Origin of the sequence: Streptosporangium sp. H16 (assembly GCF_051918855.1) — a bacterium.
Taxonomy (GTDB): Bacteria; Actinomycetota; Actinomycetes; order Streptosporangiales; family Streptosporangiaceae; genus Streptosporangium.
This window is the reverse complement of the sequence record NZ_JBPXMD010000018.1, coordinates 1-57076: the sequence shown is the minus strand read 5'-3', so window position 1 is coordinate 57076 and position 57076 is coordinate 1. Positions and strand designations below refer to the sequence as shown.

The 57076-nt window shown below is 71.8% G+C and carries 50 protein-coding genes and 1 pseudogene (1 of these 51 cut by a window edge); 25 read left to right on the top strand and 26 right to left on the bottom strand.

The window, feature by feature from the left end:
* A protein-coding gene (locus ACTOQ2_RS27320) for a dihydrofolate reductase family protein (protein WP_440103322.1) crosses the window boundary here: on the top strand, positions 1–153 show its end. It extends 582 nt beyond the left edge of the window; only the last 153 of its 735 coding nucleotides appear in the window; the start codon falls outside the window, past its left edge; its stop codon occupies positions 151–153.
* Between the two features lie 66 nt (positions 154–219).
* Here the strand turns inward: ACTOQ2_RS27320 and ACTOQ2_RS27315 are convergent, their stop codons facing one another.
* Positions 220–999 (bottom strand): CAP domain-containing protein, encoded by a 780-nt coding sequence (locus ACTOQ2_RS27315; protein ID WP_440103320.1) that lies wholly within the window; start codon positions 997–999, stop codon positions 220–222.
* Between the two features lie 137 nt (positions 1000–1136).
* Positions 1137–1571 (bottom strand): YybH family protein, encoded by a 435-nt coding sequence (locus ACTOQ2_RS27310; protein WP_440103318.1) that lies wholly within the window; start codon positions 1569–1571, stop codon positions 1137–1139.
* A gap of 97 nt (positions 1572–1668) precedes the next feature.
* Between ACTOQ2_RS27310 and ACTOQ2_RS27305 the strand changes: the two genes are divergently transcribed.
* The 5 genes from ACTOQ2_RS27305 (at position 1669) to ACTOQ2_RS27285 (ending at position 5286) form a co-directional block, all read left to right on the top strand.
* Positions 1669–2070 (top strand): winged helix-turn-helix transcriptional regulator, encoded by a 402-nt coding sequence (locus ACTOQ2_RS27305; RefSeq protein ID WP_440103317.1) that lies wholly within the window; start codon positions 1669–1671, stop codon positions 2068–2070.
* Positions 2071–2146: 76 nt separating this feature from the next.
* Complete coding sequence (locus ACTOQ2_RS27300) at positions 2147–2647, top strand: NUDIX hydrolase (RefSeq protein WP_440103315.1); 501 nt, start codon at positions 2147–2149, stop codon at positions 2645–2647.
* 113 nt (positions 2648–2760) lie between these two features.
* Positions 2761–3219, top strand: coding sequence for a hypothetical protein (locus ACTOQ2_RS27295; RefSeq protein WP_440103313.1), 459 nt, complete (start codon positions 2761–2763; stop codon positions 3217–3219).
* A gap of 143 nt (positions 3220–3362) precedes the next feature.
* Complete coding sequence (locus ACTOQ2_RS27290; RefSeq protein ID WP_440103311.1) at positions 3363–4397, top strand: endonuclease/exonuclease/phosphatase family protein; 1035 nt, start codon at positions 3363–3365, stop codon at positions 4395–4397.
* A gap of 163 nt (positions 4398–4560) precedes the next feature.
* Complete coding sequence (locus ACTOQ2_RS27285; protein WP_440103309.1) at positions 4561–5286, top strand: HAD hydrolase-like protein; 726 nt, start codon at positions 4561–4563, stop codon at positions 5284–5286.
* A 167-nt stretch (positions 5287–5453) separates the two neighbouring features.
* Here the strand turns inward: ACTOQ2_RS27285 and ACTOQ2_RS27280 are convergent, their stop codons facing one another.
* Entirely contained in the window at positions 5454–6047 is a 594-nt protein-coding gene (locus ACTOQ2_RS27280) for a TetR/AcrR family transcriptional regulator (RefSeq protein ID WP_440103307.1), read from the bottom strand.
* Between the two features lie 83 nt (positions 6048–6130).
* On the opposite strand from ACTOQ2_RS27280, the gene ACTOQ2_RS27275 reads away from it, so the two are divergent.
* Together ACTOQ2_RS27275 and ACTOQ2_RS27270 are read left to right on the top strand one after the other, a co-directional pair.
* Positions 6131–7027, top strand: coding sequence for an alpha/beta fold hydrolase (locus ACTOQ2_RS27275; protein WP_440103305.1), 897 nt, complete (start codon positions 6131–6133; stop codon positions 7025–7027).
* A 33-nt stretch (positions 7028–7060) separates the two neighbouring features.
* The gene (locus ACTOQ2_RS27270) at positions 7061–7912 is read left to right on the top strand and encodes a patatin-like phospholipase family protein (protein ID WP_440103303.1); all 852 of its coding nucleotides are present in this window, start codon (positions 7061–7063) and stop codon (positions 7910–7912) included.
* Between the two features lie 227 nt (positions 7913–8139).
* On the opposite strand, the gene ACTOQ2_RS27265 is transcribed toward ACTOQ2_RS27270, so the two are convergent.
* Positions 8140–8994 (bottom strand): NAD-dependent protein deacetylase, encoded by an 855-nt coding sequence (locus ACTOQ2_RS27265; protein WP_440103301.1) that lies wholly within the window; start codon positions 8992–8994, stop codon positions 8140–8142.
* A 164-nt stretch (positions 8995–9158) separates the two neighbouring features.
* Entirely contained in the window at positions 9159–9755 is a 597-nt protein-coding gene (locus ACTOQ2_RS27260) for a TetR family transcriptional regulator C-terminal domain-containing protein (RefSeq protein WP_440103299.1), read from the bottom strand.
* 196 nt (positions 9756–9951) lie between these two features.
* Between ACTOQ2_RS27260 and ACTOQ2_RS27255 the strand changes: the two genes are divergently transcribed.
* The 3 genes and pseudogenes from ACTOQ2_RS27255 to ACTOQ2_RS27245 all read left to right on the top strand — a co-directional run.
* Positions 9952–10968: an alcohol dehydrogenase catalytic domain-containing protein gene (locus ACTOQ2_RS27255; RefSeq protein WP_440103297.1), complete on the top strand. Its 1017-nt coding sequence runs from the start codon at positions 9952–9954 to the stop codon at positions 10966–10968.
* 286 nt (positions 10969–11254) lie between these two features.
* On the top strand, positions 11255–11746 hold the full coding sequence (locus ACTOQ2_RS27250; RefSeq protein ID WP_440103295.1) for a DUF2975 domain-containing protein: 492 nt from the start codon (positions 11255–11257) through the stop codon (positions 11744–11746).
* A pseudogene (locus tag ACTOQ2_RS27245) lies at positions 11746–11901 on the top strand (helix-turn-helix domain-containing protein); the annotation flags it as partial. The gene ACTOQ2_RS27250 and the pseudogene ACTOQ2_RS27245, both read left to right, overlap by 1 nt.
* A 37-nt stretch (positions 11902–11938) precedes the next feature.
* On the opposite strand, the gene ACTOQ2_RS27240 reads toward ACTOQ2_RS27245, so the two are convergent.
* The 5 genes from ACTOQ2_RS27240 to ACTOQ2_RS27220 all read right to left on the bottom strand — a co-directional run bounded on the left by ACTOQ2_RS27240 (position 11939) and on the right by ACTOQ2_RS27220 (position 18339).
* Positions 11939–12355 (bottom strand): N-acetyltransferase family protein, encoded by a 417-nt coding sequence (locus ACTOQ2_RS27240; protein WP_440103293.1) that lies wholly within the window; start codon positions 12353–12355, stop codon positions 11939–11941.
* Between the two features lie 236 nt (positions 12356–12591).
* A complete protein-coding gene (locus tag ACTOQ2_RS27235; RefSeq protein WP_440103292.1) occupies positions 12592–13452 on the bottom strand; it encodes an NAD(P)H-binding protein in 861 nt (286 codons plus the stop codon).
* A 266-nt stretch (positions 13453–13718) separates the two neighbouring features.
* Positions 13719–15629, bottom strand: coding sequence for an ABC transporter ATP-binding protein (locus ACTOQ2_RS27230; RefSeq protein ID WP_440103290.1), 1911 nt, complete (start codon positions 15627–15629; stop codon positions 13719–13721).
* A gap of 92 nt (positions 15630–15721) precedes the next feature.
* A complete protein-coding gene (locus tag ACTOQ2_RS27225; protein WP_440103288.1) occupies positions 15722–17455 on the bottom strand; it encodes an ABC transporter ATP-binding protein in 1734 nt (577 codons plus the stop codon).
* A gap of 275 nt (positions 17456–17730) precedes the next feature.
* Entirely contained in the window at positions 17731–18339 is a 609-nt protein-coding gene (locus ACTOQ2_RS27220) for a TetR/AcrR family transcriptional regulator (protein ID WP_440103287.1), read from the bottom strand.
* A gap of 318 nt (positions 18340–18657) precedes the next feature.
* On the opposite strand from ACTOQ2_RS27220, the gene glyA reads away from it, so the two are divergent.
* The gene (gene glyA, locus ACTOQ2_RS27215; protein WP_440103286.1) at positions 18658–19995 is read left to right on the top strand and encodes a serine hydroxymethyltransferase; all 1338 of its coding nucleotides are present in this window, start codon (positions 18658–18660) and stop codon (positions 19993–19995) included.
* A 346-nt stretch (positions 19996–20341) separates the two neighbouring features.
* Here glyA and ACTOQ2_RS27210 read toward each other — a convergent pair whose 3' ends face one another.
* Positions 20342–20734 carry a hypothetical protein gene (locus ACTOQ2_RS27210; RefSeq protein WP_440103285.1) on the bottom strand — a complete coding sequence of 131 codons (393 nt, stop codon included), beginning with the start codon at positions 20732–20734 and terminating at the stop codon, positions 20342–20344.
* 601 nt (positions 20735–21335) lie between these two features.
* On the opposite strand from ACTOQ2_RS27210, the gene ACTOQ2_RS27205 reads away from it, so the two are divergent.
* Positions 21336–21695 (top strand): DUF3140 domain-containing protein, encoded by a 360-nt coding sequence (locus ACTOQ2_RS27205; protein ID WP_440103283.1) that lies wholly within the window; start codon positions 21336–21338, stop codon positions 21693–21695.
* Between the two features lie 191 nt (positions 21696–21886).
* On the opposite strand, the gene ACTOQ2_RS27200 is transcribed toward ACTOQ2_RS27205, so the two are convergent.
* From ACTOQ2_RS27200 to ACTOQ2_RS27190, 3 genes are all read right to left on the bottom strand, one after another.
* Positions 21887–22864 (bottom strand): NAD-dependent epimerase/dehydratase family protein, encoded by a 978-nt coding sequence (locus tag ACTOQ2_RS27200; RefSeq protein WP_440103281.1) that lies wholly within the window; start codon positions 22862–22864, stop codon positions 21887–21889.
* Positions 22865–23051: 187 nt separating this feature from the next.
* A complete protein-coding gene (locus ACTOQ2_RS27195) occupies positions 23052–23522 on the bottom strand; it encodes a MarR family winged helix-turn-helix transcriptional regulator (RefSeq protein ID WP_440103279.1) in 471 nt (156 codons plus the stop codon).
* Positions 23523–23668: 146 nt separating this feature from the next.
* Positions 23669–24124 (bottom strand): hypothetical protein, encoded by a 456-nt coding sequence (locus tag ACTOQ2_RS27190; RefSeq protein WP_362845950.1) that lies wholly within the window; start codon positions 24122–24124, stop codon positions 23669–23671.
* 366 nt (positions 24125–24490) lie between these two features.
* Here ACTOQ2_RS27190 and ACTOQ2_RS27185 point away from each other — a divergent pair, with 366 nt between their 5' ends.
* Together ACTOQ2_RS27185 and ACTOQ2_RS27180 are read left to right on the top strand one after the other, a co-directional pair.
* Positions 24491–30004, top strand: coding sequence for an amino acid adenylation domain-containing protein (locus tag ACTOQ2_RS27185; RefSeq protein WP_440103277.1), 5514 nt, complete (start codon positions 24491–24493; stop codon positions 30002–30004).
* Positions 30005–30616: 612 nt separating this feature from the next.
* Positions 30617–31627, top strand: a complete 1011-nt coding sequence (locus tag ACTOQ2_RS27180) for an iron-containing redox enzyme family protein (protein WP_440103275.1) — start codon at positions 30617–30619, stop codon at positions 31625–31627.
* Between the two features lie 120 nt (positions 31628–31747).
* On the opposite strand, the gene ACTOQ2_RS27175 is transcribed toward ACTOQ2_RS27180, so the two are convergent.
* From ACTOQ2_RS27175 to ACTOQ2_RS27160, 4 genes are all read right to left on the bottom strand, one after another.
* The gene (locus tag ACTOQ2_RS27175; protein WP_440103273.1) at positions 31748–32338 is read right to left on the bottom strand and encodes a hemerythrin domain-containing protein; all 591 of its coding nucleotides are present in this window, start codon (positions 32336–32338) and stop codon (positions 31748–31750) included.
* Between the two features lie 127 nt (positions 32339–32465).
* The gene (locus ACTOQ2_RS27170; RefSeq protein ID WP_440103271.1) at positions 32466–32900 is read right to left on the bottom strand and encodes a hypothetical protein; all 435 of its coding nucleotides are present in this window, start codon (positions 32898–32900) and stop codon (positions 32466–32468) included.
* Complete coding sequence (locus ACTOQ2_RS27165) at positions 32897–33475, bottom strand: RNA polymerase sigma factor (protein ID WP_440103269.1); 579 nt, start codon at positions 33473–33475, stop codon at positions 32897–32899. The genes ACTOQ2_RS27170 and ACTOQ2_RS27165 overlap by 4 nt, the downstream gene beginning before the upstream one ends.
* 66 nt (positions 33476–33541) lie before the next feature.
* Complete coding sequence (locus ACTOQ2_RS27160) at positions 33542–35008, bottom strand: S8/S53 family peptidase (RefSeq protein WP_440103268.1); 1467 nt, start codon at positions 35006–35008, stop codon at positions 33542–33544.
* 183 nt (positions 35009–35191) lie between these two features.
* Here ACTOQ2_RS27160 and ACTOQ2_RS27155 point away from each other — a divergent pair, with 183 nt between their 5' ends.
* The gene (locus tag ACTOQ2_RS27155) at positions 35192–37828 is read left to right on the top strand and encodes a CHAT domain-containing protein (protein ID WP_440103266.1); all 2637 of its coding nucleotides are present in this window, start codon (positions 35192–35194) and stop codon (positions 37826–37828) included.
* 156 nt (positions 37829–37984) lie between these two features.
* Here the strand turns inward: ACTOQ2_RS27155 and ACTOQ2_RS27150 are convergent, their stop codons facing one another.
* Entirely contained in the window at positions 37985–40225 is a 2241-nt protein-coding gene (locus tag ACTOQ2_RS27150) for a LuxR C-terminal-related transcriptional regulator (RefSeq protein ID WP_440103264.1), read from the bottom strand.
* Positions 40226–40283: 58 nt separating this feature from the next.
* On the opposite strand from ACTOQ2_RS27150, the gene ACTOQ2_RS27145 reads away from it, so the two are divergent.
* From ACTOQ2_RS27145 to ACTOQ2_RS27135, 3 genes are all read left to right on the top strand, one after another.
* Positions 40284–41447, top strand: coding sequence for a M12 family metallopeptidase (locus ACTOQ2_RS27145; protein WP_440103262.1), 1164 nt, complete (start codon positions 40284–40286; stop codon positions 41445–41447).
* A 51-nt stretch (positions 41448–41498) separates the two neighbouring features.
* A complete protein-coding gene (locus tag ACTOQ2_RS27140; RefSeq protein WP_440103260.1) occupies positions 41499–41981 on the top strand; it encodes a VOC family protein in 483 nt (160 codons plus the stop codon).
* Positions 41982–42156: 175 nt separating this feature from the next.
* Positions 42157–42501 (top strand): hypothetical protein, encoded by a 345-nt coding sequence (locus ACTOQ2_RS27135; protein WP_440103258.1) that lies wholly within the window; start codon positions 42157–42159, stop codon positions 42499–42501.
* 71 nt (positions 42502–42572) lie between these two features.
* On the opposite strand, the gene ACTOQ2_RS27130 is transcribed toward ACTOQ2_RS27135, so the two are convergent.
* From ACTOQ2_RS27130 to ACTOQ2_RS27100, 7 genes are all read right to left on the bottom strand, one after another.
* Positions 42573–43451 (bottom strand): SRPBCC family protein, encoded by an 879-nt coding sequence (locus tag ACTOQ2_RS27130; protein WP_440103256.1) that lies wholly within the window; start codon positions 43449–43451, stop codon positions 42573–42575.
* Positions 43444–44001, bottom strand: a complete 558-nt coding sequence (locus ACTOQ2_RS27125; RefSeq protein ID WP_440103254.1) for a helix-turn-helix domain-containing protein — start codon at positions 43999–44001, stop codon at positions 43444–43446. The genes ACTOQ2_RS27130 and ACTOQ2_RS27125 overlap by 8 nt, the downstream gene beginning before the upstream one ends.
* A 156-nt stretch (positions 44002–44157) precedes the next feature.
* On the bottom strand, positions 44158–45642 hold the full coding sequence (locus tag ACTOQ2_RS27120; RefSeq protein ID WP_440103252.1) for a glycoside hydrolase family 130 protein: 1485 nt from the start codon (positions 45640–45642) through the stop codon (positions 44158–44160).
* 297 nt (positions 45643–45939) lie between these two features.
* Positions 45940–47013 carry a glycosyltransferase gene (locus ACTOQ2_RS27115; protein WP_440103250.1) on the bottom strand — a complete coding sequence of 358 codons (1074 nt, stop codon included), beginning with the start codon at positions 47011–47013 and terminating at the stop codon, positions 45940–45942.
* Positions 47010–48149, bottom strand: coding sequence for a glycosyltransferase (locus ACTOQ2_RS27110; protein WP_440103248.1), 1140 nt, complete (start codon positions 48147–48149; stop codon positions 47010–47012). Before ACTOQ2_RS27110 ends, ACTOQ2_RS27115 begins: the two co-directional genes overlap by 4 nt.
* 189 nt (positions 48150–48338) lie before the next feature.
* Positions 48339–49424 (bottom strand): glycosyltransferase family 4 protein, encoded by a 1086-nt coding sequence (locus tag ACTOQ2_RS27105; protein WP_440103247.1) that lies wholly within the window; start codon positions 49422–49424, stop codon positions 48339–48341.
* Between the two features lie 46 nt (positions 49425–49470).
* Positions 49471–49722, bottom strand: a complete 252-nt coding sequence (locus tag ACTOQ2_RS27100) for a hypothetical protein (protein WP_440068707.1) — start codon at positions 49720–49722, stop codon at positions 49471–49473.
* Between the two features lie 730 nt (positions 49723–50452).
* Between ACTOQ2_RS27100 and ACTOQ2_RS27095 the strand changes: the two genes are divergently transcribed.
* From ACTOQ2_RS27095 to ACTOQ2_RS27070, 6 genes are all read left to right on the top strand, one after another.
* A complete protein-coding gene (locus tag ACTOQ2_RS27095) occupies positions 50453–51640 on the top strand; it encodes an esterase-like activity of phytase family protein (RefSeq protein WP_440103245.1) in 1188 nt (395 codons plus the stop codon).
* Between the two features lie 318 nt (positions 51641–51958).
* Positions 51959–52732: a MerR family transcriptional regulator gene (locus tag ACTOQ2_RS27090; RefSeq protein WP_440103244.1), complete on the top strand. Its 774-nt coding sequence runs from the start codon at positions 51959–51961 to the stop codon at positions 52730–52732.
* Between the two features lie 468 nt (positions 52733–53200).
* Entirely contained in the window at positions 53201–53806 is a 606-nt protein-coding gene (locus ACTOQ2_RS27085; protein ID WP_440103242.1) for a GOLPH3/VPS74 family protein, read from the top strand.
* A gap of 31 nt (positions 53807–53837) precedes the next feature.
* Positions 53838–55310 carry an APC family permease gene (locus ACTOQ2_RS27080; protein ID WP_440103240.1) on the top strand — a complete coding sequence of 491 codons (1473 nt, stop codon included), beginning with the start codon at positions 53838–53840 and terminating at the stop codon, positions 55308–55310.
* Positions 55307–55900: a GNAT family N-acetyltransferase gene (locus ACTOQ2_RS27075; RefSeq protein WP_440103238.1), complete on the top strand. Its 594-nt coding sequence runs from the start codon at positions 55307–55309 to the stop codon at positions 55898–55900. The genes ACTOQ2_RS27080 and ACTOQ2_RS27075 overlap by 4 nt, the downstream gene beginning before the upstream one ends.
* Before the next feature lie 225 nt (positions 55901–56125).
* Positions 56126–56497 carry an STAS domain-containing protein gene (locus tag ACTOQ2_RS27070; protein WP_440103236.1) on the top strand — a complete coding sequence of 124 codons (372 nt, stop codon included), beginning with the start codon at positions 56126–56128 and terminating at the stop codon, positions 56495–56497.
* Positions 56498–57076: the final 579 nt, after the last annotated feature.

The window sequence follows — 57076 nt, the reverse complement described above, 5'->3', positions numbered from 1 at the left end:
GAGAAGGAGGCGATCGAGCTCACGCCCACCAGGGTGATCCACACCCCCGAGGTCACGCACATCCGCTACACCGTCAACGGGCGGGCCGCCCTCGTCCTCGACGACCGCGGCAGCGGCAGCGGAACGGACGCCTTTGGAACCGGCACCCCGTAGTCCGCGGCTCATCGTCCGAGGGGCTGCTGGTCTACTCACTGGCTGCCGGCAGCCCGACGAACTACCTCAGCCGCAGCGTCCGAACACCTGCACGTAGGTCGCGGCCGGGGTGGTGGACCCGGCAGCCGGATCCGCGCTTTCCCAGGCGACAGCGGTGTACAGCTCGGTGAAAGCCGGGTTGAGGATGGTGTCGCGGTGTGGCTTGCTGTTCATCCACCAGGTGACGGCCGCCCGGGGCGTGACGGAGGAGGCTCCCCACCCCGCGTAGGTGTTCTCGCCGATGGAGAACGAGGCGCAGCGGCGACCGTAGCCCACGGCCTGGGCGCGGCTCAGCGGGGTCGAGCCGGTCTGCGGGTTGATGTGCGGGTCGCACCGGCCGGGGTCGCCCTGTACGGGGCGGCAGTTCTTACCCGGCTCCACCTTTCCCCACCAGCGCAGTCTGACGGCGTCCGCGGCGTGCCTGGTGGCGGCGGCCCCGAGCGTGGGGCCACCTTTCTTGCCCAGCGAGAGGTATCTCTTCAGCGGTTTCAGACCGGTCCGTTCGGCGTTGACGAGACACAGGACCGCTTTCTGGACGGTGGTCGACTGCGCCCTGAAGTCGTAACGTCCCCGGCTGGTGTCGGGGAACGCGGACTGGGGCCGGATGACGAAGTCGATGTTCGCGCAGGTTCCTGCGCCCTTCAACGGTGCGGTCGCGGCGGCTGCCGGCTGTGCCGACGCGGCGATGCCGGTCAGGCTCAGCAGGAGGGTGCCGGTCATGGCGACGGCCGCCCGCCGGGGGCGTGATGGGGGGCTGTCGGGCACGGGTCGCCGCGGCTTGCGGGAGAGCTGTGGGAGGCTGCTCATGGGGGGACTCCTCGGCGTCGGTGTCCTTCAGTGATAAGCCGAGGGTCTTACAAATGTCTTGCGGTGCACTTAAAGACCTTTAGTGCTCCCATTAGGCAGATAAATGCCGATGGCAATGAGGTTGCCCTGGGGCGCGGTCATGCCGGTACGTCCGGGGGTGTGCGCGCCACTGTTTCCCGGCCACCGGTTTCCTCCTGTACGCCGAAGGGGTTGTCGATGGCGTACCTCCAGTACCCGTCCTGTCCGCGTCGGGCGACGTCGGTCGCGGTGCCCTGGATGTGCACGGGCCGGCCGTCGCGGGTCGTGCCGTCGATGACCCAGTCGACGATCAGCAGGGCGAGGTCGCCCGTGGTGTAGACGTGCCGTGGCCGGACGGCGATCGGCAGGCCCAGGGCCAGGAACCGGCCGTTGGCGGCGTCGATCTGCTGGCCGGTCAGCGGTGAGCCCGGCTCCGGGACGAACACGGCTCCGCTTTCGTAGACCTCCGCCACCGCCTCCGCGTCACCGTGGTTGAAGCGCTCGGCGAAGACCGCGGGCACGTCCTCGGGGCGTTCGGCCAGTTGTCGCGTCATCGACCTGTTTCCTTCCGGTCGGGTAGAAACCGCGGTCAGGTAGACATCGCGGTCAGGTAGAAATCAGTCAGACGCGGCAACGCTAGGAGGCGCCTTCGTGGCTCACCAAACGGTTGGTTTCCCGGGCCTGCCCGACGACCCTCGCGCGAGCGTCACCGAACCCACCCCGTCATGCCCGGTGGAGATCACTCTGGCGGCCCTGCACGGGCGCTGGACGACCCTGCTCATCCGTGAGCTGCTGCGGGGCGACCGTACGTTCAGCGAGCTTCGCCGGGCGCTGCCCGCGCTGTCGGACAAGGTGCTGTCCGATCGGCTGGCGCACCTGACCGAGGCCGGTGTGCTCGACCGCCACCGTCGGCCCGACTGGCCACCCCGGGTGCGCTACAGCCTCACCTCCCGCGGGCGTGACCTCGGCCCCGTCCTCCAGGCGATGTGGGACTGGGGTGCGGGGCGGCGACCGCCCCGCGGAAGCGCGTCGACGGGGGCATTGGGGGAGTAGGACCGGCACACCACCGCCGGAGAGGAAGAAGAGGCGATGTGAGCGAGCGGGAGAGCCGGCGAGAGGGAGTGCGACGTTGTCCGGGAAGGTGAACACCGAGAAGGTGCTGTGCTACGTCGTACGCGACGGGCGGTTGCTGGTGTTCCGGCATGTCGACGAGAGCTACGAGGAGGTCGGGATCCAGGTTCCCGCCGGGACCGTCAAGCCCGGTGAGACGCCCGAGGCGGCGGCACTGCGCGAGGCACGGGAGGAGACGGGCCTGCCCGGGTTCGGGATCGTGCGGAAACTCGGCACGACCGAGTACGACATCACCCCCTACCGGTTCGAGGTCCAGCGTCGCCATTTCTTCCACCTGGAGCTGACCGGGGACGTTCCGGAGCGGTGGAACAGCCAGGAGGACCATGACGGGGAGGGAGAACCAACCCGTTTCGAGTGCTTCTGGATCCCGCTGGAGACCGCCCACGTCCTCCAGGCCGGTCAGGGCGCCCTGGTGGGTCGCCTGTTCGACGTCGACCCACCGGCGAGGGAAGCGGCGGAAGCTCAGGGATCGCCGGGTGGCCTGACCGGGGGCGGCTGAGGCTCGCGCGCCGGCATCGATGTCGGCACGGTTGGTCCGGCTTTGTGTCGGTGGTGGTCGTTACAGTCGCCGAGCACTGTTGATCTTTTGCTGAGGATTGTTGAGGAGACCGGATGACCGAGCCCGATGTGACGATGGCCAGGATCGGCCAAGGTGTCGAGCTGGGGCGGCGCGGTGAGCGAGAGGCCGCACGGAAGCTGTTCTCCGAGCTGTGGGAGGAGATCGGTGTGACGGGCGACCCCCTGCACCGCTGCGCTCTCGCCCACTCGATGGCCGACGTCCAGGACGAGGTGAAGGAGGAGCTGCTCTGGGACCTTCGCGCCCTGGAGGCGGCCGACCTGGTCACCGACGAGCGGGCTCGGCAGGCGGGTGTCGCCGGTCCCGTGAGCGGTTTCTACCCTTCCCTGCACCTCAACCTGGGTGACGCCTACCGCAGGCTCGGTGACCTCGACCGGGCGCGCGACCACCTCGAACGCGGGCGCGCCGCCGTTGGCGTGCTCGGTGACGACGGGTACGGGCAGATGATCAGGCAGGGCCTGGACCGGCTCGCCGGGCGCCTGCCGACAGCCTGAGGACGTGATATCCCGCGAATGGGTGGCCTCCTGCCGGGCGTTCCGAGACTGGAGGGCGTGGGCTCAGGTCTTGTGAGGCGAGCTGTCCGTTCACCTCACCGGAGGAGGCCCGGCCGGGTCGTGATGATCGTACGGTCGGGTGTATGAGCGTCGAAGATCGGAAGGCCGGCGGCGAGGGGCGGAGCGCCCGTCGTGCCGGGCGCCGGGCGTGGGGACGGGACACGCCGGACGTAAGGTCCGGCGGGCCTTCGAAGTCACGGCCGCGCGGGTGGGTTCTCGCGTCGGCGGCCGTGCTGGTGGCGGGGCTGACGGCGTTCCCCGCCGTGGTGCCCAACGCCGTGGGCAATCTCGGCAGCCTGCTGGAGACCTTCCTGCCCTGGGCGGGCCTGGCCGTTCCGGTGCTGCTGGGTCTGGCGCTGCTGCGCCGCTCGGCCCTCGCGGCGCTGTCCCTGGTGCTGCCCGCGGTGGTCTGGGTCGTGGTGTTCGGCGGGCGGGCGTTGCCCGCCGACCGGGCGGCGGGGGGCGACCTGACCGTGCTCCAGCACAACGTCGGCGAGGAGAATCCCGACCACGAGGGGACCGCGCTGGCCCTGGTACGGGCCGGGGCCGACCTCGTCGCCCTGGAGGAGCTGACGCCTGCCGTCCGGCCCGTCTACGAGAACGCCCTCGCGTCCGGCCACCCCCACCGCGCGGTCGCGGGCACCGTCGGCCTCTGGTCCAGGTATCCCCTGACGGACCCGAGGCCGGTGGACATCAGGCCCGCGGGCGTCGGTACCGACTGGAACCGCGGGCTGCGGGTCACCGCGCGGACGCCGCACGGGGACGTGGCCGTGTACGTCGCCCACCTTCCCTCGATCCGCATCCGGCCGTCGGACGGTTTCGGGTCAGGCCGCAGGGACGAGAGCGCCGCCAAGCTGGGGGCGGCCGTCGCCTCGGAGAAGCTGGACAGGGTCGTCCTGCTGGGCGACCTCAACGGCACCCTCGACGACCGTGGCCTGGCCCCGCTCACCTCCCGGATGGTCTCGACGCGGAGGGGGTTCGGTTTCAGCTGGCCCGCCGCCTTCCCTCTCGCCCGGATCGACCACGTCATGACCCGTGCGGCGGTCCCCGTCGCCGCCTGGACCCTGCCCGCCACCGGCAGCGACCACCTGCCGCTCATAGCCCGGGTCGACCTCTGACGCCCGGGTCGACCTCTGGCGGCCGTGGGCGGCCGTGCCGATGTCGTTCGCGCCGTTCGCGCTGTTCGCTTCGGGCTCCGGCCCCGCCGGTGACGGGATCCGTGCCCTTCCGGGAGGCCGGGCCGTCAAGCCCCGGCGATCCGGGCTTGGTTATGCTCGGGCGGTGAGCTCCCCGAGAACGCTCGTGCTGTGGGACATCGACCACACGCTGATCGACGCCGGCGGTGTCACCGCCGACACCTACGACCACGCGTTGCACGCCACCACCGGCCGCCGGATGGAGTACTCGGTGCAGGTGGCCGGGCGGACCGAGCGGGCGATCATCACCGAGATCTTCCAGGCGCACGACGTCGAGGTGTCGGACCGGCTCCTCGACTCCTTCTACGTCGCTCTCGCCGAGGCGTTCGTCGTGCGCGAGGCCGTCATGCGGGAGCGCGGCCGGGCCCTGTCCGGAGCGCGCGAGGTGCTCGCGGCGCTGGCGGAACGCCGGGACGTGGTGCAGTCGGTGCTCACCGGCAACACCGAGCCGGTCTCGATCGGCAAGCTCACCGTGTTCGGGCTGGAGGGCTTCGTGGACTTCGAGGTGGGCGCGTACGGCACCGACCACGAGGACCGCGCCGCGCTGGTGGCCCTCGCGCAGCGGCGCGCCGCCGGCAAGTACGGGGAGCCCTTCACCGCGCGCAACACCGTGCTGATCGGCGACACGCCGAACGACGTCCGCGCCGGTCATGAAGGCGGAGCGAGGGTGATCGCGGTGGCCACCGGCTTCAACGACGCGAGCGTCCTGGGCGAGGCCGGTCCCGAGCTGGTGCTGGAGGACCTCGCCGACACCGACGTCGTCGTACGGTCCGTGCTGGGCGTGCCGGACCGGGCGAGCGGCGACCGTTAGACCGGGACGGCCGTAACTAGACCGGGACGGCCGTAACGGCCCGCACCACCGACCACCGGCCTGCTTCCGAGGGGCCTGCCCGGCTCGGTTCCCCGGCCGGGGAACCGGCGGGGGAACCGGCCAGTCCTGTACGGGACGAGCCGGAGCTACGCGGGGTCAAGCCGGGGTCACGCGGGGATGAGCCGGGCGAGCCGCCCGCGCAGCACCGCCAGGGCGCTCTCCGCGTCGCGCTGCCCGGCCAGCACGGCGATGCCCAGTCCGGCGGCGGTGGCCAGCAGCACGATCGCCTCCGTACGGGGGTCGAGGTCCGCCGCCATATTGCCCTCGTCCCGTGCCTGGGCGAGCCGGTCGGCCACGAACGACTCCATCGCGTCCGGTGCGGCCAGGAAGGGGTGCGCGGCCAGCGCCTCGTCGGTGACGGCCAGCACCGCGTAGGACGTGTAGGCGAGGTGGAAGATCCGGCTGCGTTCGTCGGTCGGGATCGACTCGGTGAGGATGGCCTCCAGCACCTCGCGCGGCCGGCGCGTCCCGGCCAGCCTCGCCTTCAGCCGCTCCGCCATCTGCTCCGCGAGCCGCCGCAGCGCGAAGAGCGTGAGCTGCTCCTTGGTGTCGAAGTAGTGCTGCACCAGGTGGAGCGAGACGCCCGCCTCCGCGGCGACGGCGCGCATCGTGACGGCGTGCAGCCCGCGCGTGCCCATCACCCGCAGGAGCGCCTCGGCGATGTCGTTGCGTCGGCTCTCCCGGTTGTCGGCGCGGCTCATGCGACCTCTCCATGGACAGGGCCTCGATTAGTTGGTACAACCGTACCCTATACGGCTGTACCAACTTAATAAGGGGGCAGATCATGGACGGTGGCACCCGCGCTCAGGTCGGGCGCTTCACCAGCGAGGCGGTGGAACGGGAGTTCCGGGTCGCCTACGACACCGCGATGACACTGTGGCCGCCCCACGACACGATCGACGTGGAGACCGGGTTCGGAACCACCAGGGTCTATCGCTGCGGGCCGGTGGCGGGGGAGCCGATCGTGCTGCTCCACGGGCACGGTGCCAACGCCTCCACCTGGTACCACCAGGTGGCCGAGTTCGGACGGCACCGTCCGGTCTACGCGATCGACACGATCGACGACCCCGGCGGCAGCGTGCAGCGCAGGCCCGTGACCGGCTCCGGCGACGCCGCGGCCTGGCTGTCGGAGGTCCTCGCGGGTCTCGACCTGACCCGCGCGCATCTGGTCGGTCTCTCCTACGGTGGCTGGCTCGTGCTCAACCAGGCCGTCCACCGGCCGGAGCGGCTCGCCTCCGTCACGCTGCTCGACCCCGGTGGCCTGGAGAAGGTGCCCGCTCGGTTCCTCCTCGGCCTGTTCGCGGCGGTGTTCGCGATGCGGGCGCCCGCGTCCTGGCGACCCGCACTGGCCCGCCTTCTGGCCGTGCACGCCCTGGTCGAGCGCTCCGAGATCATGGATCCCGTTCTGCTCGGCGCCCACGCCTTCCGCCCGCACCGCAGTCCCGCGCGGCGGTTCACCGACGACGAGCTCCGCCGTGTGACCGTGCCCACGCAGCTCCTCCTCGCGGCGCGCACCACGTTGATGCGGCCCGCCCGGGCCCTCGCCCGTGCCCGGCGGCTCCTGCCGCTGCGCCACGCGGAGATCGTGCCCGGCATCGGCCACGCGATCCCGTTGGAGGCACCCGGCCTGGTCACCGACCGCGTTCTCGGTTTCGTCGACCGTACGACAGACCAGATCTGAGCAGGTCCGAGCAGGGGATGGGGAGGAGAGACGATGGCGGGCAGAGCACTGGTGCTGGGCAGTGGCGGGATCGTCGGCATCGCGTGGGAGATCGGCGTCCTGGCCGGTCTGGCCGAGCACGGTGTCGACCTGGGCGAGGCCGATCTGGTGATCGGCACCTCCGCCGGGGCCGTGGTGGGCGCCCAGCTCGCCGCCGGCGTCGATGTCGAGCACCTGTACGGCGGGCAGCTCGCGCCACCGGACGGTGAGCGTGCTCCCGGGACCTCGGCGTCCGGCCTGGTACGCCTGATCTGGACGCTGAGCCGGTCGAGGACCACCGCCGAGTTCGGCGCCCGCATGGGCAGGATCGCCCTGGCGGCCAGGACCGCGCCGGAGGCCGAACGCCGGGCGGAGATCGCCCGCTGGCTCGGCGAGGTACACGAGTGGCCGCATCGGCCGCTGATGATCACTGCTGTGGACGCCGGGACCGGCGAGCGGGTCACGTTCGAGGCCGGAAGCGGGGCGGACCTGGTGGACTGCGTCGCGGCCAGTACCGCGGGACCGGGCACCCGCCCGCCGGCCACCGTCGGCGGACGGCGGTACATCGACGGCGGCATGTGCTCCCCGGGCAACGTCGACCTGGCCGCCGGCTACGACCGCGTCGTCGTGCTCGCGCCCGTGACACGCGGCGGCGGCGTCATGAAGGGGGTGGCGGAGCAGATCGCCGAGCTGGGTCCGGACGCCGGGGCGGCGCTGATCGAGCCCGAGCCCGAAGCGTGGAAGAAGGTCGTCGGCAGAGGTCTCGGCGGCATGATGGACCCGGCCCGCCGTGCCCCCGCCGCCCGGGCGGGCCGCGCCCAGGCCGCCCGGGCGGCACCCCGGATAGCCCGCCTCTGGAACCCCTGACCCCAACGGCCCCCGCGAGATCGTCGCCGGTCCGCGGACATCGTCGAGGACCGCCTGTGGGGCCGAATCGTCAAGGACCGCCTGTGGGGCCGAATCGTCAAGGACCGCCTGTGGGGCCGAAAGGAGGTTCGCCTTCAGCGGGGCGGGAGACTCGACGTGCCGGACGGAACGCGACCCCGGATCGGCCGCACCGGTGCCGTCGTACGGGTCGCGCTCGTACCGGCGGATCAGTGCGGCGAGCCGGTGGACACCGCTCCGGTGTCAATGAGGCGGACCAGTTCCGGAAGGACCGTGCCCAGGGGGGCGTCGACGGTGAGGGCCGCGTAGCCGTCGCCCCGGGTCGGGCCCTGGTTCACGATCGCCACGGGGATGCCGAGCTTCGCGGCGTGCAGCACGAACCGGCGGCCCGACATCACCGTCAGCGACGAGCCGAGGACCAGGAGCAGGCGCGCTCCCTCCACGAGCGCGTAGCACTCGCGCACCCGCTCCGCCGGGACGGTCTCCCCGAAGAAGACGACGTCGGGCTTGAGGATCCCCTCCTCGCACGCCCGGCACCCGACCATCTGGAACGCGTCGATCTCCTCGTCCCGCAGCTCGACGTCACCGTCCGGGTTGATCGCGGTGGGCCGGGCGCCGAAGTGCGGGTTCGCCTGGGTCAGGCGGTGGTCCAGCTCCTCGCGCGGGCTGGTGTGGCCGCAGCCCAGGCAGACCACGTCCCGCAGGCTGCCGTGCAGCTCGATGACCGCCCCGGCGCCGCCCGCCTGGTGCAGGCCGTCGACGTTCTGCGTCACGATGCCGGACAGCAGGCCCCGCCGCTGGAGGGACGCGACGGCGTGGTGGCCGCTGTTCGGCGTGGCCCGGGTCATCGCCCGCCAGCCGATGTAGCTGCGGGCCCAGTAGCGCCGCCTGGCCACCGGATCGCCGACGAACGCCTGGTAGGTCATGGGAGTGTGCCGGGTCAGGGTGCCGCCCGGTCCCCGATAGTCGGGGATCCCCGACTCCGTCGACATCCCGGCGCCGCTCAGCACCAGGACGCCGCCCTCGGCCAGCAGTTCCGCCAGCGTGCTCGTACCCTCGCTCACCCCTCCATGCTGCCCCACCCGCACGGGCCGGGCGGCCCCGGGGCCCGCCCGTGGGCCGGTCCGGGAAGCGGCGGGAAGGGCCCGGGAGGCGGTGGGAAGGGCCGGGGACGCGTCGTGACCGCCGATTTCCGGTACGTGGCACGGTCGCGAGCTCGCGGAGTCTGTCACGTGCCGGTGTGGTCGTCGCCCCGGACGAGCAGCGTGCCGAACGCGACGGTGAAGAAGGAGTCGAAGGCGCTCGCCGAACGGTCGGCGCGGGCCACGACGAGGGTGCCCTCCCAGGCGCCGAGGAGGAAGCGGGCCGTCGCCTCCGGGTCGAGATCGGGGCGCAGGGACCCGTCGCGCCGGGCCTCGGTGAGCGCCGCCGCGATCAGGGCGGTCCACTGCTGGAAACTCTGGTGCACGGCCGTGCGGATGACGTCGCTGCGATCGGCGATCTCGGCGCCGAAGTTACCGATGAGGCATCCCCGGGTGAATCCGTGCCGCACGGTCTCGTCGCGGAGGAACTCGAAGTGCTTGCGCAGGCGGGTGAGGGGTTCGACCTCGCCGTCGGCGAGATCCTCCATGCGGAGCCCCGCGCCGTAGTGTTCCAGGGCGACGACGGCGAGGGATTCCTTGCTGTCGAAGTGGTTGTAGAAGGACCCCTTCGGCGTGCCGGCCGCGTCGGTGATGTCCTTCACGCCGGCCGCGTTGTAGCCCCGGATGTGGAACTGCTCCAGCGCGGCCCCGACGATCTCCGCGCGCATGCTCTTCCTGGCCATGGTCGCCCCCTCGCCTCCAATATGTCCGGTCGTCTTGGGTGCCGTCAAGCCGGGGGGCCGAGAGCGCCCGCCGCGACGTGACGCTGTTGACACTTTTAAGACGACCGGTCATATTGAAAACGCCCGGGGCACCCCCGGGACCGTTTCGCCGGCCGCCACGGTCGCGAAGCGGGCACGAACCCCTGTGAGGAGAACGATGTCCACCTACCGCGCCTTCGAAGTGACCGGATCGCGGAAGTTCGAGCTCGTGACCCGCGAGCTCCGGCAGCCGCCCGTGGGGCAGGTCCGGATCCGGGTCGAGAGCTGCGGGATCTGTCACACCGACTTCCTCGCCGTCGAGGGAGTCCGGGCCGACCCGGAACGGCCCGTCGTCCCCGGCCACGAGATCGTCGGCGTCATCGACGCGGTGGGCGAGGGCGTGACCGGCTGGCGGGTGGGGGACCGGGTGGGCGTCGGGTTCCTGGGCGGTCAGTGCGGCGAGTGCGACCCCTGCCGGAGGGGCGACTTCGTCAACTGCGCGAACCAGCACCAGATGGGGACCACCGTGGACGGCGGCTACGCCGAGGTCGTCTTCGCCAGGGGAAGCGGGCTCGTACGCATTCCGGAGGGCATGAGCTCCATCGAGGCGGCGCCGCTGCTGTGCGCCGGTCTCACCACGTTCAAGGCGCTGCAGCAGGTGGACGGCCCCCCGGGAGCTCTGGTGGCCATTCAGGGGATCGGGGGTCTCGGTCACCTCGGCCTGCAGTACGCCGCCAGGCTCGGCTACCGCGTGGCCGCCGTCGCCCGGGGAACGGGCAAGGCCGCGCTGGCGAGGCAGCTGGGTGCGGACCACTACATCGACAGCTCTCGCGAGGACCCGGGTGCCGCTCTGCGGGAGCTCGGGGGCGCGGCCGCGATCATCGCGACGGCCGCGAGCGGTGCCTCGATGACGGGGCTGGTCTCCGGGCTCGCGGCTCGTGGCCGCATGGTGGTCGTCGGAGCCGCCCTCGACCCCATCTCCGTCAACACCGCGGACCTCATCTTCGGGACCCGCACGCTCAGCGGGAGCCTCACCGGCAGCTCGATCGAGAACGAGGACAACCTCGCCTTCAGCGGGCGGCACGGTATCCGCCCGATGATCGAGACCGTGCCGTGGGCGGAGGCGCCGAAGGCGTACGAACGCATGATGAGCGGTGAGGCCCGGTTCCGCGTCGTCCTCGACGTGGCGGCGTGAGCCGGGAGGGCGGACGACTCGAAAGGCCCCCACCCGGCTGCCCCTTGTCGGTGCATTTCCAGGGACCGTCGGCCGCAACGCTTCGGCGTAGTCGGGTGGCGTCCGATTTGCGCTCAAGCAAGACCGACTCCGACAAGATCAAGATGGTTCGCGCGCACGCTATGCCATGGGCGGGGACGACGGTGTCCCGCCACGGTGTGAAGCCGCCATTGCCCTCCGCCCCAGCTCTTGCCTAACCTATCGAAATTCGATAGTTTCTCATCGCAAATCGATAGAAAGATGGGTTATGGGAAAGCTGACAGTGCGTGCGCTTCGCGCCGTCCTCGTGGTGGTGCTCGCCGGCACCGTGTTCGTACAGGCATTGATGGTGTGGACGTTGGTCAGCGGGAGCGACCCCGAAGACGGGTCGCTCCCGCTGACCCCGCTGCGCGTGATCACGATCCTGGGCATGGTGTCGGCCCAAGTCGCCCTGGTCGGCGTATGGCGGCTGGTGACGATGGTCCGACGCAAAACCGTGTTCTCTTCCGCCGCCTTCCGGTACGTGGACGCCGTGATCGGCGCGATCGTGGCGGCCGCTCTCCTGTGGTTCGCGGTCACGGCCCTCAACGCGCCGGGCCAGCGGGCCGACCCGGGCGTCACCGTCATCATGGGCGGGATTGGCCTGGCCATCTTGGGGGTCGCGCTCATCGTGCTCGTGCTGCGGATGCTGCTCGCCCAGGCCGTCGCGCGCGACGTCGAGGCGGCGCGGATGCAGGCCGAGTTGGACGAAGTGGTCTGATGCCGATCGTCGTCGACATCGACGTGATGCTGGCCAGGCGGAAGATGTCCGTCGGCGACCTCGCGGACCGTGTCGGGATCACCTCCGCCAACCTGGCGGTACTCAAGAACGGCCGCGCCAAGGCGGTGCGCTTCGCGACACTCGCCGCGCTCTGCGGTTTCGCGGCGGGGCCCCGAGTGCGCACCCGGCCGATCAGGTCGTCGGCCAGGCGTACTCGAACTCGGGCAGTTCAAAGCCCTGCGGGAAACGGCACATCCGCTCGTCCGTGCGGCGGGCGCCGTGTCGTTCGTAGAAGGCGATGGCGCGCGTGTTCGCACTGAGCACCTCCAGATAGACCTCTCTGCCGGGGTGCTCGTCCGCCGCCCACGCCAGCCCTCGCCGCAGCAGTCGCGTTCCGATGCCTGAGCCGGTGCTCCCCGGCCGCACGTGGAGGTTGTCAAGGAGGATCCGCCCGCTGGGAGCCGGAAGCAGGTAGACGAAGCCGGCCAGCTCTCCGTCGCCGTCGCGAGCGACGAACAGCCCCGATCCCGGCACGGGCGAGGCCAGCCGTTCCCGCCACAACACCAGCCGATCGTCGGCCAGGGGTCCGTTCAGGAAACTGTCGGGCATGATCCCCGCGTACGCCGAACGCCAACTGTCCACGTGCAGAGCAACGATGGGAAAAATGTCGTCAGCTATGCCGCTTCTCATTTGCATGGCAGAGAGCGTCCCATATAGGACGAAATGAGACGTGTGGTGCCCTGACCGTGGAGGGTGGCCGTCCAGCGGTGACCTGCCGAGCCGAATGGTCGGCGCTGAAGCGATCTCATGCTCTGAACCTCATGCGGGCCCTGGCTCGGGGTGCGTCAACGGAAGTCGTCGGCGTGGTCGGCCGCCCACCGCCGGAACGGGGTGGCCGGTCTCCCGGTGAGCTCCTCCACCGTGGAGGTGACCGGCTCGGGGGAGGTCACCATCTGCGCGTACGCGTCGATCATTTCCTCCGCCGCCGCGGGCGGCCAGCCCTGGTCGAGCAGCTCGCGCAACGCGACCTCCGGAGAGAGCTCCTCCCAGCGGACCGGCCGGCCGACGGCCTCACCGATGACGGTCACCTGCTCGACCTGGGTCAGGGTCTCGGGGCCGCTCAGCACGTACCTCGCCCCGGCGTGGCCGGTGCCGGTGAGCACGCTCACCCCGGCGGCGGCGATGTCACCTTCGTGGGTCAGCGCCCTGGAGGCGGCTCCGTGGATCCAGCGGACGGTCCCGGTCTCCCGGATCTGCGAGGCCCACATCAGGGTGTTGGCGGCGAACCCGTCGGGCCGCAGGAACGTCCACTCCAGCCCGGACCGCTCGATCAGCCGCTCGATGAGGGCGTGGGAGCCGAGGATCGAGTCCGGGTCCTGCTCGGGCGCGCCCGGTACGGGGTCGGGGACGCCGCGTGCGGAGACGTAGACGATCCGGCGGGCGCGTCCGGCGAGCGCCTCGATGGTCGCGGGCGCCGCGTGGTCGGCCGAGAGGGTGGGCCAGACAAGGAACACCGACTCGACCCCGTCCAGGGCGTCGTCCAGCGTGGCGGGGTCGGCCAGGTCGCCGCGTACGACCTCGGCGCCCTCCGGGAGGGTCACAGACGCGGGGTCGCGGGTCAGCGCTCGCACCGCGACGCCCGCGTCGAGGAATTGGGACACGGCCTGCCCGCCGACCTTGCCGGTCGCTCCGGTGACCAGGATCATGCGGATCTCCTTCGATGGTGGGGATGTCCAGACCAGCCTGAGACCTCACCTTCGGTTGAGGTCAAGGGGACGCGGTACGGGCCGGAAGCGCCCGGGAAGAGGGCACCGGTGTCGAGGTCAGGCCGGTCTGGGACGCGCCCTCCTGAGCCGCCGGGGCGGGTCATGGCGAGTCATGGCGATGACCGGCGGCCGCGCCGGACACCCGCGACGCCCGGCACCACCCGCACGGTGTACGCGTGCGGGTGGTGCCGGGCGTGCGGCGGGGCTCAGCGTACGGCGGCCTCCTCGTCGTCCGTGACCACGGCGCCGCTGAACTGCGCCGAGTACAGGCGGTGGTAGGCGCCCCTCGCGGTGAGCAGCTCGTCGTGGGTGCCGTGCTCGACGATGCGCCCCGCGTCCATCACCAGGATGAGGTCGGCGTCGCGGATGGTGGACAGCCGGTGGGCGATGACGAAGCTGGTGCGGTCCGAGCGGAGCGCGGCCATGGCGTGCTGCACCAGGACCTCGGTGCGGGTGTCGACCGAGCTGGTGGCCTCGTCCAGGATGAGCAGGGACGGGTCGGCGAGGAAGGCGCGGGCGATGGTCAGCAGCTGCTTCTCCCCGGCGCTGACGTTGCTCCCCTCCTCGTCGATCACGGTGTCGTAGCCGTCGGGCAGCGTGCGGACGAACCGGTCGACGAACGTGGCGCGCGCGGCGGCCTGGAGCTGCTCCTCGGTGGCCCGCGGGTTGCCGTAGGCGATGTTCTCGCGGATGGTGCCGCCGAACAGCCAGGTGTCCTGGAGCACCATGCCGATGTGCGAGCGCAGGTCGTCGCGGCGCATCGCGGTGATGTCGACGCCGTCGAGGGTGATCCGTCCCGAGTCCAGCTCGTAGAAGCGCATGACGAGGTTGACCAGGGTGGTCTTGCCCGCGCCGGTCGGGCCGACGATCGCGACCGTGTGCCCGGGCTCGGCCACCAGGGACAGGTCCTCGATGAGGGGCTGCTCCGGGTCGTAGCTGAAGGACACGTGCTCGAACTCGACGCGGCCCCGCCTGACGGTGGGAGGCACCGGGACCGCGGGGTCCGGGGCCTGCTCCTCGGCGTCGAGCAGCTCGAAGACGCGCTCGGCCGAGGCCACCCCCGACTGCAGCAGGTTGGCCATCGAGGCGACCTGGGTGAGCGGCTGGGTGAACTGCCGCGAGTACTGGATGAACGCCTGCACGTCGCCCAGGCTCATCGACCCGGTGGCGACCCGCAGGCCGCCGACGACGGCGATGGCGACGTAGTTGAGGTTCCCGATGAACATCATCGTCGGCATGATGATCCCGGAGACGAACTGGGCGCCGAAACTGGCCTTGAACAGCTCCTCGTTCCGCTGCCTGAACACCTCCTCGACCTCGGGGCGGCGTCCGAACACCTTCACCAGCTCGTGACCGGTGAACGCCTCCTCGATGTGGGCGTTCAGGGTGCCTGTGTGGGCCCACTGCGCGACGAAGTGCTTCTGCGAGCGCTTCGCGATCTGCGCGGTGACGACCATCGACAGCGGGATGGTGATCAGGGCGATCAGCGCGAGCAGCGGCGAGATGAAGAACATCATCGCCAGCACGCCGATCACGGTCAGCAGCGAGGTCAGCAGCTGGCTCATCGTCTGCTGCAGGGTCTGGGACACGTTGTCGATGTCGTTGGTGACCCGGCTGAGCAGCTCGCCGCGCGGCTGGCCGTCGAAGAACCGCAGGGGGAGCCGGTTCAGCTTGTCCTCGACGTCCTCGCGCAGCCGGAACACGGTGCGCTGCACCACGTCGTTGAGCACGTAGCCCTGGATCCAGGCGAAGGCCGACGCCGCGACGTAGATGCCCAGGACCCACAGCAGGACCGTGCCCAGCGCGCCGAAGTCGATGCCCCGGCCCGGTACGAAGTCCTCCAGCCCCGCGAGCAGGTTGGCGAAGTTGTCGTTGCCCGACGCGCGGGCGGCGGCGATCGCCTGCTCGGGGGTCGTGCCGGCGGGCAGCTGCTTGCCGATCACCCCGGTGAAGATCAGGTCCGTCGCGTGGCCGAGGATCTTCGGTCCGATGACGTTCAGCACCACGCTGGTCACGGCGAGGGCGATCACGATGACGAGTTTCGGGCGGTCGGGATCCAGGCGCCGCATCAGCCGGCGCGCGGACGGCCCGAAGGTCATCGATTTCTCCGCGGGCATCCCGGCTCCCCCGAAGGGGCCGCGGCCGAAGCCGGGCCCTCCGGCCGGGGGGCCCGGGGGGCGCGGTCGCGTGGTCGTCGTGGGCCGGTCGCTCATGCTGCGGTCTCCGCGGCTAGTTGGGACTCGACGATCTCGAGGTACGTGGGGCAGGAATCCAGCAGCTCGTCGTGGGTGCCCAGGCCGACGATCACGCCGTCGTCCAGGACGATGATCTGGTCGGCGTCGGCGATGGTGGAGACCCGCTGGCCGACGATGACGATGGCGGCGTCGGCGGTGTGCGGGCGCAGGGCGGCCCGCAGCCGCGCGTCGGTGGCCAGGTCGAGGGCCGAGAACGAGTCGTCGAACAGGTAGATCTCGGGCTTGCTGACCAGCGCCCTGGCGATGGCGAGCCGCTGCCGCTGCCCGCCGGACACGTTCGTGCCGCCCTGCGCGATGGGCGCCTCCAGGCCCTCGGGCATCGCCTCGACGAAGTCGCGGGCCTGGGCGACCTCCAGCGCCTCCCACAGCTCCGCGTCGCTCGCGTCCGGGTTGCCGTACCGCAGGTTGCTCGCGACGGTGCCGCTGAACAGGTACGGCCTCTGCGGCACCAGGCCGATGCGCGTCCAGAGCGTCTGGGGGTCGAGGTCGCGGATGTCGACGCCGTCGACCGACACCGTGCCCGAGGTGGCGTCGAACAGCCGGGGTATCAGGGAGATCAGCGTCGTCTTGCCGGAGCCCGTGCTGCCGATGACGGCGGTGGTCTGTCCCGCCTCCGCGCGGAAGGAGATGCCGGACAGCACCGGTGCCGCCGCGCCCGGGTAGCGGAACTCGACGTCGCGCATCTCCAGTTCGGCGCGCCCGCTCACCTGCCGTACCGGGTCGCGGGGCGGCGTCACCGACGACTCGGTGTCGAGCACCTCGACGATGCGCTCGGCGCAGACCGCGGCGCGCGGGATCATCATCGAGATGAAGGTGGCCATCATCATCGACATGAGGATCTGCATCAGGTACATGAGGAACGCGGTGAGGGCGCCGACCTGCATCTCGCCGCTGTCGACCCGCGCGGCGCCGAACCAGAGCACGGCGATGCTGGAGACGTTGAGGATCAGCATCACGGTCGGGAAGATGAGCGCGGTCAGCCGTCCGACGCGCAGCGACGTGTCGGTCAGCGCCTGGTTGGCCTCGGCGAACCTGCGGGTCTCCTCGCGCTCACGGACGAAGGCGCGCACCACGCGGATGCCGGTGAGCTGCTCGCGCAGCACCCGGTTGACCGTGTCGATGCGGTCCTGCATCGCGCGGAACTGGGGGACCATGCGGGTGATGATCAGGCCGATCGACACCAGCAGCGCGGGGACGCAGACCAGCATGAGCCAGGACAGGCCGAGATCCTGGCGCAGGGCCATGATGATGCCGCCGACGCCCATGATCGGAGCGGCGACCAGCATCGTGCAGGTCATCACGACGAGCATCTGGACCTGCTGCACGTCGTTGGTGCCGCGGGTGATCAGCGAGGGGGCCCCGAACTGGGAGACCTCCCTGGCGGAGAACCCGCCGACCTGGTGGAAGACGGCCGAGCGGACGTCCCGCCCGAACCCCATGGCAGCGAGGGAACCGTAGTAGACCGCCGCGATCGCGCAGGCGATCTGCACGAGGGAGACGAGCAGCATCCAGCCGCCGGCGGACAGGATGTAGCCGGTGTCGCCGGTGGCGACGCCTCGGTCGATGATGTCGGCGTTCAGGCTGGGCAGGTACAGGGAGGCGATGGTGCCGACGAGTTGCAGCACCACCACGGCGGTCAGCACCCACGAGTAGGGGCGCAGGTACGTGCGGAGCAGGCGGGTCAGCATGAGGTCTCTTCACGTGGGATGGCCGGGCGAGGGGCGTCGTGCCGGGGATCCGGCCGCCGGCCGGTCTCGCCCGTCACCCCGGTAACCGGGATCATGGGGATCTCCTCCAGGGAGTGTCGGGGATCAGCCTGCGAGGTGAACCTCGGTTGAGGTCAAGGAGGACGTCGAGGCGAGGGATCGGGCCGAGGTGGATCGAGGCGGATCGAGGTGAGGGATCGGGTCGAGGCGGGGAGGGCGGGGGCGCCGGGGCCGTCGGGTCGTCGGGACGGTCGGGGTCAGGGAAGCGGTTCGGGGGCGCCGGGGCGCAGGCGGACCCCGTCGAGCAGCATGGAGACGATCTCCGAGGCGGTCACCGGGTCGTTCTCGACGAGCCGGGGATGGGTGCACGCGATGGTCAGCAGTTGCAGCCGGCGCGCGGCCTCGCGCGGTTCGAGCCGCAGCCGGTCGCGGGCGGGTTCGATCAGGTCGGTGAGCGCCTGCCGGATGAGGGCGCTCTCCTCGGAGAGGTTCTGGTGGTCGCGGCCGGCCTCGAGGGCTTTCAGCCCGATCGCGTCCACCACGCGGAAGATGCGCGCGGTGCGCCGCTGCAGGATCTCGACCGCCGCGACGAGCCGGACGTCCAGGGGAGCCGTACGGTCGACGGCCTCCAGCTCGTCCAGCAGCGGGGAGGAGTCGAAGGCGCTGGCGACGGCCGCGTTCACGAGCTCGTCCTTGGTGGTGAAGACCCGGAAGATCGTCCCCTCGGCCACGCCCGCGGCCTGCGCGATCTGCCGGGTGCTCACGTCGGGGCCCTCGGCGAGCACGAGCGACAGGGTGGAGGCGATGAGGGCCGCGCGCCGCTCGTCGGGGGGGAGGGGAGTCGCCCGCTGTGAGGTCGAGATCACGCCGGACATCCTATCCGATGAGTGAGTGAGCTGCTCACTCATTTAAAACGGCCCCCTTGTGCGGCGCTGAAGCTGTCCCATCGTGCGGCCTTGAAGCGGTCCTGTCCCGAGGTCGCGGGGATGCCGGTTGGGGAGACTGAAGGTGCGTCTGGGTTCCCTGTGGAAGAAGTGATCTTTTTCCGACAAATGTAGGAAAAAGCAGCTAGAAAGCCCATCTTTCACCTGATGCGCCGGGCGTCGTCGGCGATCTAACGTCGTGTGGCAGACACCGTGACGTCATCGCGACAGCCGTCTGCCTGTCGGCCAGGAGATCATCCGATGCCCCGTGCTCTCGCCCACCGTCCCTGGGTGCCCGCCGCCACCGAGGATCGCGTCCAGTCCGTCCTGAAGGCCGTGACGGATCAGACCGCCTCCACGGTCCAGAGCGAGATCGAAAGACTGGTGGCCGACAACCACCGCATCCACGACGTGGAGTCGGTCAACCTGAACCCGGCCACGAACATCATGAACCCGCGGGCCGAGGCCCTGCTCTCGGCCAACCTCGGGTCGCGGCCGTCGCTGGGCTACCCGGGCGAGAAGTACGAGATGGGCCTGGAGGCGATCGAGCAGATCGAGATCGTCGCCGCCGAGCTGGTCGCGGAGGTCTTCGGCGCGCGCTACGCCGAGGTGCGCGTCGGCTCGGGGGCGCTCGCGAACCTCTACACGTTCATGGCCACCTGCGAACCCGGTGACACGATCATCGCCCCTCCGGCGAGCATCGGCGGCCACGTCACCCACCACCAGCCGGGCGCGGCCGGCCTGTACGGGCTGCGGATCGTTCCCGCCCCCGTCACGTCCGACGGCTACACGGTGGACGTCGACGCCCTGCGAGAGCTCGCCGGGCGGGTACGGCCGAAGCTGATCACCATCGGCGGCAGCCTCAACCTGTTCCACCACCCCGTGGCCCGGATCCGCGAGATCGCCGACTCGGTCGGCGCCCGCGTGCTCTTCGACGCCGCTCACCTGTGCGGGATGATCGCCGGGAAGGTCTGGCCGCAGCCGCTCGACGAGGGCGCCCACCTGATCACCATGAGCACGTACAAGAGCCTGGGCGGTCCCGCGGGCGGCCTCATCGTGACCGACGACGCCGAGCTGGCCCAGCGGATCGAAGCGATCGCCTACCCGGGGCTGACCGCGAACTTCGACGCGGGCAAGACCGCGGCGCTCGCCATGACGATGCTCGACTGGAAGGCCGCGGGACCCGCCTACGCGCGGGAGATGGTCGCGACCGCGCGGCGGCTGGCGGACGAGCTGCTCGCCCTCGGGGTGCCGGTCTTCGCCGCCGAGCGCGGATGTACCCGCTCCCACCAGTTCGCCGTCCTGGCCCACCGCTACGGCGGCGGCCAGCGGGCCGCCCGGCGGCTGCGCGAGGCCAACCTCCTCGCCTGCGGCATCGGCCTGCCGTCGGAGGCGGTCGAGGGGGACACGAACGGCCTGCGCGTCGGTACGCCGGAAATCGTCAGGCTCGGGATGACCGAGGCGGACATGCCGGAGCTGGCCGCGTTCGTCGCCCGGGGCCTGGACGAGAACGTCGACCCGGGCACCGTGGCGCCGGAGGTCACCGAGTGGCGGAGCCGCTTCTCCGGAGTGCGCTTCACCGTGGACAACCCCGCCTGAGGAGGGCCGGCCGGTCAGGCTTGTCTCGGAGGGGTTTGTCCTGGACGGGACGTTCCGAGGTGACGGTGCGACCGACGGCCGGCCGCCCCCGGGCATCGCGGAACCGGCCGCCGGACAGGACGAGGGTGTCGAAGACCGGTTTGTGGTGACCGGCCTGGACACCCTCGTGACACATCTCATGTGAGGACCGACGACAGGATCGAAGGAACGCGGCGCCTTGACCGGTCGTTCCCGCTCGGCGTACCCCGGCGACGGCGCGGCGATCCGGCACGACGACAGGGGCCGGCGCGCCGACCACCAGGTCATCGATCGTCCACGACCACCGGCCCGCTTCGGAACCTCTCGGCTAGAAGGGGCTGCCGGGCGAGAAGTACTGATTGCCGCGCACGGAGTAGTGCTGGCGGCCGGGCGAGGAGCCGTCCTGGCGGCCGGCCTCGGGTTGTTGCCGCTGGCGGCCGGGTGAGGAGCGGGGCTGGTAATGGTCGGGTGAGGAGCGGTGCTGCTGGCGGCCGGGCGAGAAACGGTGCTGCTGGCGGCCGGGTGAGGAGCGAGGCTGGTAATGGCCGGGTGAGGAGCGGTGCTGTCGGTGACCGCCGGGGGACGGATCACTCAGAAGTACGGATACCGGAGCGGCTTCCTGGGGTGTCGCGTTCGCCCCGACGGGCTGAACCGGCATCGTCATGGCGACGATGAAGCCGGAGGCCGCCAATGTGCCGATGGTGAGAACGTGCTTGAACATGTCACTCCGTCTCTGATGTTTCAGTCCGGCATGCCGCCTGACCCTGCTGGGCGCCAATCCGGTTTCCAGAAATATGTGGAATCGATGTCACACAAAACGCTAGTTCAGGGGCATCCGGGCGTTCACCCCGTGTAAGACAAAGCCTTGGTCCGGGATCGCCGCCGAAGAGAAAGGCCGAGGTTACGCCGGAGCGAGAATTGCAGGTTCGACTCTGGAGGCAAATTTCGTCTTAAATTCTGACATTTAAGAAAATAGTGGCTGAATGGCCTTGGTCGCATGAGATCACTCTGCGGCAGGGCCGCCTTCCCCTCCTTGGAGGACTTTTTCGGAAGGCCCGTCCGAGAGGGTTCTGTTTCTGAGGGCTCGGCCGGTCGGCCGCCGCTGTCCGGACAGGGGCGTGCGCTCGGAGGGCGACCCCGCCCGAGGGTGGCTCTCATCCGGCTGCGGAGGCCTCTTTCCCCATCCGTGCCCCGGCTCTCGTGTTATCGGTGTGGAAGCCGGGGTAGGGCGGGCCGTGCGCCCGCCGTCGCGCGCACTCTCGCCGGCGGCCGGTTCGTGTCCGGGGCGTGGCCGTACCGGCCCGGCATGAGAGGAGAGCACGATGACCGACGAATCGGATCTGATCCTCGACCTGGTGTGGCAGGAGTTCCACGAGGTCGTGAACATGACGTCGGAGGAGCTGAGGGCTTTCCTGCTGGCCTCGGCCTCCGCGTCGGCGGACGGGGCCGACGCGGTGAGCCCGGAGGCGGCCATGCCGCCGCTCGGGCGCCAGGTGCTCCAGGTTCTCGGTAAGCGGAAGGCCGACCTGACCGCCGACGACGTCGAGACGATGCGGCAGGCCGTCGACCGCGTCGAGGACACGCTGGCCGAGGGAGCGGTCGACGATGACGACGACGACCGGCGGCGGGCGCTGCTGGAGGTCGGACACAACCCGCTGCGGCCTTCACGGCTGGGGAGCTGACCCCGGGACGCGGCCGGGTGCCGACGTCCCCGGTTCGGCCCTGGCTCGATCGCCCCGGGTGAGCGGCCTTCGGCGCGGCGGTTCCGGACGGGCGGCCGGGCGCCGACAATCGCGGCCCGCAGCTCCGCCCGATGTCCGGGAGCCGATGACCGTTGGCCGGAGGCCGGAAGGGCGACGGCCGGAGGTCCGTTCTAGGCGCCGCGCGCGGACCAGCGGGACAGCAGCTCGGCCTCCCTGGCGGGGGTGATCGCGGCGTCCGTCGAGAAGGACGACTCCGCCTCGCGGATCTCGCGGATCGACCGCCCCAGGGGCCGCGGGTCGAGCCCCGCGGCGCGGGCGGCGGCGGGGTCGGCGGTGTTGACCGACATCCACGGGTCGCCCTCGGACCACAGGGGCAGCGACCGGCCGGTCTCGCCCTGGGCGAGCAGGAAGTCCTGCCCGACCCAGGTCAGGGTCGTTCCCGGCGGCCCGACCTCGGCCGCGATCGCCTCCAGCATGTCGCCGAAGGAGAACGGCGGGGGAGGGCTGACCGTGTGGAAGGTGCCCGAACGCGTCCCCTCGACCATGGAGACGATCCAGGCGGCCAGGTCGCGGGCGTCGATCACCTGGATGGGGTCGCCGGGGTCGCCGGGCGCGAGGACCTCGCCGCCCCGCGCGATCCGGTTGACCCAGTAGGTGAAGCGGCCGGTGTGGTCGTGCGGGCCGATGACGTACGTGGGCCGCACGATCAGCGTCGGGAAGCCGAACGCCTCCGCCGCGGCCCGCTCGCACAGCACCTTCAGCGCCCCGTACGTCTCGCTCGTCACCGTCTCGGGGACCGGTCCGTCGAGCTCCGCCAGAGGCGAGTCCTCGGTGAAGCCCCGCGCCTCGGGCGTCCGGTAGACCGCGGTGCTGGAGACGAAGGCGTACTGGCCGGTGGAGAGCGCGCCGGAGAGCGAGGTCACCTGCGAAGGGAAGTACGCGCTGACGTCGATCGTCGCGTCCCACTGCCGGTCGTGCAGCACGGACAGGTCGGCGTCGCGGTCGGCCCTCAGGTGCTCGGCCTCGGGGAACAGCCCGGGGCCGGACCGGCCGCGGTGCAGCAGGGAGACCTCGTGTCCGGCCGCGAGCGCGGCCCCGGCGATGTGCCGGCCGACGAACCGGGTGCCGCCGACGATCAGGATTCGCATACCCGCCATTGTCCCCAACCGGGCGGGGCGCCCACGTCGCGGTACGCGCTCCCGAGAGCCGGGCTCTCCATCCGCCGCCGCCGGGATGAGGGAGGTTCCACCCGGTGACGTTCCCTTCGGTGAGGTCCCGCTCACCGGGCTCCCGTTCGGACGGAGTGCTTCGCGCGCCGGCCGCTCCCGTGAACGTTCAGTGGCCGCCGAACCAGCCGGGGACGTCCAGGCGGAAGACGTCCTGCGGGGTCACGGCGCGCAGGTCGGCCTCCAGGGCGCGCAGACGGTCCTCGCCGAGGGTCCTCGCCCAGCCCGCGCGCAGGTCCTCGAAGATGCGCGCCGACCGGACGAGGCTGTCGACGCCCCGCTCGGTGAGCCGCACGATCTTGCGGCGGGCGTCGCCGGGGTCGGAGCCGCGCTCGACGTAGCCCAGTTGCTCCAGGGCGTCGACCGTCTTGCCGGCCGCCTGCTTGGAGACGCCCAGCCGCCGGCCGAGTTCCACGGCCGTGGTGCCCTCGGGGCCGATCGCCTGCAGGACGAAGCCGTGCATCGGCCGCATGTCAGGGTGCCCCTGGCGGGCGAGCTCCGCGTGGAGCTCGTCGATGAGGACCCGGAAGCCGAGGAAGAGCCGGAGCGGCAGCTCGAAGCCCGGAGGGTCCGCCGTCACGATCGCCTCCCGGCCCGCTGTCTCGACAATGGTGTTGTCGAGCTTAGGGACCGCCGCCGTACCCTGTCATCCGTGGCGCGGCGGTCGCACGCCCGTCACGGATGACCGGGCGGTCGCCGTGTCCGCTCGTTGGCGGCGCGGAGCCCTCACCGTGCGCGGCCGTCGGGGCGGCGCTGGTCCTGGAGCCACTTGTCGGTCTGGCGGGTCGCGTTGGGCGCGGCGGGAGTGCCGGGCGAGCGGCGGGTGGCGCGGGTCTCGGTCACGGTGAAGTCGGCCACCACGTGCCGGTTGTGCAGCAGGAAGCCGACGACGCCCGCGATCGCCTGCACGCTGTCGCCCGCGCGGGCGCGGCCGGTCAGCAGGTAGACCAGCGGCGTGGACGGCTGGTCGAGGGCGAAATGGCGGCCGTGGTGGTGCGCGTCCTGGAGCGTCCTGATCGGGATCGGCCGCGAGGTGGTGAACCACGCAGCGACCTCCCAGAAGGGATTCGACGTGTCGGGGTCGCTCGACTCCTCGTAGCAGGTCGTGCAACCCCGGCGAGCGTCCTGCCCGTGGGGGCACGCCCAGGCGGCGAGGTCATGCGGCATGCTGCGCTCGGACATGAACCGACCGTACCTTCCCGTACCGGGAGACCGGTGCTTCCCCCGCTCCCACGCGCCGGGCGCCGTGTTTTCCCCGGCGTTTCCCGGCACTTCTCCGGCGGCTCCCCGGGGTTTCCCCGGCGCCTCCCCGGTGGTTCCGCCGGTTCGCGGTGAGGACCGCCACCCCTTTCCTGCTGCCGGAAGTGGCCAGTGGACCTTGATGGAGTCGCGGATCTTTTTAGGATACCTTCTTTCCTATTCCGCGCACACCGGGGTGCGCATCCGATGGTTTCCGTGGATTCATCGTGAGCGCGCCGCGCCCCCCGCACCCAGGCGCCGCGCTGTTCCGGCGTACCCGTGGAGACGTCGTCACAGGGGGATGAGGCCGTGTCCGTCGCCGATCTGTCCGATGCCAGGCGGGATCTGCTCAGGCGCAGGCTCCGGGGCGGGGCCGTCGACACCGAACGCCCCGAGATCCCGCGCAGGCCCGAGGGCACGCCTCCCCCGCTCTCCCCGGCCCAGGAGCCCCTGTGGTTCATGGAGCACTTCACCCCGGGCACCTCCACGTACACCCTCCCGGTCGCGGTGCGGCTGCGCGGCCCGCTCGACGTCGACCGGCTGCGCGACCTGCTGGCCACGCTGACGGACCGGCACGAGAGCCTGCGCCACCGCTTCCCCGCGACGGAGGACGGGCGGCCCGCGGTCCACGTCGTTCCCACCGCGCCGGTGCCGCTGCGCCTGGCCGAGGCCGCCACGGACGCGGAGGCCGCCGAGCTGATCGGCGCGGAGAGCGCCGAGCCGCTGGACCTGGCCGAGGGGCCGCTGCTGCGCGCCACCCTGATCAGGATCGCCGACGACGAGCACGTCCTGGCGCTGTTCGTCCACCACATCGCCGCCGACGGGCAGTCGACCCAGCTGCTCTTCGCCGACCTCCTCGCGCTGTACCGGGGAGACGCCCCCGCCGCGCCCGCCGTCCGGTACGGGGACTTCGCGCTCTGGCAGCGCGAGCGGTCGTTCGAGCGGGAGCTGGCGTTCTGGCGCGGGGAACTGGCCGGGCTGCCCCGCGCCGAGCTGCCCTCGGACCGGCCGCGCCCGCCCCGGCTGGCCTTCGACGGCGCCTCCCACGTCCACCGGCTCGACCCCGAGCTGGTCACCGCCCTGACCGGGCTGGGCGCGGAGCGCGGCGCGACCCGCTTCATGACCCTGCTCGCCGCCTTCCAGGTGCTGCTCGCCCGCTACAGCGGCCGGGACGATCTCGCCGTCGGCACGCCGGTCGCCGGGCGGACCAGGGCCGGACTGGACGACGTGGTCGGTATGTTCGTCAACACCCTCGTGCTCCGCGCCCGCCTCGACGGCGACCCCGGCTTCGCCGAGCTCGTCACCCGCACCCGCGACGTGGTCATCGACGCCCTCGACCACCAGGAACTGCCCTTCACGCGACTGGTCGACGCGCTCGACGTGCCCCGCGACCCGAGCAGGCAGCCGCTGGCCGACGCGCTCTTCTCCATGCACGACTTCGCCGTCGCCGCGGGCGCCGCCGGTGACCTGGTGGCCGAGGACTTCGCGATGGCGCCGGGCTCGGCGCGCTACGACATCGAGCTCTACCTGGTCCCCACCGCCGACGGCGGCATGACCGCCACCTTCACCTACCGGACCGCGCTGTTCGACGCCGCGACCGTCGAGCGGATGGCCGGGCACCTGGAGAACCTCCTGCGGGACGCCGTCGCCCGCCCCGGCGTCCCGGTGAGCGAGCTGGAGCTGCTCGGGGAGGCCGAGCACCGTCTCCTCACCGAGGAGTGGAACGCCACGGCGGCCGACTTCCCCGCCGGCGCGACGCTGCACGGCCTCGTCGAGGCCCAGGTGGCGCGGAGCCCCGACGCTCCCGCGGTCACCTTCGGGGGCGAGTCGCTGACCTACCGGGAGCTCGACGAGCGGGCCGCCGGGGTGGCCCGCGTGCTGCGCGGCTCGGGGGCAGGGCCGGGATCGCTGGTCGCGGTCTGCGCGGAGCGGTCGGCGGAGCTGGTCACCGGGCTGCTGGGCGTGCTCAAGACGGGGGCGGCCTACGTGCCGCTCGACCCCGACCACCCCGCCGACCGGCTCGCCTTCATGCTCTCCGACGCGGGCGCCGCCGTGGTGCTGACCCAGCGGCACCTGGCGGACTGGATGGCCAGGCACGGTGCCACCGTCCTCGCCCTGGACGATCCCGCCGTCTGGGCCGCCACCGGGGACGCCGATGACGCCGATGACGCCGATGACGCCGGGGATGCCGGGGATGCCGGGGATGCCGGGGCCGCTCCGGGTGGTGCGGGCGAGCCGGGCGCGGCAGGCGCGATGGGGCCGGGCGCGGGTGGCGCAGTGGAGCCGGGCGCGGCGGCGTACATGATCTACACCTCCGGCTCGACGGGCAGGCCGAAGGGCGTGCCGAACAGCCACCGCGGCATCGTCAACCGCCTCGACTGGATGCAGAGGCGCTACGGCCTGACGCCGGACGACGTCGTCCTGCAGAAGACGCCCGCCGGCTTCGACGTGTCGGTCTGGGAGTTCTTCTGGCCGCTCATGACGGGCGCCAGGATGGTGCTGGCCGAGCCGGGCGGGCACCGCGACCCGGCCTACCTGCGCGAGCTGGTGGCCTCGGAGGGCGTCACCACGACGCACTTCGTCCCCTCGATGCTCGGGATCTTCCTGTCGGAGGACGGCGTACGGGACCTGACCTCGCTGCGGCGCGTCATCTGCAGCGGGGAGGAACTCCCGGTCGACCTGGCCCTGCGCTGCCTCGCGACCCTGCCGGGCGCCGAGCTGCACAACCTCTACGGTCCCACCGAGGCCGCCATCGACGTCTCCTCCTGGCACTGCACCGCGGAGGCGCTCGCGGGCAGGACGAGCGTGCCGATCGGCGCGCCGATCCAGAACATCGCGCTGCACGTGCTGGACCCGCACCGCCGCCCGGTGCCGGTGGGGGTGCCCGGCGAGCTGCACATCGGCGGGGTCGGCGTCGCCCTCGGCTACCACCGGCGGCCCGAGCTCACCGCCGAGCGGTTCTTCCCCCTCGGCCACGACCGCGTCTACCGGACCGGCGACGCGGCCCGGTGGCTGCCCGACGGCACGATCGAGTTCCTCGGCCGCCTCGACGACCAGGTCAAGCTGCACGGCCTGCGGATCGAGCTGGGAGAGATCGAGGCGGCGCTGCGGGAGCGCGCGGGGGTGCGCGACGCCGCGGTGATCGTGAGGGAGGACGTGCCGGGGGACCGGCGGCTCGTCGCCTACCTCGTCGCGGACGAGCCGCCGGAGACCGCCCGGGTGCGGGTCGCCCTAGGCGGCACCCTGCCCGACTACATGGTCCCCTCGATGTTCGTCACCCTGGACGCGCTGCCGCTGACGCCGAACGGCAAGCTGGACCGCAAGGCCCTGCCCGCCCCGGAGAAGCCCGGGGCCGCCGAGTACGTCGAGCCGGAGAACGACGCCGAGCGGGCGATCGCCGCCGTCTGGGAGCAGGTGCTCTCGGTGGAGCGCGTCGGCGCGAACGACGACTTCTTCGACCTGGGCGGCAACTCCCTGCTGGCCATCCAGGTCGTGGCCAAGCTGCGCAGGGCCCTGCCCGAGGGCAGCCCGCAGGTCGGCCTGGTGGACCTGTTCTCCTTCCGCACCGTGCGGGAGCTGGCCGGGTTCGTCGGCGGTTCCGGCGGCGGAGGGATCCGCCCGCTGCTCCAGCGGCTCACCCCCCGCCGTACCGTGACGCGCAGCTACGTCTGCGTCCCCTACGGCTCGGGCAGCGCGATCGTCTACCAGCCGCTCGCCGACGCGCTCCCCGAGGACCAGGCGCTCTACGCCGTCGCCATCCCGGGCAACGACGTCGGGCTGGACGAGGAGCCCGAGGAGTTCGACGAGGTCGCCAGGCGCTGCACCGAGGAGATCCTGCGGACCGTCGAGGGGCCGGTCGTGATCTACGGTCACTGCGGGGTCGGCGCGGGCCTCGCCACCGAGCTGGCCAGGCGCGTGGAGGCGGCCGGACGCGAGGTCGAGGCCGTCTACATCGGGGCGATCTTCCCCTTCGCCCGTCCCCGGGGCCTGATGCGGACCCTGTCGCGCATCGGGGAGTTCGAGAGCCTGCGCCGCAGCCAGGGCGACATCAACTGGCTCAAGGCGCGGGGCGTCGACCTGGAGGAGCTCGATCCGGGGGTGGCCGACCGGATCGTCCGCACGATGCGCCACGACGGCAAGGCGGCCGAGAAGTACTTCACCGACCTGTTCGACACCCCCGACCGCGTCCGGCTGCGCGCCCCGGTCGTCTCGGTGATCGGCGAGCGCGACCCGGCGACCGACTTCTACGAGGAGCGGTTCAGGGAATGGCACTTCATCGCCGACACCGCGGCCCTGGTCGTCCTCGACGAGGGCGGGCACTTCTTCCTGCGCTACCGGGCCGAGGAGCTGGCCGGGATCCTGCAGATCCACGACCGGCTGGACGCGCCGCCGGAACGCGGTCCCGACGACACCTGGTGGGTCCACGGGGTCGCCAGGACCTCGGACCCGAAGGACGGGACGGATGCGAAGGGCGGGAAGGACGCCGTGCGGCCCAGCATGGCGCGCTTCCTCACCTTCTCCGCGGGCCAGCAGATATCCATGATCGGTTCCGCGCTCGTCGGGTGGGCGCTGCCGCTCACGGTGCTGGTCGACTCGGGTTCGGTGACGCAGTTCTCGATCCTGGCCGTGCTCAACCTCGCGGGGCTGCTGATCTCGCCGCTGGCCGGTGCGATCGTGGACCGGGGCGACCGGCGCCGGGTGATCCTGCTGGCCGACTGCGCCTCGGCCGCCATCCAGGGGGTACTCGCCGGGATCATCCTGTTCGGCGACCTCCAGCTCTGGCACATCTACCTACTGATCATCTCGTTGTCGGTCGCGAGCAGCTTCCAGCGGCTGGCCTACAACTCCGCGGTCCCGCAGCTGGTCCCCAAGCACTACCTCGGCCACGCGATCGGGGTCACCCAGATGGCGGGCGGCGTGGCGCAGCTGGTCGTACCGCTGATCGCCGCCGGTCTGCTGGCCTGGATCGGGCTGGGCGGCATCGTCGCGATCGACGTGGCCAGCTACGTCTTCGCGATCGTCGTCGTGCTCCTCGTCCGCTTCCCCGACACGCTGCCGTGGCGGCCGAGGGAGCCGCTGACCACCGAGATCGCCAAGGGGTTCGGCTACACCTGGAACGAGCGGGGCCTGCGCTCGATGCTCGCCTTCTTCGCGGTGCTCAACATCTTCCTGTCGCCGCTCATGCTGCTGGTGTCCCCGCTGGTGCTCTCCTTCGCGACCCTCGCCGACGTCAGCCGCATCTCGGTGGTGAGCGGCCTCGGCGTGCTGCTCGGCGGGCTCACCATGGCGCTGTGGGGCGGGCCGCCCAAGCGGCGCTTCCGCGGTGTCCTGGCCGCCACGCTGGCGATGGCCGCGGGAAGCGTGATCGTCGGCCTCAGCCCGTCGCTGGTGACGATCGGGATCGGCGCGTTCGCGCTGACCTTCTTCCTCACCGTGATGAACTCGATCTACACCACGATCGTCCAGATCAAGGTGCCGTACCGCTACCACGGCCGGGTCTTCGCGCTGAACACCCTGGTCGCCTGGTCGACCCTGCCGATCGGCATGGGGCTGGTGGCCCCGCTGGGCGCCGCCCTGCTCGACCCGCTGCTCGTCCCCGGCGGCACGCTCGCCTCGACGGTCGGCGCGGTGATCGGGGTGGGACCCGGCCGGGGCATCGGGCTGCTCTACCTGCTCTGCGCTCTCGGGATGGTGCTGGTCGTCGCCGGGTCGCTGCGGGTCAGGAGGTTGGTGGGGCTCGACACCGAGATGCCCGACGCCCTCCCCGACGACCAGGTGGGACTGGAGGCGATCGAGGCCCGCCGCGCCAGGGTGAACGCCTGACCGCACGCCGGGCGCGGGCCCGTCCCGAGGAACGCGGTACCGGACCGATCTGGACGGCCGAAGTGCCGCCCGAGCTACCGGAGTACCCGCATATTTCGTTGTTTCTGCAGTTCATCGGATGGAAGCAGCGATCTTGGGGGCGTTTCGCGGGCTCCGGGGCGGGCATCGGACCGGTCTGGGGGTCATCGAACGGGGGGACGCATGGCGCGCGGGTTCGACGCGTCCGCTCACTACGGGCGGCGTATCGCCGACGTCCACGACGACGGCACCACGGTGAAGGATCCCCCCGGGGCCGCGAGCGGACCCCGGACGGCTCCCGGTCTCCCCGCGCCCCCGAGCCTCCCGGCCCCTTCGGAGTCTCCGTTACGGCCGCGCACGCGGGGGCGCTCCGAGTCCTCCGGATCGTCGCGCCTCCCGGCTCCCCCGGAGTCTCCGATCCGGTCGCGCACGCCGGGGCTCCCGAGGTCCTCCGGCTCGTCACGTTCTCCGGCGCCCTCGAAGTTCCCGCCGGCCCCGCCGTCGCTGTCCCCGTCGCCTTCGCCGCGCTCGAAGCGGAACCTCCCGAACCCGCGGGATCCGGGGGTTCCCGGCCAGGCTCCTGCGCTGCCCGCCGTGCGAGGCCCGATCACCTCCCTGCTCTTCGAACGGCTGGTACGCCCGCCGCACCGCTTCGGTCTCCTCTCGCTCCCGCTCCTGTCGTTCCCGGCGCGTTTCGCGGGCCCGGTCCTCGGGGACGAGGACGTGCAGCTGGCCCTCTTCGTCTGCTACGAGCTGCACTACCAGGGCTTCGACGGTGTGGACGACCGGTGGGAGTGGAATCCCTCCCTGCTGGAGGTGCGGGAGATCCTGGAGGCGCGGTTCGAGGAGGGGCTGGCGCGGGCCGTGCAGTACCCGCCAGGCTCGCGGCCCGAGCAGACGCGCCAGGCCCTGGCCGAGCTGGTGGCCGCCGCCGTCGACGGGCCCGACCTGGCGGGGTTCCTCCAGCGGCAGGCGGACCTGGAGCAGTTCCGCGAGTTCGTCACGCACCGGTCGGTCCACCATCTCAGGGAGGCCGACCCGCACACCCTGGCGATTCCCCGGCTGAGCGGCCGTCCCAAGGCCGCGCTGGTGGAGATCCAGGCGGACGCGTACGGCGGCGGGAGGGCCGAGCGGATGCGCTCGGAGCTGTTCCGGGCCACCATGCGCGGGCTGGACCTGGACGACTCCTACGGCGCCCACCTCGACCGGGTCCCGGCGATCACGCTGGCCGTCTCCAACGCCATGTCGCTGTTCGGGCTGCACCGGCGCCACCTCGGAGCGCTGCTGGGCCACCTGGCGGCGGTCGAGATGACCTCCTCGGCGCTCAACCACCGCTACTCCCTGGGCCTGCGCAGGCTGGGCGGTGACGAGGCGGCGCGGCGTTTCTACGACGAGCACGTGCGCGCCGACGCGGCCCACGAGCAGATCGTCGCCGGCGACATGTGCGGCGGGTTCGCGACGCGGTACCCCTCGCGGGCCGGCGACGTCCTGTACGGCGCGGCCTGCGCCCTGGCCCTGGACCGGCTCTTCGCCGAGCACGTCATGAGCCACTGGCGTCGCGGCACCTCCTCGCTGCGGGAGGCGGGCGCGGCGACGAGGTCGTGACCGGCCCCGCCCCCGCCCCGCCTTACCTTGCCTCCTGCCGCCCCGCCTCCCGCCACCCGGCCTCGCCGGGGCCCCGTGACCGGCCACCACCGATGAGAGCGGCAGGGCGGACGCCGTACCTCAGCCGCCGTGCCCCCGCATGGCCTGGCGGATCACGTCGCGCGTCCGGTCCACGATCGCCAGAGGCGGCCCGAACAGCAGGTTCATGACCATCGACTCCGTACCCGGGTGCGGGTGGGTCGGGGCCAGCGCCTCGGCCGCCTTCACCCCGGCCGCCATCGCCCGGCGCTCGGCCACGCTCGTCCGGGCGCGCAACCGGGCGAACTCGTAGCGCTCCTCGGCCTGGGCGTGGGCCAGCACCGCCGCCCGCAGCACCTGGAGATGTTCGGAGAAGTCGGGATGGCCGGTGCCCAGCCTCTCCAGGTCGACGAGCAGCTGCTTCGCCTCCCTCTCCTCCGCGAGGCGGTCGCCGACCACCTCGTCCCCATCCTCGATCTTGAGACGCGCGTAGGGGTGCACGATCTCCTCCTCGGCGGTCTCGTGCACCGCCAGCATCCGCACGAGGCGCTCGAAGGCCTCGGTCCGCCGTGCCCCCGCGGGGGATTCCTCGACCTCGTCGAACAGGTCCCTGATCATCGCGTGCTGGCGCACCAGCAGGTCCACGACGTCGTTCTCGCCCATCAACTCGGGCACGGTCCGGCGGTCACTCATGGGTCCCCCTGTGTCGTCTACCAGGTCGATTACCCCCACCTGGGCACCGAAACCCGGGGGCCGCCGCGGGACGCGGACGGGCGCGGGCCGGAAGCCGCGCCCACCGCGCCCACCGCGCGGGCCGCCGTCAGACGGTGATCCACTCGGTGACGACCGTCGCGTCCCCGAGACGGCAGCGGAGGCTGAACGGCCCGGCGGGAACGTCGTCGTAGATGAACCTGCCCAGGTCGTCGGCCGTCAGGGTGACCGGCCGGCCTCCGAGGACCTCGACCTCCACGCGCCGCGGCGGCATCAGCTGGCCCACCACCCGCCCGCCGGTGGCGGTCACGGTGACCTCCAGGTCGACGGTGAGCCCCGCGCCCTGGAAGGTCAGCACGCGCGGCTGCCGCTCACCCCGCACCTGCGAGGACCCGCTCAGCGAGTCGAAGACCAGCTCGGCCAGCTCCGCGTCGAGCGTGCGCAGCGTGTACGCCTCGACCGCGATCTGCAGGAGATGCGACGGAACGGGATCGAACAGCTCGATGGCGTGACGCAGCTCCGCCTCCAGCTCGTCGTCGCTCATTGGAAACCCCGCCTGCCCAGGAGGACGCGCAGCCGTCGCAGGCAGCGTTGCCTGATCGGCCCGATGCTCCCGACGGCGATGCCGAGCGTCGCCGACACCTCCTGGTAGCTGGACGGCGGTGACGCCGTGAGCAGGCGCAGCAACCGCTGGCAGCTCTCACCGAGCTCCTGGAAGGCCTGCCAGGTCGCCCGCGCCCGCTCCCGCTCCCTCGCAGCGTCCTCCGAGTCGATCACCGCCTGCTCCGGAGTGCGGTCGTCGGCGGCGCGGTCGAACACCGCAGGGTCGCCGCTCGGCGAGACCCGCCGGGCGGTCCTGATCACCTTGATGCACTCGTTGCGCGCCGTGCTGGCCAGCCACGCGCCGACCCTGTCCGGCTCACGGATCCGCGTGAGGTTCTGCGCGAGCCGGAACCAGGTCGTCTGGTAGACCTCCTGCGCGTCCGCGTCCCTCAGCCCGTGAGCGCGCACGACGGACCACACGAGGGGGCTGAGACCTTCGACCAGGGATTTCCACGCCGCGGCGTCGTCGGTGTCCACCGCGGCGCGGAAGAGGATGCCGATCGAGTCTCGGTCCACGGTGAGGTCCCCTTGCTTTCGGGACTGTCATCGTACGCCGGAGGGCCGATCCGCCCGCAGTGGTTTTCAGTGCCCGGCCGGAACACTTCGCACGCTCGCCGATTTCCAGGTGGAGGGGATGAGAGCCGGGACGGGGATGCTCTGCAGGGTGCCGGCGGGGGTCTCGTCCAGGAGCTTTCCGGCGGCCTCCCGGGAACCGGTCCCCTCGTGCCGCATCATGTAGTCGGCGATCATGCCCACCACCAGGGGCGTGGAGAAGGAGGTGCCGCTCCACTCCGCCAGGCCGTCGAACACGACGCGCTCGGGAAGCGCGCTCGGCGACGCCTTCGTGTTCTCGCTGAGCTCGCCCCGGTGCGGGGGGAACTGGCAGGTGCAGTCGTACCGGTGGCCGTACCGGCACTGGGGGAAGGTGGAGTGCTGGTAGTCGTACACCGCGGGGGTGGGGTCCACCGCGGTGAAGGCGCTCACCAGGCGCTCACCGGGCGCGTACGCCGTCACCCACGGCCCGTGGTTGCTGAAGCAGGCGCGGTCCGCGCCGTCCTTCCTCAGCGCCCCCACCGACACGACGGCACCGGCGTAGCCGGGGTGGTCGGCGTAGGCGGCGGGCCAGAACCTCACGGTGTTGCCGTTGTTTCCCGCGGCCGCCACGAGCAGCGTCTCGGGGTGGTCCATCAGCGCGTCCATGAAGCGTTCGAGCCCCAGGAGCGTTTCCGAGCACGTGCTCGGCGTCCCCGCGGACAGGTTGATGATGTCGGGCCACCTCCCCTCGGGAAGCATCCCGCCGAGCAGCTTGTCACCCAGGACCTTCTCGCTGATGGCGCCCGCGTTGACGAGCGTCCCGTGCACCGTGACGTCGGTGCCGGGCGCGACGGCGCTGACCAGCCCGGCGATGAAGGTGCCGTGCCCGACGTACTGCTTGAGGATGCCCTCCTTGTCGAGCTCGACCTCCTTGCCCACGCCCTCGACGCGGTGCATCCACGGGTGCGACCTGTAGTTCTCCACCAGCCCGGTGTCGACCACGAGGACGGACACCGGCACGTCCCCCCGGCCGGAGGACTCGGCCACCGCAGGGTTGGGCGGCTGGGACCGGGGCACCGGCACCGGCTCGTCGCCGGGGCAGCAGTTCACCGCGATGGACACGATGTGGTTCCTGGACACCATGCGACGGCTGTTGTCACGCTCCAGGCCCTCGACGGCCCTCAGCGCGTCCGACACGTCCCGGTCGCTGGAACGTTCGCTCCTGTCCGGTTCCCCGACCCGGATCCTGAGCACGCCGCCGGGGCTGTCGTCCCGTTCCACCCGCACGTTCTCGGCCTGGTCGCCACCGCGATCCCGGACGAACGCGTCCCTGACCACCGAGGCGACCTCGTCGGCGTCGTCGGCGCGGGCGAGGACGTAGCCCTTCTCGTAGAGGAACATGCGCTCCGGACCCTCGAAACCCGCCGCGAGCACGATCTCGTCGCCCATGGCGTCCTGGATCTGGTCGAACTGTTCCTGGAACCTGTCCGGTACCGCATTCGCCGTACTCGCCATATTCGCCGTCCTCGTCTCGGAGATGTCCTGACGTCGCCACGGGTTAAGAGCCGCCGGTCGCCTCGTTGATACACCCCCCGAGCGGATTCCCGGGCGCGAACGGGAGTCCGAAGCCGGACGGGGGCGTCCTCGGAGGGCTCCGCGGCATGGACGCCCTGAACACACCACGTCTAACATCGATCCGTGACCGGGGGAAGCTCGCGGATCCCGCCGCCCGCGGGAGACCCGCTCTCCCTGCTGCCCCTGGTCTTCGCCCGCCCGGCGGACGCGCTGGCCGGAGCGCGGGCCGTGCTGTCGGGGCTGTCGGGCGCCCCCTCGCCGCACGACGCCTCCGTCGCCCACCAGGTGATCGGCATCTGGCACCGCGACTTCGGCGACCTCATGGTGGCGATCGGCCACCTCCGGCAGGCCCGCGCCCTCGCCGCCAGGTCCGGTTCGCCGAACCGCGAGGCCGACGTGCTGGCGACCCTGGGGGCCGCCCTCATCCACGCGGGCCGTACCCGCCAGGGGATGGCGGCGCTGGAGACGGCCGTCGAGAGGGGCAGCGGGATCACCGGGGCCCGCGTGCTGTTCCGCCGCGGCTACGCCTGGTGGGTCCTCGGCGGGCACCGTGAGGCGCTCGACGACCTGCGGCGGGCCATTCCCACCCTGCGCCGCGCCCAGGACACGATCTGGACCGCGCGTGCGCTCACGCTCAGGGCGACCGTCCACCTGGCCATGGGGTCCGTCGAGCGGGCCGAGGCCGACTTCGTCGCCGCCGAGCGGCTGTGGGACACCACCGACCAGGAGCACGACAAGGCCGACGCCGTGGAGAGCCGCGGGCTGGCGGCGTTCAGGTCCGGCGACCTCCCGGCGGCGCTGCGTCTCTTCGACGAGGCCGCGAGCCGCTACGAGGCCCTCGGCACGCCCATGTTCGTGCTGCACATCCGGCGGTGCGGGGTGCTCCTGGCGGCCGGGCTGGCGCGCGAGGCGCTGGAGGAGGCCGACGCCGCCACGGAACAGCTGAACCGCATGGGAGGGCAGACGACCCGCAGCGCCGAGCTCCTCCTGATCGCCGCGCGGGCCGCGATCGCGGCGGGTGAGCCGCACGCGGCGATCGCCCGCGCGAGCACGGCCATCCGGCTGTTCTCCAGCCAGCGCCGCGACTGGTGGCAGGCCCACGCCCGGCTGGTGCTGGTCCAGGCCAGGTTCGCGGCGGGAAAGGTCTCCGGCCGCTCGGTGCGCGACGCCGCCGAGGTCGCCGTACGGCTGGCGGAGCTGCGTTCCCCCGAGGCGGTCCAGGCCTCGCTGCTGGCCGGCCGTACCGCCCTCGCCCTCGGTTGGGAGGCCGACGCGGAACGGCACCTGGCCGCCGCGGCCAGGACCAGGGGACGCGGGCCCGCCTTCGCCCGGGTGGACGGCTGGGTGGCGCAGGCGCTCAGGGCGGCCGCGGCGGGACGCACGCGCGGCGTGCTGGACGCCTGCCGCCGGGGGCTCGACCTGCTGGACGAGTACAGGATGACCCTGGGCGCCTCGGAGCTGCGGGCGCGGGCCAGCGCGCAGGGGGCGGAGCTGGCCCTGCTCGCGCAGCGGGCGACCCTCGCCGGGGGGAGCCCGCGCCGGTTCCTCGGCTGGAGCGAGCGCTGGCGGGCCACCGTGCTCGCGGTCCCGCCGACCCGGCCCCCGGACGACCCCGAGCTGCTGCGCGACGTGACGGCCTTCCGCGAGATCAGCAGCCGGGTCGACACGGCGAGGCCGGGGGGCGTGCCGGTCCCCGCGCTGGAGCGCGAGCAGCGGCGGCTGGAGAAGGAGATCCGCGCCCGCACGCTCCGCACCCGCAGCGCGGGCGGCTTCGACGGGCACCGCTTCGACGCGGGCCCCCTGCTCGACGGGCTCGGCGACGGGTGGCTGATCGAGATCGTCGCCGTCGACGGCGAGCTGCACGTCCTGCTCTGCGGCCGGGGCCGGGTGCGCAGGTTCGCCGCGGGACGGCTGGCCGACGCGGCGATCGACGCCGACCACGCCCGCGCGGGCCTCGCGCGGATCGCGTACGGGGGCTCGGAGGGCAGGTTGCCCGTCCTCGAAGCGGGCGGGCGCCGCCTCCAGGAGTCGCTGCTCGGTCCCGCCGTGCGCCACCTCGGGGACGGTCCCGTGGTCGTCGTCCCGCCGGGCAGGCTGCACGGGGTGCCCTGGGCGCTGCTGCCAGCGCTGGGCGAGCGGGTGCTGAGCGTGTCGCCGTCCGCCAGCGCCTGGCTCCGCGCCCGGCGGATCGAGCCGTCGCCGGCGAAGGAGCGGGTCGTGCTGGTCAGGGGGCCGGGGCTGGCGACGGGCGGTGCCGAGATCCCGCTCCTGGCCGCGCGGTACGGGGAGGCGACCGTGCTGGGGTCGGGCACCGCGGTCGCCCCGGCCGTGCTCGCGGCGCTCGACGGCAGCAGGCTCGCCCACATCGCCGCGCACGGCACCTTCCGCTCCGACAGCCCGATGTTCTCCTCCCTGAGGATGGACGACGGCCCGCTCACGGTGCACGACCTCGAACGGCTGCACAGCGCCCCGTACCGGATCGTCCTGTCCAGCTGCGACTCCGGCAGGCTGCAGCCGGTCGGCGCGAACGAGCTGCTCGGCCTCGCCGCGGCGCTGCTGCCGCTGGGCACGGCCGGGATCGTGGCGAGTTCGGTGCCCGTCGACGACCAGGCCGTGGTGCCGCTGATGCTCGCCCTGCACGAGGGGCTGCGACGCGGCCTGAGCATGGCCGAGGCCCTGCGCGACGCCAGGCTGGCGATGCCCGGTGACGCCCTCAACCGGGCGACCGGCTGGTCCTTCTCCGCCATCGGCGGGGCTTGACGCCTCCGGCCGGGGGCGTCCGGTGTCTCCGGCCGGGCGGGGCTTGACGCCTCCGGCTGGGCGACGTCCGGTGTTTCCGGCCGGGTGGAGCCTGACGCCTCTGGCCGGGGGACCTCCGGAACCCGGCCGGCCGGGCTGCCCGGCGTGCCCGCCGCGCTAACCGACGGTGAAGAGCCTTCCCAGGCCGGCGCGGTCGCTGCTGCCGAGCCGCGCGTAGGCGTCGCACAGGTGGTTGGCCACCGTACGGATCGACACGGTGAGCTGCTCGGCGATCTGCCGGTTGGTCAGGCCCGCCGCGGCCAGGCTGACGATCTGCCGCTGGCGTGCGGTCAGCCTGGGCAGCGCGAGGTTGACCAGGGCGGAGCTGCGCGCACCCTGGCAGGTGCCCGCCAGCGCGGAGGCCCGGTTCCTGGAGGACTGCGAGGCTCGCCGGTCCTCGTGGACGAGGGCCGCGTGCGCGAACGCCTCCGCCGCGTGCAGCGTCAGGCCGAGGCCGGCGAGACCACGCCCCACCTTGTCCAGGGCCTCACCGTCGCGCCCGGCCAGCGCTCGGGCGTGCCGCGCCAGCAGGGGGGCGAGGTCTCCCCGCGCGCGGCCGGCCAGCTCCCCGAGCCGGTCGACGACCAGCTCGGGGGTCCCGAGCCGCACCACGTCGTGCAGGGCGAACAGGTCGTCGTCGAGCGGGTCGTCTCCGGCGGCACGCAGCGCGGAGCGCAGGGCCCCGTCGAGGTCTCCCTCGGCGGCGAGCGTCCAGGTCCGCGCCCGCTCGGTGGCGAGCGCCCACGACAGCGCGTCACCCGCGAGTTCCGGTGCCGCCGGGGACATCGGGGATCCCGAGGATCCCGGGGACATCGGGGACCGGTCCTGGGCGGCGGGCCGCACGTGCGCCCGCGCGTCCCCGCCGGGGGCCGGACCGCGCGACAGGGCCTGCCGTGCCGTCGTCAGGTCGCCGAGGTAGGCGGAGGCGTGCGCGAGTTCGGCCAGGCAGGCGCGGTGGTGGGGGGAACGGCGCAGTCCCTCGCGGCTCCAGGCGGCGGCTTCGCGGGTCTCCCCGCGAAGCCGGGCCACCCGGGCGCGCCGCGCGCAGAACTCCGGCATCGCGGGCTCGTCCCAGCCGGTGTCGTCCTCGGCCATCCGCTCGCCGGTGCCGCGCGGTATCCCCGAGAGCCGTCCCGCGTACGCGCGTGCGGTCAGGTCCTCGCACTCGCCCGCCAGCGCCGTGGCCGTGGCCGAGGTCCGCGGGAGCCGTGGCGAGCCGGAAGGACCGCCCGTCCCCGGGCGCCTCGCGGCGGCCCGGAGCACCGGGCCGTGCAGCGGGTGGGCGAGCCGGACCGACAACCGGTCGTCCACGGTGACCAGCCCCTTCGCCCGCAGGCGTTCGAGGACGCCGAAGGCGGTCCCTGCGCCCGCCGCGCCCGGGACCGGGGGCTCACCGGACGCGAGGAGCTCCGGGAGCGTGCCGGACGCGGTGGGTTCCGAGCGTGCGCCGGACGCGGTGGATGTCAGGGGCGCGGACGCGGTGGTGGGTTCCCGCGGCTCGCCGGACATGACCAGCCTCAGCGGCCTGCCGGACGCGATGAGCTCCAGCGCCTCCCGTTCCTCCCCGTCGACGTCGCGGATCGTGTCCTCGACCAGCTCCCTGACGCGTGCCGTCATCGGGGGAGTGCCCCGCCAGGTCCAGGTGCCCGACACGTTGCTCAGGTCCCCTCCGGCGTGGACGGCGACGACCAGCTCGCGCAGGAGGCGGAGGTCACCGCGGCTCGCCCGGTGCAGGCGCCGGACGGTGAGGGCGTCCACGTAGCCGCCCACCGTCCGGGACAGCAGTTCGCCGCACTCGCGCTCCGTCATGGGGGCCAGCGCCACGCGCGGCAGGAGGTTCTCCTTCCAGAGCCTGGAGACGTCCTCCGGCACGGGCACGCCCTCCCGGACCGTGACGAGCAGGCGGGTACGCCCCCTGCGCGCCAGGCGGTGGACGAGCGCGGCCGAGGAGTCGTCGAGGAGGTGGGCGTCGTCCACGACGAGCACGCGCACCCCGTCCAGCGCCTCCACCGGGTCCGGCGGGCAGAGAAGCCCCGCGGGGCGCGGGGAGGATCCCGTGAGGGACCGGGAGGTGGGAAGCCCGGCGCGGCGCGGGGAGCGGGAGAGGAGATGGGCGAAGGCGGCGAGCGGGGTGTCCAGGGTGTCCGGCGTTCCCGTGACCCGCGCGTGCACCGGCTCGGTCACGGCTTCGGTCACGGCCTCGGGCACGGGTACGGCCTCGGCGGCCAGGCGGCTCCTGCCGCTCCCCGCCGCGCCGGTCACGACGACGCCCCGGCGGCCGGCCGCCAGGTTTCGCCGTACGAGATCGAGTTCCTCCGTCCTGGCCGTGAACGGCCAGGAGCACCGTGGGTTTCTCACAGCGATATGAGCCGGGCCGCCCGTCCGTGATACACGTGGAATTGAGTAGGCCCTACTCATGCGCGTCCGGGATTCCGTCCCCAGTCTCGTGGCATGTGGACACGGTTTCCTTGATCTCCCCATCCTGCCCGCGGGCGAGGGCCGGCACGCCGCGGGGACGTCGATGAGGGCGGGCGACGGCGAGCGCGTCCGGCACTGCTCGCTCCCGCCGTACCCCGCCCACGCGCCGCCGGACGGGCTTGAGGGACGGCGGCGCGCGGCCCTGCTCTCGGGGCGGCGGGCGTGGCTGAACGGCACGGTCCTGCACTACTGCTTCCTGGGTGGGCGGCATGACGGCGAGCACGGCGAGGGCGGGCAGCGCGACGCCGTGCGCCGGGGGTTCCAGGAGTGGAAGGACCTCGGCATCGGGCTGGAGTTCGCCGAGGTCGCCGACCGTACCGAGGCGGAGGTGCGCATCGGGTTCCGGCGGGACGCCGGATCGTGGTCGGCCGTGGGACGCGACGCGCTCCGCGTCGGGACCGCCTCCCGCACGGTGAACTTCGGCTGGGACCTCACCGGGGCGTCCGGCCGGGGCACCGTGCTGCACCAGATCGGCCACGTCATCGGCATGGTCCACGAGCACCAGAGCCCGTACTCGGGCATCCTCTGGGACGAGGAGGCCGTCTACGAGGACTTCGCGGGACCACCGAATCTCTGGCCGAGGTCGCGGACGTTCCACAACGTCATCCGCAGGCTCGACGAGAGCGAGGCGAACGGCCCCGTATGGGATCCGCTGTCCGTCATGGGGTACCGGCTCGGTCCGGGGCTCATCCTGGAACCCTCGTGCCACCGGGCGGGGATCGTGCCGCCGGGCACCGTCTCCGAGCCCGACGCCGCGTTCGCCCGCCGCTGGTACCCGCCCCCGGGAGCCGAGCCGCCCACCGAGCTGCGGCCGTTCTGTTCCGCCCCGCTCGGCACCGGGGCGGGGGAGCAGCGCGACTTCGTGATCACACCTCGCGCCACCCGTGACTACACCGTCGGTGTCTTCGGCGAGTGCGACACGGTGCTGGTGCTGTTCGAGGAGGTCGGCGGCGAACCGCGCTATCTGGCGGGCGACGACGACGGCGGGCGCCCTCGTAACGTGTCCCTCCGAGTCCACCTGCTCAGGGGCCGCCGCTACGTCCTGCGCGCGCGTGTCCACTCCTGCTGGGGACCAGGCCAGGCCGCCGTCATGTGCTGGTGAGCGCCGGGTGCCGGGAAGTGTCGTACGGGTGGTGCAGGATCGTCGGCGCCGGTGAGGTGGCGACACGACGGCGACACGACGGCGATCATGGCGATCAGGTTTCAGGTGACCTTCGACTGCGCCGACCCCGACCGGCTGGCGCGGTTCTGGGCCGAGGCGCTGCACTACCGGCTGGAGGAGGCCCCCGAGGGGTTCGAGAGCTGGAGCGACTACTGGCGCGACGCCGGGCTGCCGGAGGAGGAGCTCTTCGACGGCTACGACTCCATCGTCGATCCCGACGGTGTCGGGCCCCGGCTGTGGTTCCAGAAGGTGCCCGAGGGCAAGGTGGTCAAGAACCGCCTCCACCTCGACCTGCGCGCCAACGAGGACCGCAAGGCGCCCGTCGCGGTCCGCAGGGGGAGGGTCGACGCCGAGGTCGCCCGGCTGACGGCGCTGGGCGCCACCGTGGCGAACGTGCTGACGGTGGAGGGAAACGACGACTACTACGGGGTGACGATGCTCGACCCCGAGGAGAACGAGTTCTGCGTCAGCTAGATCTCCGATAGATGTCCGGCGTTTCCGCAGTTCATCTTTGGAGCGGGAAAAGGCGGGCCGAATTCGCGTGCCGTCGTTCGAATGAAGAGTTTTCCTCGCATATCACGGGGCAGGTGGCCGACGGTCGGAAAAAACGGGTTCCATCCATAGACGACGGGGATGGGGGACGATCCTGATGAGCGACAACACAATTTTAACGGTGATCAACTGGGTCATTGTGGTCTTCGGATGCCTGATGATCGCACAGAGCGTCTACACGCTGGCGACAGGCCGGTTCCCTCCCCTGTACTCCAAGGGCGACCGGGCGTTGCCGGTGCGGCCGTACGCGTGGTACCTGCTGCTCTTCTGGTTGGCCCTGGTCGCGTTGGCGTTGCCGCAGGTGCTGGACTGGCCGAGCGAATGGCGGATCGTCTCCCTCGTGTTCGTCGTCGCCTTCGTGGCGGGAGCGGTCGTCGTGAGGATGAAGATGAAGAAGGCGGAGCGCTCCATGGAATCGAGTGACACTCACCGGACCCCGTGACATTCACGAGGTCGTGTGACGGGGATGACGGAGGGGCGTGACCGGCATGCCGCCGATCCCGCCCCTCGTGGTCAGCCGCTCACCTCTGTCTGCTCCGGCGAGCCCGGAATGCTCGCGTCGAGCCAGATCGGACGCCAGTCGCTCAGCTCGTGGAAGCGGCGCAGCTCGGCGATGCCGCTGAGCCAGCCCATCCACCCGGCGTACGGGGGGTTCTTCTCGTCGAAGCCGCTCTCCACGAAGGTGAGCCGCGTCGCGCCGCCCGAACCCTCCAGCTCCCAGCTGGAGACGCCGCGGCCCGGCCACTCCAGGGAAAGGCTGTGGCCGGGCTCCAGCTCGACGACCCTCGCGGGCGTGTCGTTGACCTCGAAGCCGCCCATCGCGAACCGCCCGCCGACGTACGGCTCGAGGTCGACCTTGTAGCCGAACCACCGGCTGAACTTCTCCGGGTCGACGAGCGAGTCGAACACCGCCTCCGGCGAGCCGCCGATGACGACCCGCTCCCGCAAGATCGGGGAGGTGAAGTCGGCCTTCGGGGTGAGCTCGCGGCCCTCCAGATGGTCGACCAGGTTCGCGATCGACAGGCACCAGAACGTCTGCAGCGTCCCCAGGACGCCGCCCTCGGTCATCGCGGACTCCCGGTCGAAGTGGGTCTGCGTCAGCGTCACGATGGTCGACTCCGCGCTCTCCTCCTCCAGGCCGATCTCGACGGTCGTCTCCTCGCCGCCGAGCTGCCAGGAAAAGCGCAGCGTGTGGTCGTCGACGTGCAGCGGCCGCTGGTGGGGCGCCGCTCCGCCGGGGGTGTGGCGCCCCCAGAACGCGTACCGGTGCGGCAGCTCGACCTCGGCGTGCTCGGCCAGCCAGACGCGCAGCTCGCCCGGGTCGGTCAGGGCGTGGTGGACTGCCTTGAGCGGTGCCGTCACGCGCGCGCTCAGCTTCATCGGCTCACTCACGGGGTTCTCCCTTGGGGTAGCAGGCGACGGCGAGCTTGAAGGCGTCCCCTTCGGCGCCGCCGTAACGGGTGAAAAGGTCTTGCAGCGCCGCCTGGAGGTCGTTCAGGAACTCCTGACGCCGCTCGGGAAGCATGCGGATCTCGCCGGACACGCCGATGGACGGCAGCTCCGGCGCGGTCCTGTCGAGCGCGCCGATGTCGGCCTGGACCTCCTCCATGAGGTCCAGCAGGTAGCCCAGGCTCAGCTCGTCCCGGGTCGTGCGCAGGCCGATCCGGCCGACGAGGCGGGGCGAGAGCCAGTAGGAACGGGCGCTCGCCTGGTAGACGCCCTCGTGGATGCCGCGCACCCTGCGCTCGGTCACCTGGGTCACCAGGCCGGCCTCGACCAGGCGTTTGACGTGGTAGTAGACCCGCTGCGGGGTCTGGTCGAGCAGGGCCGCGACCTCGGTGCACGAGCGCGGCTCGGCGAGTTGCCGCAGCACCTCGATGCGCTGCGGTTTGAGCAGGGCCTCGGCCTGCTCGATCTGCTCCAGGTACAGTACGTCTCTCATCGCAAAATCAACCTTGTATATAAAATTATATTTTGTCAATGGTCGGCGCGGAGGAGCTCGCTCTGCGTCTCCCCCGCGATGACCGGCGACCGGTCAGGCGGGCGAGGGGGAGGCGGCCAGGAGGCCAAAAGAGCAAGGCGGGCGGGGGTGCGGGGCTCACCTGCCTTCTGGGGACGAGCGCATCGCCCCCAGAAGGGTGTCGAGGGTCACGCGGGCGAACCCGATCCGGGCGTCGCTCGCCCCGTACGGCAGCCACAGGGCACCCGCGTGCAGCAGGCCGCCGCAGGAGTACACGACGTTGGGCACGTACCCCTCGCGCTCGGTGTCGCCGGGCGTGAGGAGCGTGCCCGGCAGCTCGGCGATGACGCGGCGCGGCTCGTCCAGGTCGAGCAGCAGCGCGCCGATGGCGTAGCGGCGCATCGGGCCGACGCCGTGGGTCAGGATGAGCCAGCCGGCCTCGGTCTCCAGGGGGGATCCGCAGTTGCCGACCTGGATCAGCTCCCAGCCGCTGCGGGGGGTGTGCAGCGGTACCGGGCGCCGCCACCTGCTGTCCTCGCCGAGGGAGGTCAGGCCGATGGTCTCGCCGTCGGAGCGGCACAGCGCCAGCCGGCGCCCGCCCACCCGACGCGGGAACAGCGCCATCCCCTTGTTGACGGCGGCGGGCCCGCGCAGCGGGGTGACCTCGAAGGTACGCAGGTCGTCGCTGGCGAGCATGTGCGAGCGGATGTGCCGCCCGTCGTAGGCGGTGTAGGTGGCGCGGTACGAGGGCGTGCCGTCCTCATCGACGATCCTCACGAAACGGGCGTCCTCCATCCCGTTGCTCTCGGCCGCGGTGGCGGGCCAGAGTACCCGCCGCTCGATCGGGACGTCGGCGGGGAAGGTCACGGCGTAGTCGGCGGCGGTCGCCCGGCGCAGTTCCTCCACGGTGCCGTGCGTGGTGGTGCGGGTGAGCAGGTCGGTGGGGAGCCGGGCGACCGCCTGCTCGAAGTCGTCGTCGTCGAAGAGGTCGGGCAGCGAGCCCAGCACGGTGGAGGAGACCTCGTTGTCCCAGCCCTCGTCGGTGAGCGCGGCGGCGAGCAGGTCACGCCGGTGGGGGACCCCGTGCCGGGGACCGGCGGTCAGCGGTCCCGAGCGGTCGGCGACGACGAGCTCGTCGCCGGGGCCGAGCACCGCCGTGACGAAGCCGATGGACGACAGGTGGCCCTCGCCGATCTGCCGCGTGCTGATCACCACGCGCAGCCGTCCCGGGCTCAGGCCGGACTGGTCGGGGTGGGCGACCATCGAGGGGTTGCACAGCGCGGCGCCCTCCACCGCGTACTCGTGGCTGAAGTAGGCGCCGACCAGGAGGCGGGCCGCCGGCCGCAGGTCGATATGGCTCGGGACCCGGTAGCGGACCAGGTCGTAATGGTGCAGGAATGTCGTCGCGAGGTCGTGGTGCCGGTCGCCGAACCCCCGCAGCGTCTCCTCGAGGAGCGCGGAGGTCTCGTCGTGACCGAGAAGCGTGATGCGGTCGATCAGGGCGGCGGCCCGGCTGCGCGCCAGGGCGGCGTCCTCGCCGGGCACGAACAGCTTGATGATCACTCTTCGCGGGTCGGGGGCGAGAGTCTGGTCGAGCCGGGTGGCCAGGTCCCTGATGGTCATGGCGCCTCGTTCGGGGGTCTCGGGGCCGGGACGCGGGCCCCTCCGGGAGAGGCGGCCGGGAGGCCGTGCCTTCCGGGGGAGGAGGCCCGAACGTCGCACCCTTCGGGGGTGGCGGCCGGGAGGCCGTGCCTTCCGGGGGAGGGCGTCGGAGCGCGGCACCTTCCGGAGGGCGCGGCCGGGACGCGGCGTTCTCCGAGGAGCGCGGTCGGGACGCGACGCCGTGCAGGGGCCGCGCCATATCCCGTCATGACACCCATGACATCATCCCTCCGGTCCCGTGACCAGGGCACGATGCCTTCAGACGACCTCACTCCGTTCGCTCACCAGGTGCTCGGCGTGCTGCAGGGTGGAGATGAGCGCGATGGTCGACTCCGCGCCCTGGTTCAGATTGGGCCCGTACAGGGTCAGGCCGTCGTAGCCGCCGCCGGTCGCGATGTCCCACATCGCCGTACCCCGGTCGTTGGCGCCCTGGAACCACGCCGACGCCCGCCACACCCCCGCCCGCCAGGCGGGGTCGCCGGTGACGGCGCCCGCCGTGGCGCAGGCGTCGGCGAGCGCGGCGACCTCGATCGGCTGCTGGTCGTAGCGGTCCCGCGGCGCGTGCCGCCGCCAGCCCGCGACGGGCACGACCGACAGCCGCCCGTCCCTGGTCTGGATGTCGTGGAGCCAGGTCAGCATCCGCAGGCCGTCGGCGAGCATCGAGTGATCGCCGCCGAGGTGGCCCGCCGCGATGAGCACCTCGGCGAGGGCGGCGTTGGCGTACGTCAGCTCGGGCTGCGGCCACGGCCAGTCGGGGTCGGCCGGAGGGACGCCGACCGCGAGGGCGGCGTCCGCGAGCAGGGCCGCGGCCGGGGCGTTGTCCGGCAGGACGCGCAGGACCTCCGCCGCGCCGAGCCCGGCGAACGCCATGGCGCGCGGGTGCGTGGACCGCCTGGTGGCGCCGAGGGCGAAGGAGATCAGGGCCTCGTCGCGGATCCACGGGGCGGGGTTGCGGGCCGCCGCGGTGCCCAGGCCCCACAGCGCCCGGCCCCACCAGTCGCCGAGGCCGGGTTCGTCGGTCCAGCGCCGGTCGTGGGAGAGCCGGTTGCGGAACGCGCCGGAGCCGTCCTGCGCGTGCGTGAGGAAGGCCAGGTAGCACTCCGCGAGCCGCCGCACCTCGGGGGTCGGCGCCGGTTCGCGGCTGGTGACGACGAGCCCGCGGGCGACGTCGTCGGTGCAGTAGCCGTGCTGGCGGCGGACGACGGCGTGCCTGGCGTGTTCGAACAGGCCGGTGTCGTCGCTCAGCCGCGCCAGGTGCCGGAAGCCGGGGATGGCGGGGGCGACCACGAGGGACGTGTGGGGGGCGGGGGTCGCGGGGGTCGCGGGAGTCACGGCAGGGCCACCGCCACGGCTGCCGGGCGTCTGGTGAGCAGGCTCCGGGCGAGGTCCTCGTAGCGCGCCGCCACGGCGGGCCACAGCAGGGTCGGGACCAGGGCGTGGGTACGGTTCCTGAGGTCCTCGGCCAGGCCTGGCTCGGTGAGGATCCGGCGTACGGCCGCGGCGAGCGCCTCGGGGTCCTCGTGGGGGACGAGCAGGCCGGGCCCGCCGGTGAGCAGTTCCACGGCGTGCGGGAAGGACGTGGCGACCACCGGCACCCCGGCGGCCACCGCCTCGATCAGGACACCGGAGGTCACCTGCTCGTGCGAGTCGTACGGCAGCACGACCACGTCGGCCGAGCGGACCAGCCGGATCAGCGAGGCCTGGTCGCGGTAGACCGGGTCGTACCGCACGGAGGCGGACACGCCGAGCCGCGCCCCCATCCGCTGCAGCCGGTCGCGGTAGGCCTCCCCGTGGTGTTCGAGCACCTTGGGGTGGGTCTTGCCCGCGATCGTGTACGTGGGCGAGGGGGAGAGGTCCCCCAGCAGGGCGAGCGCCCGCAACGCCCACTCGATGCCCTTGCCGGGGCCGATCAGCCCCCAGGTGAGCAGGTGCGGCCGCGGGCGGCGCTGGGCCGGGACGCGCATGTGGTCGGCGGCTCCGTGCGGGATGACCGACACCTTGCCCGGGTCGACGTGGTAGCCGGCGAGCAGCCGGTCGCGGGCGGTGCCGGTCATGGTGACCACCGCGCCGGCGGCGTCCACGATCTGCTCGAGCAGCCTTCGCTGCCGGGGGGTCGGCCGGGTCAGCACGGTGTGCAGGACCACGATGCTCGGCACCATGAGATGCCGCAGCAGCGGCAGGACGTCCTGGCCGTCCGTGCCGGGGTAGATGCCGTACTCGTGCTGGACCACCGCCACGTCGAACCGCTCCAGGGCGGAGGCCGCCGCCTTCCAGCTCTCGTGCCCGCCGGGGGCCCAGGTGTGCACGACCCCGGGTACCGGGCGTTCGTCGTCGACGTCCGTGGTGACGCGGACGATCCCGCCGCGGGTGCCCCCCTCGGTGAGGTGGGCGGCCAGGGCGGAGTTGAAGGTCGCCAGCCCGCACTGCGTGGGCGGGTGGGTGCTGAGAAATCCGTATGTACAGGCCACTGCCAAGCCTTCCGGTCATCGGCCGCTCCGGCTCACGGATGCGGACCTCACGGGATGAAGACGTCCACCGGCCAGCGTGGTGGCGGATGGAATCGAAGCCTGGCGCCGGGGGCCGTCCTCATCGGGGCCCGGCTGCCGCGACCCCGCAGAGGACCGCGGGGGCTACGTCACTCCGACAGTATCAGGGGATTACGCTCGGTCCACTATGTCGCGGTAGATGCGTAAATAATTGGTCACCATTCTCTCCACCCCGAATCTGCGTTCGGCCTGGGCGCGGCAACCCGCCCGATCGATCGTGCCGACGCGCGAAACGGCGGAGACGGCCTCCTCGACGGTGTCCACCAGAAAGCCCGTCACGCCCGGATCCACGACCTCGGCCATCGACCCGCGCCGGTAGGCGACCACGGGGGTGCCGCAGGCCATCGACTCGACCACCGACAGGCCGAAGGGCTCGTCGAACGCGATGGGATGCAGCAGGGCCGCGCTTCCGCCGAGGATCTCGGCACGCCGCTCGGGGCCGACAGAACCGAGGAACCTGACCCGCTCGCCGTCGACGTGCGGGGCGACCCGCTCCTCGAAGTAGCGCCGGTCCTGGACGATCCCGCAGATGGTCAGCGGCAACCCGGCCCGCCGCGCGATCTCGATCGCCGTGTGGGTCCCCTTGTCGGGATGGACCCGGCCGAAGACGACCAGCCCTCGGCCGCCGTCGGGGTCGAAGGGCAGGAACCCGAGATCGATGCCGTGGTGGACCGTGGCGACGTAGTCGAGCTCGGGGGAGCGGTCGGCGTCGGAGATGGAGACGTAGGCCGATCGGGCACGGGCGTAGGCGGGCAGGATCCCCGCCCCGGAGAACCCGTGGATCGTGGTGAGCAGCGGAGCGCGGCAGTGGCCCGCGAAGGCCAGGGGCAGCCAGTCGAGGTGGCTGTGGACGAGGTCGAACTCGGCGGAACGCCCCAGCGCGTGCGCGACGTGCATCGCCTCCCACACCCGCCCGTCGAGGGACGGATCCTCGGCGTACCCGGTGGGGCAGACCCCGTCGAGCGCCCCCGAGGTGATCGAGTCGAGGGTGGCGAAGAGCGTCACGTCGACGCCCCTGGCGGTCAGTCCCTCGGCGAGCAGGCTGGTGACCTGCTCCCACGGCCCGTAGTGGCGCGGCGGCGTACGCCAGGCGACCGGTCCCAGCAGGGCCACCTTCAGCGGAGCCGTCTCCGTCTCCGACGCCGCCTCTGCCGGAGCCGCCTTCGGCGCGTCCCCCTCCGGCGAAGCCGCCCTCACCGGTCACCGGATCCGGTGCGTACCCGTCCCAGGTCCTCCCTCGACCTCACAGATTCACCCCTCTGCCGGACTGGTAAGGACAGAGCCAGGCAAAAACCACGCTGCTGAAATTCACCAGCATGGTGTGAGGTGTCCGTCCGGCCGTTTCGGTGACCTGGAGCCTGACCACCGACCCGTCCCGCATCCAGCCCGCCACCTCGTCCTCGGTGGGCTCGTGTCCGTGCAGGCGCAGCATCAGGTCGTGGGACTGCCCGGCGATTCGCAGGTGCAGCTCGCACGCGGGCTCGGTATCCGCCATGTTTCGCCGTCCAGATGTCCATGTGGAGTAGACCCGGCGGAGTTGTCGGCGTCCTGTCGAGCGTACTCCTCGCGCCGGAGGCCGCCCCGAGCGGGCGAACGACCACCATGATCGTCCAACCGCTGACGCTCCGACCAGCCGACTCGCCGCCCCGCCGGCTCATCACCCCGCCGGACACCCGGTCAAGTCCCCTCCCTCTCGTGCTCGCGAACTCATGCCCGCGAACCGGGACAAGAACGTCAGTGGGCCAGATCGGCCCCCGGCGCCTCGCATTCGTGTACGCGTCACCGCGATCGATGGATAAACCCCGGAACGGTATTTCACCCGTCAGGGTGGCTTCTCCGCATCGTGACAGGCCGATCGCCATCCAATCCGGTGCGATTCGCGCGCGGGAAATGGCCCGAGCCGTCGCCGTGCGGATGCGCGCCACCTTGGCCGGATCCGTGCGGACGCGGCGTCGCGGGTGTCGCCGGATGTCCGTGCGTGTACGCGTTCCGGGTGTGAGCTGCCCGTACGGTGCCGTCCCCGACGTCCTTACCCGCAGGTTTTGAAGCGGCTTGCCCTTATCGCCGACTTAGTGATGGAAATGCATGACAAATGGCTTGTTCTGTCCTGTCATTGAGCGGCCAATGGGCATTGAATTGTTGATTCTCGTGGAAATTTTCCGCAATCCGCGGTCTCATATTCCAGCCAGTTCTTTCGGGATCATTACTGGGAAGAGGAGAGTCATATGACCAATTCGCGAAGAATCACGGCACTCGCGGCCGCGCTCGCGACGGCGGTCAGCCTCGGGGCCGCCGGTGCGCAGGCGTCGGCGACGGCCGAGGAGACCTCGGTGGTGGCCGCGCCTCCGGCGCAGGGGCTCCGGATCACCCGCTTCCTCGGCGAGCAGCGCCTGCCACACAGGATGCGGTTCCGGGGGACCACCGTCGGCGGCCTCTCCGGTCTCGACCGTGACCCCCGCACCGGCACCTGGTACCTCATATCCGACGACCGGTGGCGCTACAACCCGGCCCGCTTCTACACCGGCCGCTTCGACATCCACCCGGTCACCGGCGCGTTCACCGGGGTGAACCTCACCGGGGTCACCACCCTGCGGCGACCCGGCGGGAGCTCCTACCCGGCCTACGGCCGGCCCAGGTCCGCCGATCCCGAGACGATCCGCTACGACCGGTGGAGCCGCAGGGTGCTGTGGGCCAACGAGGGCGACCGGCCGGACGCGGAGAACCCCAACATCCCGGTGTCCGACCTGTCCGTCCGCTGGACCAACAGCGAGGGCCGCTACCTCGGGGAGCTGCCCGTTCCCCGCAACCTGAAGATGACCGCCACCACCAGCGGCCCCCGGCGCAACTTCGGGTTCGAGGGGCTGACCTCCACGGAGCGGACCATCGCGGCCGTCACGGAAGGCCCGCGATACGAGGACGGTGCGCCGCCGACCGTCAGCCGGGGCGCCACGGCCCGCATCACCGTGTGGGGACGCGACGGCCGGCCGCGCGGGCAGTACGCCTACCCGATCGACAAGCTCCCGGCGGCGCCGATCCCGGCGAACGGCAAGTCCGACAGCGGGGTCTCGGAGATCCTGGCGATCGACGACAACCGCTACCTCGCCCTTGAGCGCTCCTGGATCGAGGGCGTCAACTACAAGGCCAAGCTGTACGAGATCGACCTGCGCGGCGCCACGAACGTGCTGACCCGCGACAGCCTGGCCGCCGGGCGCCCGTACCGCCCGGTTTCCAAGCGTCTCGTCACCGATTTCGGCAGGGTGCAGCCGCCGTTGCAGAATCTGGAGAGCCTCGCCTGGGGGCCGCGCCTGCGCAACGGCGAGTGCACGCTGGTGGTCGGCTCCGACGACAACTTCGACAGCAACGAGGTTACCCAGTTCCTGGCCTTCGCCGCCCGGGGCTGCGACGGCCGTTGAGATAGCACCGGACGACCGGTGCCGCCGCCGGCCACGAGGTGACGGCGGCTCGATCGTGAAAGAACCCCGGCGTGGCCGGGACCCGCGTCGCGGGTCCCGGCCACGCCTGCTGTTCCGCCGTCCCCGCCGCTTCCGCCGTCCCCGCCGCCCGCCCGACTGCCCGTCCGGTCGTCGCGGGAGACGCGGTGATCCGGCACCCGACCGGGTCTCCGTCTCCCGTGCCGGGGCCGGTCCCCTCGGTCCCGGCGGTCCACGGGCGGATCGGGAGACGGCGGTCCGGCTGGACCCACCCACCGCGGGAACCCTCATGCTGGTGAGGTGAACGAGGGACACCTGCCGATCGGGCGGTTCGCACGGCTGTGCCGGCTCAGCGTCAAGCAACTGCGCCACTACGACGAGCTGGGCCTGCTGACCCCGGCGTATGTCGATCCGGACACCGGCTACCGCTACTACCGGCCCGACCAGGCGCGCCCCGCGATGCTGATCGGCCTGCTGCGCTCCCTCGACGTACCCCTCCCCTCGATCGGGCGGGTGCTGTCCGGCGAGGCGGGCGTGCTCGGCGGCGTGCGCGACCGCATGGAGGCCGAGCTGGCGCGCCGCGAGCGCAACTTCGCCGCGCTTGAACGCATCCTGTCCGAGGGGCTGCCCCGGCCGGAGGTGACGGTCGTCCGCGAGCCCGCCCGGCGGGTGGTCGTCGTACGGGACACCGCGCCCCAGGAGCGGATCGGCCCGGTCACCTCGGCGTGCGTGGCCCGGTTGCTCGCGGCGCCGGGCGCGCCGGACGGGCTGCTGGTCGGCCTGTTCCCGCTCGACATGGCGGAGGAGGTGGCCGTGGCCGTCGCGCTGGAGACGTCCGAGGACGTCCCGGGGACGTCCTCGGACGTCCTGCCGGGCGGTCTGTACGCGTCGGCGACCCACATCGGGGCGTACGACCAGATCCCTCTCACCGCGCACGCGTTGCTCGCCTGGGTGGGCGAGCGCGGGCACACGCCTGCCGGCCCGCTGCGGGAGGTGTACGTCTCCAACCCCGCCACCACGCCACAGGACCGGCTGGTGACACATCTGATGATCAAACTGAATGACCCGGAATGAACGGGTGTCCGGCCGCCGGCGATCCCGAAGTAGCCGAGTCCGGTCCCGCGCGGGCGCGTGCATCCCCCGCTATCACCCCCGGCGGGGACACGAAAGCCGTCCCGGCATTACGTCGGTCCTAAAATGCCAAAAGTGTCCGCATCAAAGTACCGCGATGATTCATCGGGATTCGTGGATTTCCTCTTTCGGGAGCCGCCTGACCGGGGTCGTTCCGGCTCCGGGACTCTCTGACCGGTCGCTTCCCGGCACCTGCCTACGGATGGCCAAAAATAAGTAAATTTCTGGATTCGCTGGAGCCGTCGAGGTGTCCTCGGCATGGCTCCGGGTTCTTGGCTATCTGCCCGCTTCTTTGATTGTCGTCGGGTTCATCTATGTCTGCCGCTAGAACTTTGTTCGCATAATGACAAATTTAATGATTTAGCTATACGATCGCCGTTCGTGGTTGGAGTTGATCTTTCAGGAACCCGATTGGCCGACGACCTGTTCTTTGTCATGCATGACAACGCGACCGGCCGGATGAGGCTTCACGCCCGTCTGACCGGTCTCGGGCTGGCCGCCGCCGTACTGGGAGAACTGATGCTCGCCGGGCGGGTGACCGTGGGATCGGCGGCGGGGCAGGTGCGGCTCGTCGTCCTCGACGCGGCGCCGCCTCAAGACGCGCTCACCCGGACCGCCCTGGGGCACATCGTCGCCGAACCCTCGCACCGCTTCCGTACCTGGCTGCAGTTCCTCGCCCGGACGGCACTCGCCGACGTGGCGGCCCGGATGACCGCCGACGGGCTGCTGCGCCCGCCCGGCAGGCGCCCGTCGCGGAGACAGGTACCGGTCGACGTGAACGTCGCGGGATGGCCCGTCGGGCGCGTCAACCTGGCGATCCAACGCCGTGAGCCACTCAACGCCCAGGACCGCGTCCTGCTGGGGCTGCTCGTCGCGACCGGCGGCAACCAGCTCGTCCTGTGGGAGCGGAACCCGGCGTACCTCTCCGCGGCGATCGCCGCCCTTCCGGCGCCGCTCCAGGAACTGATCGCCCAGACCGAGGCCGCCGTCGGCGACGCCGTCATCACCCGCCGGTGAGCTCACCCCCCTCATTCCAAGGAGTCCCTCGATGTCCGTGACAGAGCAGAGAACCGGCGCGGTCTCCGCCGCGCTGGCCCAGGACCGCCTTGGCGTGCCCTCCGTGGTCTTCTTCGTCATCTCGGCGGCGGCACCGCTGACCGTCATCGGCGGCTCGGTGACCGCCGCCTACGCCGCGACCGGCGTGACCGGCGTGCCGCTCGCCTTCATCCTGCTCGGAGGCATCCTGGGCCTGTTCGCCGTCGGCTACGTGACGATGGCCCGCCACGTCGTCAATGCCGGGGCGTTCTACGCGTACACCGCGAAAGGGCTCGGCAGGCCGGTGGGCGTGGCGACCGCGTGGGTCGCGTTGCTGGCCTACAACGCGCTCCAGGTGGGTCTCTACGGAATGATCGGCGCGGCCGCCCAGCCGCTGATCGCCGGCTGGTTCGGCGGCTCCCCGCCCTGGTGGGTCATCGGGCTGGTCGCCTGGGTGCTGACCGGGGCGCTCGGCCTCATGCGGGTCGACGTGAACGGGAAAGTCCTGTCGGTCCTGCTGCTGACGGAGATAGCCGTCGTCGTCCTGTTCGACATCGCGGACCTGGTCAACCCGTTGGCCTCGGGCTACAGCCTCGACGTCTTCGACCCGTCGAACCTCTTCGTCCCCGGGATCGGAGCGGTGGTCGCGATCTGCATCGCGTCCTTCGCGGGCTTCGAGTCGTCGGTGGTGTTCTCCGAGGAGACCAAGGACCCGAGGCGCACGGTGCCGATCGCGACCTATGTCGCGCTCGCCGTCATCTCCGGCCTCTACGCCCTGTCGTCCTGGGCGATGACCGTGCCGATCGGCTCGGACAAGATCGTTGAGGCCTCGCGCGAGCAGAGTTCGAATCTCCTGTTCAACCTGGCCGGGCAGCACCTGGGGGCGACCATCGCCACCATCGGCTCCCTCCTCTTCGTGACGAGCCTCTTCGCCGCGCTGATCGCCTTCCACAACACGATCTCCCGCTACGTCTTCGCCCTCGGCCGGGAGAGGGTCCTGCCCGAGACCTTCGGCCGTACCTCCCCCCGGACCGGTGCCCCGGTCAACGGCTCGGTGGCGCAGAGCATCATCGGGCTGGCCACGATCGTCATCTACGCGATCTTCGACCTGGACCCGGTCATCCAGCTGTTCTTCACCGTCGGGTCGTTCGGCGGCCTGGGACTGCTCATGATGCTGGCGGCCACCTCGGTCTCCGTGCTGGTCTTCTTCGCCAAGAACCCCCACGAGGAGAACGCCTGGCGGACCCGGATCGCCCCGGTCATCTCCTCCGTCCTGCTGTTCGTCGTCATCGTGCTCGTCCTGCTCAACTTCGACACCGTGCTCGGCGTGGCCCCCGACTCCCCGCTCCGCTGGATCATGCCCGCCATCTACTTCGTCGCCGCGGGCTTCGGCGTCATGTGGGGCCTCGCCCTGCGGGCCAGGCGGCCGAAGGTGTACGCCAACATCGGCCTGGGCGCCAAGGCGGCCGTGGGAGGGAACGAATGACCGAGATCATTCGCATCCAGAACGCTCCCGGGGTCGCCGAGACCATCGGCGCGATCATCGCCACCTCCTTCCACGAGCAGGAGGTCTCGGCCTGGATGATCCCGCCGGAGGAGGACCGCCGCCGGGTGATGCCCCCCTTCTTCTCCATGCTCAGCGAAGGCGCCCTCGTCCACGGCGAGGTCCACGCGACGGCCGACATGTCCGCAGTGGCCGTGTGGTACCACAAGGGGGTCGAGCCGCTTCCCGAGGTGCCCGACCGGGCCGCCCGGGTGGAGGCGTTCGCCGGGCCCCACGCGGAGCGCATCGAGCAGATGGGCGAGGAGATGGACCGGCGCCATCCCCACGAGCCACACCACTACCTGGCGTTCCTCGCCGTGCTCCCCGGACATCAGGGACGGAAGACGGGGACCCGGCTGCTGGAGGGGTACCACCGCGGGCTCGACGAGGCGGGGATACCCGCGTACCTGGAGGCCAGCAGCACTCGCAGCCGCAGGCTCTACCTGCGGCACGGCTACCGGGACCTCGGCGAGCCGCTGGTCCTGCCCGGCGGCCCGCCGATGTTCCCGATGTGGCGCCCGCCGAACCCCTGATCCCGGAGCGCCGGGCCGAGGTCAGGCGCGGGAGAGGTGAAGACGGACCTGGGTGCCGGGCGGCCGTCGCGGTGGTGTCCGGCCCGCGCGGCCGGGGACGTTCGCGGCGGCCGGGCCGGGGTATGCGCCGGCGGATCCGCGTTTGGTCCGGGGGGATGGGCATTGCCGCTCGTTATCGGGGTATCGCGGGGGTCCGCCATCGGTACGCGGCCAGGGAGGGCTGAGGTGGATCGTCACAAGCAGGCGTTGTGGGTGCGGGTGACCCATCGCGGGCACTGCAGCGTGCTGGAGGTGGGCGGGCACCTGGACTTCATCACCGCCCCCACGCTCACCCGACACGTCGACGAGGTCTGGGAGCTGAGCGCCGGTCCCCGCCTGGTGCTGGAGCTGTCACAGCTGACCTTCTACGACTCCACGGCCCTGGGAATCCTGGCCAGCACCCGGCAGCGCATCCAGGACACCGCCACCGGCCGGCTCCTGTTCGCGGGCGTCCCGGACAGCCTGCGGCTTCTGCTGCGACGCACCGGCCTGCTGCCCCGCTTCGAGCTGCGCGACAACGCCGAACAGGCCGTCGCCGAGCTGCTCCCCTCGAAGTGAGGAGCCGCTCCTACCTTCACGAGAGTGAAAAATCTATAGTCGCTGATGTAGACATTCGTATCGAGCGGGGATATGGTTTCTGACATCGCAAGGAACGGATCCACCAGGGCAGCGCAGGACTCAGGCATCACGACGAGCTGCCCGGACGAGCGTGGACAGCAGGAGGCAACGCGGTAAGGCCGCGAAGAGGGGCAGAAGGTCGGATGTGCCGGGGCCGAGCGGTTGAAGGGTCCCGGCCGTGGACGCGCTGCCACGGCAGTAGCGGTGAACGAAGTCGCGACGTCGGACGTGCCGGGGCCGGCACAGCAGGTGAAGGGTCCTGGCCGTGGGCGCGCGGTTGCGGGAAGTGACGCATGAGATCGAAGAAGCAGAGATAGCGAAGGGAGTGTTGAACGCCATCAGGATCGCCCGTTGACGGCTGATGTTCCGCCGCACGGGTGCCGCAGTCCCACGGATTGGAAGGTGGTCTACGGTCACGCATACGCGATCCCCGCACACCCGCCCCCATCGGGCGGCCGGTGCGGAAGAAACGGATCGGCCCCAGGGCCGATAGATGGTGTTGAACCTCGCGGGCCCCGG

Bases quoted from the DNA above. Each gene is read 5' to 3' on its own strand.
- ACTOQ2_RS27290 (WP_440103311.1), top strand. From the start codon at position 3,363: ATGAGCGTCGAAGATCGGAAGGCCGGCGGCGAGGGGCGGAGCGCCCGT.
- ACTOQ2_RS27315 (WP_440103320.1), bottom strand. From the start codon at position 999: ATGAGCAGCCTCCCACAGCTCTCCCGCAAGCCGCGGCGACCCGTGCCC.
- ACTOQ2_RS27295 (WP_440103313.1), top strand. From the start codon at position 2,761: ATGACCGAGCCCGATGTGACGATGGCCAGGATCGGCCAAGGTGTCGAG.
- ACTOQ2_RS27240 (WP_440103293.1), bottom strand. From the start codon at position 12,355: ATGCCCGACAGTTTCCTGAACGGACCCCTGGCCGACGATCGGCTGGTG.
- ACTOQ2_RS27100 (WP_440068707.1), bottom strand. From the start codon at position 49,722: ATGGCGGATACCGAGCCCGCGTGCGAGCTGCACCTGCGAATCGCCGGG.
- ACTOQ2_RS27080 (WP_440103240.1), top strand. From the start codon at position 53,838: ATGTCCGTGACAGAGCAGAGAACCGGCGCGGTCTCCGCCGCGCTGGCC.
- ACTOQ2_RS27275 (WP_440103305.1), top strand. From the start codon at position 6,131: ATGGACGGTGGCACCCGCGCTCAGGTCGGGCGCTTCACCAGCGAGGCG.
- ACTOQ2_RS27170 (WP_440103271.1), bottom strand. From the start codon at position 32,900: ATGAGCGACGACGAGCTGGAGGCGGAGCTGCGTCACGCCATCGAGCTG.
- ACTOQ2_RS27120 (WP_440103252.1), bottom strand. From the start codon at position 45,642: ATGACCATCAGGGACCTGGCCACCCGGCTCGACCAGACTCTCGCCCCC.
- ACTOQ2_RS27230 (WP_440103290.1), bottom strand. From the start codon at position 15,629: ATGCCCGCGGAGAAATCGATGACCTTCGGGCCGTCCGCGCGCCGGCTG.
- ACTOQ2_RS27190 (WP_362845950.1), bottom strand. From the start codon at position 24,124: ATGTCCGAGCGCAGCATGCCGCATGACCTCGCCGCCTGGGCGTGCCCC.
- ACTOQ2_RS27210 (WP_440103285.1), bottom strand. From the start codon at position 20,734: ATGTTCAAGCACGTTCTCACCATCGGCACATTGGCGGCCTCCGGCTTC.
- ACTOQ2_RS27260 (WP_440103299.1), bottom strand. From the start codon at position 9,755: ATGGCCAGGAAGAGCATGCGCGCGGAGATCGTCGGGGCCGCGCTGGAG.
- ACTOQ2_RS27255 (WP_440103297.1), top strand. From the start codon at position 9,952: ATGTCCACCTACCGCGCCTTCGAAGTGACCGGATCGCGGAAGTTCGAG.
- ACTOQ2_RS27160 (WP_440103268.1), bottom strand. From the start codon at position 35,008: ATGGCGAGTACGGCGAATGCGGTACCGGACAGGTTCCAGGAACAGTTC.
- ACTOQ2_RS27175 (WP_440103273.1), bottom strand. From the start codon at position 32,338: ATGAGTGACCGCCGGACCGTGCCCGAGTTGATGGGCGAGAACGACGTC.
- ACTOQ2_RS27075 (WP_440103238.1), top strand. From the start codon at position 55,307: ATGACCGAGATCATTCGCATCCAGAACGCTCCCGGGGTCGCCGAGACC.
- ACTOQ2_RS27205 (WP_440103283.1), top strand. From the start codon at position 21,336: ATGACCGACGAATCGGATCTGATCCTCGACCTGGTGTGGCAGGAGTTC.
- ACTOQ2_RS27250 (WP_440103295.1), top strand. From the start codon at position 11,255: ATGGGAAAGCTGACAGTGCGTGCGCTTCGCGCCGTCCTCGTGGTGGTG.
- ACTOQ2_RS27270 (WP_440103303.1), top strand. From the start codon at position 7,061: ATGGCGGGCAGAGCACTGGTGCTGGGCAGTGGCGGGATCGTCGGCATC.
- ACTOQ2_RS27235 (WP_440103292.1), bottom strand. From the start codon at position 13,452: ATGATCCTGGTCACCGGAGCGACCGGCAAGGTCGGCGGGCAGGCCGTG.
- ACTOQ2_RS27225 (WP_440103288.1), bottom strand. From the start codon at position 17,455: ATGCTGACCCGCCTGCTCCGCACGTACCTGCGCCCCTACTCGTGGGTG.
- ACTOQ2_RS27280 (WP_440103307.1), bottom strand. From the start codon at position 6,047: ATGAGCCGCGCCGACAACCGGGAGAGCCGACGCAACGACATCGCCGAG.
- ACTOQ2_RS27145 (WP_440103262.1), top strand. From the start codon at position 40,284: ATGCGCGTCCGGGATTCCGTCCCCAGTCTCGTGGCATGTGGACACGGT.
- glyA (WP_440103286.1), top strand. From the start codon at position 18,658: ATGCCCCGTGCTCTCGCCCACCGTCCCTGGGTGCCCGCCGCCACCGAG.
- ACTOQ2_RS27310 (WP_440103318.1), bottom strand. From the start codon at position 1,571: ATGACGCGACAACTGGCCGAACGCCCCGAGGACGTGCCCGCGGTCTTC.
- ACTOQ2_RS27095 (WP_440103245.1), top strand. From the start codon at position 50,453: ATGACCAATTCGCGAAGAATCACGGCACTCGCGGCCGCGCTCGCGACG.
- ACTOQ2_RS27135 (WP_440103258.1), top strand. From the start codon at position 42,157: ATGAGCGACAACACAATTTTAACGGTGATCAACTGGGTCATTGTGGTC.
- ACTOQ2_RS27125 (WP_440103254.1), bottom strand. From the start codon at position 44,001: ATGAGAGACGTACTGTACCTGGAGCAGATCGAGCAGGCCGAGGCCCTG.
- ACTOQ2_RS27200 (WP_440103281.1), bottom strand. From the start codon at position 22,864: ATGCGAATCCTGATCGTCGGCGGCACCCGGTTCGTCGGCCGGCACATC.